Source organism: Spirosoma aerophilum, from assembly GCF_054782495.1.
This window is the reverse complement of record NZ_BAAGSJ010000004.1, coordinates 230,685-288,355: the sequence shown is the minus strand read 5'-3', so window position 1 is coordinate 288,355 and position 57,671 is coordinate 230,685. Positions and strand designations below refer to the sequence as shown.

General features: G+C 53.2%; 46 protein-coding genes and 1 pseudogene (2 of these 47 cut by a window edge). 18 read left to right on the top strand and 29 right to left on the bottom strand.

The features are described from left to right. On the bottom strand, window positions 1–1,229 hold the 5' portion of the coding sequence (locus tag ACYVK4_RS03025; RefSeq protein WP_461126008.1) for an MATE family efflux transporter. The gene continues 157 nt to the left of window position 1, outside the view; the window shows 1,229 of its 1,386 coding nt (coding positions 1–1,229); it begins with the start codon at window positions 1,227–1,229; its stop codon lies beyond the left edge, outside the window. Between the two features lie 389 nt (window positions 1,230–1,618). Between ACYVK4_RS03025 and ACYVK4_RS03020 the strand changes: the two genes are divergently transcribed. Continuing rightward, window positions 1,619–2,380 (top strand): Nif3-like dinuclear metal center hexameric protein, encoded by a 762-nt coding sequence (locus ACYVK4_RS03020; protein ID WP_461126007.1) that lies wholly within the window; start codon window positions 1,619–1,621, stop codon window positions 2,378–2,380. A 2-nt stretch (window positions 2,381–2,382) separates the two neighbouring features. On the opposite strand, the gene ACYVK4_RS03015 is transcribed toward ACYVK4_RS03020, so the two are convergent. Continuing rightward, complete coding sequence (locus ACYVK4_RS03015) at window positions 2,383–3,201, bottom strand: aldo/keto reductase (RefSeq protein WP_461126006.1); 819 nt, start codon at window positions 3,199–3,201, stop codon at window positions 2,383–2,385. Window positions 3,202–3,364: 163 nt separating this feature from the next. Here ACYVK4_RS03015 and ACYVK4_RS03010 point away from each other — a divergent pair, with 163 nt between their 5' ends. Both ACYVK4_RS03010 and ACYVK4_RS03005 read left to right on the top strand, forming a co-directional pair. Continuing rightward, window positions 3,365–4,864, top strand: coding sequence for a capsule assembly Wzi family protein (locus tag ACYVK4_RS03010; RefSeq protein WP_461126005.1), 1,500 nt, complete (start codon window positions 3,365–3,367; stop codon window positions 4,862–4,864). Window positions 4,865–5,011: 147 nt separating this feature from the next. Beyond that, window positions 5,012–6,556, top strand: a complete 1,545-nt coding sequence (locus ACYVK4_RS03005) for a DUF4394 domain-containing protein (RefSeq protein WP_461126004.1) — start codon at window positions 5,012–5,014, stop codon at window positions 6,554–6,556. A gap of 401 nt (window positions 6,557–6,957) precedes the next feature. Here ACYVK4_RS03005 and ACYVK4_RS03000 read toward each other — a convergent pair. Together ACYVK4_RS03000 and carB are read right to left on the bottom strand one after the other, a co-directional pair. Beyond that, window positions 6,958–7,138 (bottom strand): annotated as a pseudogene (locus ACYVK4_RS03000) (hypothetical protein); the annotation flags it as partial. A 14-nt stretch (window positions 7,139–7,152) separates the two neighbouring features. Beyond that, window positions 7,153–10,029 carry a carbamoyl-phosphate synthase large subunit gene (gene carB, locus ACYVK4_RS02995; RefSeq protein WP_461126003.1) on the bottom strand — a complete coding sequence of 959 codons (2,877 nt, stop codon included), beginning with the start codon at window positions 10,027–10,029 and terminating at the stop codon, window positions 7,153–7,155. A 306-nt stretch (window positions 10,030–10,335) separates the two neighbouring features. Between carB and ACYVK4_RS02990 the strand changes: the two genes are divergently transcribed. The 3 genes from ACYVK4_RS02990 to ACYVK4_RS02980 all read left to right on the top strand — a co-directional run bounded on the left by ACYVK4_RS02990 (window position 10,336) and on the right by ACYVK4_RS02980 (window position 13,240). After that, on the top strand, window positions 10,336–11,766 hold the full coding sequence (locus tag ACYVK4_RS02990; RefSeq protein WP_461126002.1) for a hypothetical protein: 1,431 nt from the start codon (window positions 10,336–10,338) through the stop codon (window positions 11,764–11,766). Window positions 11,767–11,802: 36 nt separating this feature from the next. Continuing rightward, window positions 11,803–12,693: a helix-turn-helix domain-containing protein gene (locus ACYVK4_RS02985; RefSeq protein WP_461126001.1), complete on the top strand. Its 891-nt coding sequence runs from the start codon at window positions 11,803–11,805 to the stop codon at window positions 12,691–12,693. Window positions 12,694–12,784: 91 nt separating this feature from the next. Further along, window positions 12,785–13,240 (top strand): ferritin-like domain-containing protein, encoded by a 456-nt coding sequence (locus ACYVK4_RS02980; protein ID WP_461126000.1) that lies wholly within the window; start codon window positions 12,785–12,787, stop codon window positions 13,238–13,240. A gap of 109 nt (window positions 13,241–13,349) precedes the next feature. Here ACYVK4_RS02980 and ACYVK4_RS02975 read toward each other — a convergent pair whose 3' ends face one another. From ACYVK4_RS02975 to ACYVK4_RS02960, 4 genes are all read right to left on the bottom strand, one after another. Then, entirely contained in the window at window positions 13,350–14,693 is a 1,344-nt protein-coding gene (locus ACYVK4_RS02975; protein ID WP_461125999.1) for a peptidoglycan DD-metalloendopeptidase family protein, read from the bottom strand. 15 nt (window positions 14,694–14,708) lie between these two features. Then, a complete protein-coding gene (locus ACYVK4_RS02970; RefSeq protein WP_461125998.1) occupies window positions 14,709–15,335 on the bottom strand; it encodes a TMEM175 family protein in 627 nt (208 codons plus the stop codon). A gap of 329 nt (window positions 15,336–15,664) precedes the next feature. Then, entirely contained in the window at window positions 15,665–17,152 is a 1,488-nt protein-coding gene (locus ACYVK4_RS02965; RefSeq protein ID WP_461125997.1) for an APC family permease, read from the bottom strand. A 490-nt stretch (window positions 17,153–17,642) separates the two neighbouring features. Next, the gene (locus ACYVK4_RS02960) at window positions 17,643–18,578 is read right to left on the bottom strand and encodes a homoserine kinase (protein WP_461125996.1); all 936 of its coding nucleotides are present in this window, start codon (window positions 18,576–18,578) and stop codon (window positions 17,643–17,645) included. A 293-nt stretch (window positions 18,579–18,871) separates the two neighbouring features. Between ACYVK4_RS02960 and ACYVK4_RS02955 the strand changes: the two genes are divergently transcribed. After that, window positions 18,872–19,228 (top strand): hypothetical protein, encoded by a 357-nt coding sequence (locus ACYVK4_RS02955; RefSeq protein ID WP_461125995.1) that lies wholly within the window; start codon window positions 18,872–18,874, stop codon window positions 19,226–19,228. Between the two features lie 65 nt (window positions 19,229–19,293). On the opposite strand, the gene ACYVK4_RS02950 is transcribed toward ACYVK4_RS02955, so the two are convergent. Both ACYVK4_RS02950 and ACYVK4_RS02945 read right to left on the bottom strand, forming a co-directional pair. Continuing rightward, window positions 19,294–19,773 (bottom strand): hypothetical protein, encoded by a 480-nt coding sequence (locus tag ACYVK4_RS02950; protein WP_461125994.1) that lies wholly within the window; start codon window positions 19,771–19,773, stop codon window positions 19,294–19,296. 165 nt (window positions 19,774–19,938) lie between these two features. Beyond that, window positions 19,939–20,505 (bottom strand): hypothetical protein, encoded by a 567-nt coding sequence (locus ACYVK4_RS02945; protein ID WP_461125993.1) that lies wholly within the window; start codon window positions 20,503–20,505, stop codon window positions 19,939–19,941. 439 nt (window positions 20,506–20,944) lie between these two features. Here ACYVK4_RS02945 and ACYVK4_RS02940 point away from each other — a divergent pair, with 439 nt between their 5' ends. The 3 genes from ACYVK4_RS02940 (at window position 20,945) to ACYVK4_RS02930 (ending at window position 24,087) form a co-directional block, all read left to right on the top strand. Continuing rightward, window positions 20,945–21,799 carry an SDR family oxidoreductase gene (locus ACYVK4_RS02940; protein WP_461125992.1) on the top strand — a complete coding sequence of 285 codons (855 nt, stop codon included), beginning with the start codon at window positions 20,945–20,947 and terminating at the stop codon, window positions 21,797–21,799. A 105-nt stretch (window positions 21,800–21,904) separates the two neighbouring features. Further along, a complete protein-coding gene (locus ACYVK4_RS02935; RefSeq protein ID WP_461125991.1) occupies window positions 21,905–22,750 on the top strand; it encodes an MBL fold metallo-hydrolase in 846 nt (281 codons plus the stop codon). Window positions 22,751–22,794: 44 nt separating this feature from the next. After that, a complete protein-coding gene (locus ACYVK4_RS02930) occupies window positions 22,795–24,087 on the top strand; it encodes an FG-GAP repeat domain-containing protein (RefSeq protein ID WP_461126652.1) in 1,293 nt (430 codons plus the stop codon). A 56-nt stretch (window positions 24,088–24,143) separates the two neighbouring features. Here the strand turns inward: ACYVK4_RS02930 and ACYVK4_RS02925 are convergent, their stop codons facing one another. The 11 genes from ACYVK4_RS02925 to ACYVK4_RS02875 form a co-directional block, all read right to left on the bottom strand. Further along, window positions 24,144–24,485, bottom strand: coding sequence for an EamA family transporter (locus ACYVK4_RS02925; RefSeq protein WP_461125990.1), 342 nt, complete (start codon window positions 24,483–24,485; stop codon window positions 24,144–24,146). Then, window positions 24,442–25,056 carry an SET domain-containing protein gene (locus tag ACYVK4_RS02920; RefSeq protein WP_461125989.1) on the bottom strand — a complete coding sequence of 205 codons (615 nt, stop codon included), beginning with the start codon at window positions 25,054–25,056 and terminating at the stop codon, window positions 24,442–24,444. The genes ACYVK4_RS02925 and ACYVK4_RS02920 overlap by 44 nt, the downstream gene beginning before the upstream one ends. Window positions 25,057–25,147: 91 nt before the next feature. Then, window positions 25,148–28,363 (bottom strand): ATP-binding protein, encoded by a 3,216-nt coding sequence (locus ACYVK4_RS02915; protein WP_461125988.1) that lies wholly within the window; start codon window positions 28,361–28,363, stop codon window positions 25,148–25,150. Between the two features lie 14 nt (window positions 28,364–28,377). Then, window positions 28,378–29,541, bottom strand: coding sequence for an SIR2 family protein (locus tag ACYVK4_RS02910; RefSeq protein WP_461125987.1), 1,164 nt, complete (start codon window positions 29,539–29,541; stop codon window positions 28,378–28,380). A gap of 4 nt (window positions 29,542–29,545) precedes the next feature. Then, window positions 29,546–30,568 carry a trypsin-like serine peptidase gene (locus ACYVK4_RS02905; protein WP_461125986.1) on the bottom strand — a complete coding sequence of 341 codons (1,023 nt, stop codon included), beginning with the start codon at window positions 30,566–30,568 and terminating at the stop codon, window positions 29,546–29,548. A 271-nt stretch (window positions 30,569–30,839) separates the two neighbouring features. Continuing rightward, window positions 30,840–31,190 carry a hypothetical protein gene (locus ACYVK4_RS02900; protein ID WP_461125985.1) on the bottom strand — a complete coding sequence of 117 codons (351 nt, stop codon included), beginning with the start codon at window positions 31,188–31,190 and terminating at the stop codon, window positions 30,840–30,842. 1 nt (window position 31,191) lies between these two features. Further along, window positions 31,192–31,542, bottom strand: a complete 351-nt coding sequence (locus ACYVK4_RS02895) for a hypothetical protein (protein WP_461125984.1) — start codon at window positions 31,540–31,542, stop codon at window positions 31,192–31,194. Window positions 31,543–31,595: 53 nt separating this feature from the next. Continuing rightward, window positions 31,596–31,943, bottom strand: a complete 348-nt coding sequence (locus tag ACYVK4_RS02890; RefSeq protein WP_461125983.1) for a hypothetical protein — start codon at window positions 31,941–31,943, stop codon at window positions 31,596–31,598. A gap of 87 nt (window positions 31,944–32,030) precedes the next feature. Continuing rightward, window positions 32,031–32,372 carry a hypothetical protein gene (locus ACYVK4_RS02885; protein WP_461125982.1) on the bottom strand — a complete coding sequence of 114 codons (342 nt, stop codon included), beginning with the start codon at window positions 32,370–32,372 and terminating at the stop codon, window positions 32,031–32,033. A 157-nt stretch (window positions 32,373–32,529) separates the two neighbouring features. Further along, complete coding sequence (locus ACYVK4_RS02880) at window positions 32,530–33,246, bottom strand: hypothetical protein (RefSeq protein WP_461125981.1); 717 nt, start codon at window positions 33,244–33,246, stop codon at window positions 32,530–32,532. 12 nt (window positions 33,247–33,258) lie between these two features. Continuing rightward, window positions 33,259–33,639, bottom strand: coding sequence for a hypothetical protein (locus tag ACYVK4_RS02875; protein WP_461125980.1), 381 nt, complete (start codon window positions 33,637–33,639; stop codon window positions 33,259–33,261). Between the two features lie 196 nt (window positions 33,640–33,835). On the opposite strand from ACYVK4_RS02875, the gene arfB reads away from it, so the two are divergent. The 6 genes from arfB to ACYVK4_RS02845 all read left to right on the top strand — a co-directional run bounded on the left by arfB (window position 33,836) and on the right by ACYVK4_RS02845 (window position 43,796). After that, window positions 33,836–34,237 (top strand): alternative ribosome rescue aminoacyl-tRNA hydrolase ArfB, encoded by a 402-nt coding sequence (arfB, locus tag ACYVK4_RS02870; RefSeq protein WP_461125979.1) that lies wholly within the window; start codon window positions 33,836–33,838, stop codon window positions 34,235–34,237. Window positions 34,238–34,727: 490 nt separating this feature from the next. Further along, window positions 34,728–37,859, top strand: coding sequence for a SusC/RagA family TonB-linked outer membrane protein (locus tag ACYVK4_RS02865; protein ID WP_461125978.1), 3,132 nt, complete (start codon window positions 34,728–34,730; stop codon window positions 37,857–37,859). Window positions 37,860–37,889: 30 nt separating this feature from the next. Then, window positions 37,890–39,485 carry a RagB/SusD family nutrient uptake outer membrane protein gene (locus ACYVK4_RS02860; RefSeq protein ID WP_461125977.1) on the top strand — a complete coding sequence of 532 codons (1,596 nt, stop codon included), beginning with the start codon at window positions 37,890–37,892 and terminating at the stop codon, window positions 39,483–39,485. 105 nt (window positions 39,486–39,590) lie between these two features. After that, a complete protein-coding gene (locus tag ACYVK4_RS02855; protein ID WP_461125976.1) occupies window positions 39,591–41,120 on the top strand; it encodes an arylsulfatase in 1,530 nt (509 codons plus the stop codon). Window positions 41,121–41,194: 74 nt separating this feature from the next. Continuing rightward, window positions 41,195–42,655, top strand: coding sequence for a sulfatase family protein (locus ACYVK4_RS02850; protein ID WP_461125975.1), 1,461 nt, complete (start codon window positions 41,195–41,197; stop codon window positions 42,653–42,655). Window positions 42,656–42,734: 79 nt separating this feature from the next. Continuing rightward, window positions 42,735–43,796, top strand: a complete 1,062-nt coding sequence (locus ACYVK4_RS02845; RefSeq protein WP_461125974.1) for an ArsO family NAD(P)H-dependent flavin-containing monooxygenase — start codon at window positions 42,735–42,737, stop codon at window positions 43,794–43,796. A 59-nt stretch (window positions 43,797–43,855) separates the two neighbouring features. Here ACYVK4_RS02845 and ACYVK4_RS02840 read toward each other — a convergent pair whose 3' ends face one another. From ACYVK4_RS02840 to ACYVK4_RS02825, 4 genes are all read right to left on the bottom strand, one after another. Next, the gene (locus tag ACYVK4_RS02840) at window positions 43,856–45,394 is read right to left on the bottom strand and encodes a SulP family inorganic anion transporter (RefSeq protein WP_461125973.1); all 1,539 of its coding nucleotides are present in this window, start codon (window positions 45,392–45,394) and stop codon (window positions 43,856–43,858) included. Between the two features lie 298 nt (window positions 45,395–45,692). Further along, a complete protein-coding gene (locus ACYVK4_RS02835; protein ID WP_461125972.1) occupies window positions 45,693–46,373 on the bottom strand; it encodes a 3-keto-disaccharide hydrolase in 681 nt (226 codons plus the stop codon). Between the two features lie 131 nt (window positions 46,374–46,504). Beyond that, entirely contained in the window at window positions 46,505–47,512 is a 1,008-nt protein-coding gene (locus ACYVK4_RS02830; protein WP_461125971.1) for a hypothetical protein, read from the bottom strand. A gap of 50 nt (window positions 47,513–47,562) precedes the next feature. Then, entirely contained in the window at window positions 47,563–50,661 is a 3,099-nt protein-coding gene (locus tag ACYVK4_RS02825) for an FAD-binding and (Fe-S)-binding domain-containing protein (protein ID WP_461125970.1), read from the bottom strand. Window positions 50,662–50,759: 98 nt separating this feature from the next. On the opposite strand from ACYVK4_RS02825, the gene ACYVK4_RS02820 reads away from it, so the two are divergent. Next, a complete protein-coding gene (locus tag ACYVK4_RS02820; protein WP_461125969.1) occupies window positions 50,760–51,317 on the top strand; it encodes a biopolymer transporter ExbD in 558 nt (185 codons plus the stop codon). 333 nt (window positions 51,318–51,650) lie between these two features. Here ACYVK4_RS02820 and ACYVK4_RS02815 read toward each other — a convergent pair whose 3' ends face one another. Further along, the gene (locus ACYVK4_RS02815) at window positions 51,651–52,709 is read right to left on the bottom strand and encodes a DUF4097 family beta strand repeat-containing protein (RefSeq protein ID WP_461125968.1); all 1,059 of its coding nucleotides are present in this window, start codon (window positions 52,707–52,709) and stop codon (window positions 51,651–51,653) included. 173 nt (window positions 52,710–52,882) lie between these two features. Further along, window positions 52,883–53,242: a LytTR family transcriptional regulator DNA-binding domain-containing protein gene (locus ACYVK4_RS02810; protein ID WP_461125967.1), complete on the bottom strand. Its 360-nt coding sequence runs from the start codon at window positions 53,240–53,242 to the stop codon at window positions 52,883–52,885. Between the two features lie 380 nt (window positions 53,243–53,622). Between ACYVK4_RS02810 and ACYVK4_RS02805 the strand changes: the two genes are divergently transcribed. Next, complete coding sequence (locus ACYVK4_RS02805; protein WP_461125966.1) at window positions 53,623–54,579, top strand: sterol desaturase family protein; 957 nt, start codon at window positions 53,623–53,625, stop codon at window positions 54,577–54,579. Here the strand turns inward: ACYVK4_RS02805 and ACYVK4_RS02800 are convergent. Together ACYVK4_RS02800 and ACYVK4_RS02795 are read right to left on the bottom strand one after the other, a co-directional pair. After that, window positions 54,568–55,674, bottom strand: coding sequence for a PA14 domain-containing protein (locus ACYVK4_RS02800; RefSeq protein WP_461125965.1), 1,107 nt, complete (start codon window positions 55,672–55,674; stop codon window positions 54,568–54,570). The two genes, ACYVK4_RS02805 and ACYVK4_RS02800, sit on opposite strands and share 12 nt — an antisense overlap. An 80-nt stretch (window positions 55,675–55,754) precedes the next feature. After that, window positions 55,755–57,671: the 3' portion of an ABC transporter permease gene (locus ACYVK4_RS02795; RefSeq protein ID WP_461125964.1), read on the bottom strand. It continues 489 nt past the right edge of the window; 1,917 of the gene's 2,406 nt are visible here — the last part of the coding sequence; its start codon lies off the right edge, out of view; its stop codon occupies window positions 55,755–55,757.

Sequence of the window (57,671 nt, the reverse complement as noted above, 5' to 3'; positions counted from 1 at the left end):
AAACAGACAATGTTAATGATTGTTGGTGTACGGGTGTCGCCCGCGCCGTTGAGCGATTGACTCAGCACCATGCCATAGGCCATGAACAGATAGCCCAGGCAAAAGACCCGAAGGCACTGAACGGCGATGGCTACCACGCGGGCGTTATTGTCGAACAGGCCAACGATAGGAGTGGCCGCCAGAAAAAAGCCGATGCCAACGGCCGCCAGAAAGAGCATGTTGCAGAAAGCCGCCCGCCAGGCGGAGGTTTCGGCACGTTCGGGCTGACCCGCCCCCAAATTCTGCCCCACCAGGGTAGCGGCCGCATTGGCCAGCCCCCACGAGGGCAGAATCGTAAAGACAATGATGCGGATGGCGATGGTATAACCCGCCACGACATCACTGCCAAACGTCGACAGGATTCGTGTCAGGAATATCCAGCTGGCCGAACCCACCAGAAACTGGCTGGTACCCCCAACGGCTATACTCAGCAGATTGCGAATGATGCCTGTGTCGGGGGCAATATCTGACCGCAGGACCTGGATAACCCCTTTCACACGCGTCAGGGCGTAGAGCTGATACAAGACGCCGATCGTTCGGCCGATGGTGGTTGCCACGGCCGAGCCCATAACCCCCAGTTCCGGAACCGGCCCCAGTCCGAAGATAAAGACCGGACAGAGCACAATATTCACCCCGTTGGCGAGCCAGAGTGACCGCATGGCTACCGATGCATCGCCCGAACCGCGTAGACAACCGCTCAGCGTGTAGAGTAAGACGATGGCGGGTGCGCTGGCAAAGATCATCCGGGTAAAGCCAACGCCATTGGCAATGAGTTTGGCATCGCCACCCATCAATCGCAGGATGTCTTCGGCAAACACAAAGCCGGCACCACCCATCAGGAGGCCCATCACCACCGACACTAGGATCACCTGACCGACGGCATTGCCTGCCCCGCGCTGGTTGTTTTCGCCCACCCGTCGGGATACGAGTGCGGTAGCGGCTGTGCTCAGACCAATGGCAATCGAGTACACAATGGTCAGAACAGACTCCGTCAGCCCGACAGTGGCAATGGCCTGTGTACCGATTTTAGCGACAAAAAAGACATCGACAACGGCAAACAGGGATTCCATCACCATCTCCAGAATCATGGGAACGGAGAGCAGGAAGATAGCCCGATTGATGCTGCCGGTTGTAAAATTGGTTTCTGTACCGCGCAATGCGGCCAGGAATAACCGAAAGAATTTGGTCATTGAAACAAAGGAAAGCGCAGCCGCCAGGCCCAGCGGCTAGTGACAGCGTACGAATGATGTAGACATGAGATGAGCGGCCAGGTGCACCAATGGCGTCATAGGACGTATACGTTGGTGGCATCAACCAGAGAAGAAGAAAAACCGCGTAGGTTTTTAAGCGAGGAAAATCATCGGCTTTGTCGAACCGCCAGCGCGGCTGCTATTAAGACTACAAACCTACGATTTTAATAGGCAAAAAACCAAACCCGTTTGAGTTAACGGTCGGTTGGAGGTGGTCAATCCAATGCCCACAAACCCGCCAAATGAACCCTTGAAGTGAAAAATGACCGTTCGCGGGACAAACCAAACCCCTTGTATATCGTTTTACAACAATGAACTCCTACACGCTTATGATAGAGGATATAGCCAGATTTTTAGCCGAAGAACTGGCTATCCACCGCTACCCAGCCGATGAACAGGGGGGCGTTTATCATCCGTCCGACCAGCCTGTCCGGCGGCTTGGGCTGGCCCTTGAGCCGTTTCCGGGTCTGGCAAAATGGGTAACGGAGATGGACCTCGACGCCCTGTGGCTGCACCGCCCGTGGCAACTCGACCTGACCCATTTGCCAACGGATGTAGGGGTGCTGTCGCACCATTTGCCGTTCGATGAAACGTTGACTGTTGGGTATAATCAGCGGCTTAGTCATCAGCTGAAAGCCCTTTCGGAGCCGGAGCCATTGGGGTATAAGCAGGAAATGGGGAAGGATAAGCAACCCATCACACAGCGGCCGCTTGGGATGCTGATCGATGTGGCCGAGCAAGAGTTTGATCACTGGCTGGCTCAGGTTAAAGAGCTGTTTGGGGGGTACGATCGGGCAGAGGCCGGACACGGGTCGTCGGGCTGGCTCCCGGCTAATTCCCGTATAGCTGTTGTGGGAGCCATGACGGATGCGCTCATTCGGGAAGCCGTTGAGCGGGGGGCACACTTGTATCTGACAGGAGCCTATCGGAAGCCAGCTCAACAGGCTGTGGACGAAACCGGTATTGCTGTCATCTCAATTGGACATCGCCGGTGCGAAGAATGGGGGCTGCTGGCACTGGCCGATTTACTGAATGAGCGTTTGGGTATTGACTGTGTCGTTCACCATCAGCCACAGGTCGTCAGAAGTTAAGGCTAGTCTATATCGCGGGGGTCATCGGCAATGCGGGTGTTATCGTAGAAGGTGTTCATCATCGCCATGTCTTCGTCGGAAATGGTGAAGTCGAACACGTTGAAATTTTCCCGAATGCGCTCCCGCTTCACTGACTTGGGTATCGTGATGACACCATGCTGCAACGACCACCGGATAAGTAGCTGATAGGTTGATTTGCCGTATTTTTCGGCTATGCCCACGAGCCTGGGGTCATTTTGTTTTTCACCCCGTACCAGTGGGGCATACCCTTCTGCCTGAATATTTTTCAGGCGGCAGTAGTCTACCACTTCAGGAAGGTAGCAGTAAGGACTTAGCTCGATCTGATTTACCGCCGGAATAACCTGCGCCTGGGTCAGCAACTCATCGAGGTGATTTGGGTAGTGGTTCGAGACGCCGATGGCCCGGGCGCGCCCTTCGGAATATATTTTTTCCAGCGCTCGCCAGGTCTCGTGCCGGTGGGCTTTTATGGGCCAGTGAACCAGGTATAAATCGACCACGTCCATACCAAGCCGTTCCAGGCTGCGGTTAAAAGCGCGTAGTGTGCGGGTATAGCCCTGATCTTCGTTCCAGACTTTAGTGGTAATGAAAATATCACTCCGGGGTATACCACTCGACCGGATGGCATCGGCAACTTCCCGTTCATTGCCATAGGCCGCTGCCGTGTCGATTAAACGGCAACCGGCTTCAAGGGCCCACTCAATGGCCGACCGTACCTCATCGTTCTGTTTGGGAGCGTATACGCCAAGCCCAAGAAGAGGCATTTCGACACCATTATTTAGTGTGGTAGATGGTATATTCATTATAGAGGATTGTTTCATATATAATAATGAAATTTTAACGCAAGATGTTTTGAGAAACATACAATTCGGTAAGTGGACACAAGTAGAGATTGTGCTGTATGTTTGCCTATCGAGCCGATGTTTTCACAAATTAGTAGACGCCACCTGGCCAAATTAGTAACGTATGCGCGTAATATATCTGATTACGAGTCTTTTGTGGGGCATTATGTATACTTCGTTTGCTCAGGAGGTCACAAATTTGAGCGCCTTACGATACAGCGTTGAGGTAGGAGGACTGGGAACGACGTCGCCACAAAACCCGTTCTGGCTACGGGCTAATCAGTACAATGTAACGCCGGTGCAAGGGTCGTTCGGAACCGTTCGGGTGGGCGTAAGTAGGGACTACAAACCAGTCCCCGATTCCGCCAAAAAGTCTACGTCCCGTTTCGACTGGGGGTTTGGCATCTATGTGGCAGCGAATCCAGGAGCGCCCGTAACTGCCGATCATCCAGCGGTGCTGCTGCCGGATGCGTATGTAAAAGTACGATTCCGCTATCTGGAACTGTACGGCGGTAATCGGCGGGAGGTTGTTGGGCTGGGTGATACCCTGCTGACGTCGGGCTTTGTTGCCTGGTCCGGTAACGCTATGCCGTTTCCCAAGATCCAGCTGCATACGCCCGACTTTGTTCCGCTGGGCTTCACCCGAAAGCTGATTTCCCTGCGAGCGGGCTATGCTCATGGCTGGTTGATCAACACGTATATTCAGGGAAGTTACCTCCACCAGAAATACCTCTATGCCCGCCTTGGCAAACCATCCTGGCGGTTTCGTATGTACGGCGGATTGAATCATCAGGTACAATGGGGTGGTCATGCCGATTATTTAATCGGGACACCGCTGGCCGTAAACGGCAACCTGTCGACTTCCTTTCAGGACTATTTGTCGCTGGTGACGGGTCGGTATCCGGATGCGCTGGAAAATGATCGATTCACGGGTTTCGACGGGACCAACCGGCTGGGAAACCATGTTGGCAGCTACGATCTGGCGTTGGAATGGGTGGGTACTAAAGCCAACTGGCTGTTGTATCACCAGCATATGTACGACGACGCGTCGGGGCTGGCCCTGCAAAATGTGCCGGATGGACTGACGGGCCTGCGTTTTCTGAACCGGTTGAAAACCAGTCCGGTCTTTCGTTTTCAGCGGGTGGTCGTTGAATGGCTGACGACCACCAATCAAAGCGGGCCCAGCTTCGATCCGGCCGCCCGCTACCAGGGGGCCGACAACTATTTTAACCACAGCCAGTATACCCAGGGCTGGTCGTATCGGGGGCGAACGCTCGGTACGCCTTTCATTATGCCGCGTCCGGATTTAACGCCCGCTCTGGCTAATAATTTTGCGGGAAATGGCTATTATCCGAATAACCGGGTCGTTGCCTGGTATGCGGGGGCAACCGGTACTTTTCGACACGGGCCGCTGCTCATGATGCGAACGTCGTACAGCCGAAATTTCGGGTCATACAAGCAGCCTTATCCGCAGGTATATCACCAGTTGTCCACCTATCTGAGTGCACAATGGTCACTGCATCGATGGCCCGGTACCTCGTTCACAACATCCCTGGCACTTGACCGGGGAGAGGTAATGCCAAACAGTTTCGGGAGCTATGTCAGCTTGAAAAAACTCTGGTGAACAGCCGATAGGTTGCTGTCTATCAGTGTTGTATATGTTTATTTTAATCTTTTTTTAATTTCGGTAAATCCAGTTACAGGGCGTGGTCGTATAGACAAGTGAATTTCCCATAGGGAGTCACTGACTATTTTTTCAACGCGAGAAACTATGACTATGCTTTACCGAAAACCCCTTCGGCTTATCATTGGCCTGCTGACGCTTGGTTCATTACTAACCCTGAATGCCTGCCAGGATCACCGCCTGCCACCCGACTCGGCCACGCTGCCGGATGCTACGGTGTATGCCCTCAATAATGCCAATCAGTTGCTGAGGATAAGTGTACGAAACCCCGGTGCGCCCCAGGCAACGATGAGCATCACCGGTTCGGGCCTCGAATCCGGCGAACGGATGCTTTCCATCGATTTCAGACCTGCCACAGGTCAACTGTACGGCGTGAGCGACCGAAGCCGCCTGTTTGTCATTAACACCACAACGGGAGAAGCGCGCCCCCTGACCACGACACCGTTTACGCCCGCTATTAACGGCAGCATCGTCGGTATCGATTTTAACCCCACCGTCGACCGGCTTCGGCTGGTAACGAGCAACGGGCAGGATTTACGCCTGAATCCCGAAACGGGAACCGTAGCGGCCATTGACGGAGCTATTAACGGTGTGTCGGGAGCCATGATTGCCGAAGTGGCCTATACCAATAACCGGGCCGGCGCTACAACGACAACACTGTATGATATTGATCCGGCTACCGACCGGCTGTATATTCAGAATCCGCCAAACAACGGAACGTTGACGGATGTTGGTCCGCTGGGGCTGGATATTACCGGTGCCGTGGGTTTCGACATTGCGTTTGGCGACAACACGCAGGGGCTGGTTGCGGTAACGTTCAATGGCAGCTCTGAACTACAGCAGATTAACCTGTCGACCGGCCGTTTGCAGAAGCTGGGTAATCTGCCCGGTACCATCATTGGCCTGGCAATTCCAACCGAGCCCGTTGCATATGCCGTTGACGGATCGGGTAACCTGCTCATCTTCAATCCCATGAGCCCATCGCCCATTACCAAGCCTATCACGGGCCTTCAGTCGGGAGAGTCGTTGTTCGGTATTGATTTCCGGCCATTAAACGGGCAGTTGTACGCCATAGGCAGCACCAGCCGACTTTATACGATCAACACCTCCAACGGAGCCGCAACCCTGGTGGGTACGGGTCCGCTTAGTACGCTGCTGGTTGGCAATGATGTTGGTTTCGACTTCAATCCCACCGTCGACCGCATTCGGGTGGTTACGAACAGTGGTCAGAATCTGCGTCTGAATCCCAATGACGGAGCGGTTGCGGCTGTGGATGGCAGCCTGAATCCCGGCACGCCAAACGTAACGGCAGCGGCTTATACGAATAACTTTGCCGGGGCTACCACGACTGAGTTGTACGTTCTCGACACCCAGGGAGCTTCGACAAATTTGTTCCTTCAAATGCCCCCCAACAATGGTACGCTCGTGTCGAAAGGATCGTTAGGCCTCCTGGCAGAAGGGGCTAACGGGTTCGACATTGGCGGAACATCGGGCGCGGCCTACGCCTTATTGCGGGTGAATGGAGCAACGCAGGTTTATGGCATCAATTTGACCACTGGTGCGCCGACCCCCGTTTCATCACTGCCGGGTAACCCGATCGTTCGCGGTTTTGCCCTTGGACTGGGTTTTTAATGACATTGATTTTCAGAACAAAGGGTGCCGCTTCGACAGTCGAAGCGGCACCCTTTGGATTAGGACCGTATGGCTGGTTGCTGCTGGATTACTGACGGTGCCTGTACCGGGAGCGATTGAGCAAAACGGTGTATTTGTATAAGGTCATTGCAACCCTTCGGCTGCAGCGGGCGTCTATGTCATCAGAACACCCTGGTTGATTACTAATGCAACGGATCAGGTGATTTTGGCTTGTGACGCGATTCAATCGTCGTTTAGGTGCCCATCGGCTTCTGTTAGCGATCGGTAGCTGTGACGACAATGCTTTTGACGGGTTTGCCAGTGGTTTTGTGAGGAATTAGTACGAGATGATTGTAACATGAAAAGAGCCACCCGATTGAGTGGCTCTTTCATTTTCTGTCCTAACGGCTCAGATATAAGTTTCGCTCCGAATACACCTTCAGGAAGTAATCGTCGGTCAGGTCATCGATGAACCGGGCTGGCGCACCAGTAAATACCTTCGCCGGTCGATTTCATTTCGGGCGGTGCGCCGTTGCGACCGAGTTCCTTGCTCACGTTCGGGAATTTGCTGAACGAGAGCATTAGAAATAACCCTCCTAGCGGCTCAGGTACAGATTCCGCTCCGAATACACCTTCAGGAAATAATCGTCGGTCAGGTCATCGATGAAGTAAATACCTTCGCCGGTCGATTTCATTTCAGGGCCGAGCTCCTTGTTCACGTTCGGAAACTTGCTGAACGAGAATACCGGAATCTTGATCGCGTAACCCTTCTTCACGGGGTTGAAATTGAAATCCTTCACCTTCTTGTCGCCCAGCATCACCTTGGTGGCGTAGTTGACATAAGGCTCCTGGTACGCTTTGCAGATGAACGGTACCGTTCGGCTGGCGCGTGGGTTGGCTTCGATAATATAGACCACCTCATCTTTGATGGCAAACTGAATGTTGATCAGGCCAACGGTCTTGAGCGCAACCGCAATTTTACGGGTATGCTCTTCAATTTGCCGAATCACATTGTCGCTCAGATCGAAAGTGGGCAGCACCGCGTAGGAGTCGCCGGAGTGAATACCCGCCGGTTCAATATGCTCCATGATTCCGATGATGTACACATCTTCACCATCGCAGATGGCGTCGGCTTCGGCTTCGATGGCGTTTTCGAGGAAGTGGTCGAGCAGGATGTTGTTGTCGGGAATATCCTGCAAAATCTTCATCACATGCTGCTCCAGCTCATTTTCGTTGATCACGATCTTCATGTTCTGACCGCCCAGCACGTAACTTGGGCGAACCAGCAGCGGGAACCCTAATTCACGCGACAGCTCCAGCGCCCCTTCCGACTCCCGTACCGTTCCGAATTTTGGATACGGAATGTCGAGGTCGCGCAGCAGGCTTGAGAACTGCCCCCGGTCTTCGGCCAGGTCGAGCGCTTCCCAACTGGTGCCGATGATCTTGATGCCGTAGCGCGTTAGTTTCTCGGCCATCTTCAGGGCCGTCTGGCCACCCAGCTGAACGATCACGCCAACCGGCTGCTCGTGCATGATGATGGCATGAACGTGTTCCCAGAAAACGGGTTCAAAATAAAGCTTGTCGGCAATATCGGGGTCGGTCGAAACGGTTTCAGGATTACAGTTGATCATGATCGTTTCGTAGCCCGCTTCTTTGGCCGCCAGCACCCCGTGCACGCAGGAGTAGTCGAACTCGATACCCTGTCCGATCCGGTTTGGCCCCGAACCCAGAATGACGACTTTAGGCCGGTCGCTCCGGATCGACTCGTTGCCGGGCAGATCGGAAACCGGTTCTGCATGGTCGGTGGTGATGGGCACCTGGTTGTTGAACGTCGAATAATAATACGGCGTTTTCGCTTCAAACTCGGCCGCGCAGGTGTCCACGCACTTGTATACCCGACGGATGTTGTGCGCCTGGCGGTAGGCGTAGATCTTGCTTTCCTTTACCTGAAGCAGGTGCGCCAGTTGCCGGTCGGCATAGCCTTTCTGTTTGGCAATCCGCAGCAGTTCGGGGGGTATATCGTCCAGGTCGTACTGCTGAATTTCGCGCTCCAGTTCGATCAGTTCTTCGATCTGGTGCAGGAACCAGGGGTCAATTTTGGTCAGCTGCTGAATAGTGCGGAACGACATCCCGGCCTTAAAGGCATCGTAGATGTGGAACAACCGGTTCCAGCTTGGGTGTTGCAGGCTTTCGGTGAGGGCGTTGCGGTCGGTAAGTTCGTGACCGTCGGCACCCAGCCCATTGCGCCGGATTTCGAGCGACTGACAGGCTTTTTGCAGGGCTTCCTGGAAATTCCGGCCAATACCCATCGTTTCGCCCACCGATTTCATTTGCAGGCCCAGCGACCGGTCGGCACCCGGAAACTTGTCGAAGTTCCAGCGGGGTACTTTTACGATCACATAGTCAATGGCGGGTTCGAAGAAAGCCGACGTGGTGCCCGTAATGGGGTTCATCAGCTCATCGAGATTATAGCCCACCGCCATCTTCGCGGCAATCTTCGCAATGGGATACCCCGTTGCTTTCGACGCCAGCGCCGACGACCGGCTCACCCGTGGGTTCACTTCAATAACAATGATATCGTCGGTTTGCGGATTGACCGAGAACTGGATGTTACACCCCCCGGCAAACTGCCCGATACCGGCCATCACGGTGATCGCCAGGTCGCGCATTTTTTGGTACAGTGTATCGGGCAGGGTCATGGCCGGGGCAACCGTAATGCTGTCGCCGGTATGGATACCCATCGGGTCGAAGTTCTCGATGGAGCAGATGATGATGAAGTTGCCGTTGTTATCGCGCAGCAGCTCCAGCTCATACTCTTTCCAGCCCATCACGCTTTGTTCCACGAGCACCTCATGAACGGGCGATGCGTGCAAACCGGCGGTCAGTGCCTTGTCGAAATCTTCGGGGCGGTTCACGAAGCCACCACCGGTACCCCCTAGCGTAAAGGAGGGGCGGATAACGAGCGGGAAACCAATTTCCTGCGCAATTTCCTTACCTTCCAGAAACGAGCGGGCCGTCCGTCCTTTGCAAACCCCCGCGCCAAGTTCCAGCATCAGCAACCGGAATTTCTCCCGGTCCTCAGTTGTTTCGATGGCTTTAATGTCCACGCCAATGATCTGGACATTGTATTTCTTCCAGACACCGGCCTTGTCGCAGTCGATAGCCAGGTTCAGGGCCGTTTGACCACCCATCGTTGGCAATACCGCGTCGATAGGTTTACCCATTTCCTGGTGTTTCTTCAGGATGTCGACGATGGACTTTTTCTCCAGCGGCAGCAGATAGACATAATCAGCGTTGATCGGGTCGGTCATGATGGTGGCCGGGTTCGAATTGATCAGCGCCACTTCGATGCCTTCATCACGGATGGAACGGGCGGCCTGTGAGCCAGCGTAGTCGAACTCACAAGCCTGGCCAATAACGATGGGGCCTGAGCCAATAATAAGAACGGAGCGAATGTTGGTATTTTTAGGCATTTTTCAGTGGGAAAATGAACCGTCCGGCCTTCTGGTGGATCGGTGCATGGGTGACCCCGATTGAATAAAAGCTACTGACAAGTAAATGAACAGGATGACAATGATCAACAGGCCCTAACGGATACCCAAAAATCTTGCAAAAGTAGCGGATACTGAGGAAAGGAACAGGGTATTCGTTGAAAATTTACAGTTTCTCTTAAAATGAAGCGTGAATGGGCTACTTAGCCGACCAATAAATAGTCATTCTTGGATAAGGAGTTTCTGTACTTTATTTTTGATTACTTAGTTTCTTCTTACGCTATGTTTATGCCCCGGCCTTATTTCCTCTTTGTCTTTGTTCTGATCAGTTGTCTGGCCGTTACCTGCGTTCGGGATTATCCGTCGAACTCCCCCTATGCGCCAGCGGTGGTCAATCCACCAACGGCAGGCGGGTTGCCGGGACAGCCGCAGCCATCGGCCCAGCGACGGCTCTTTTTGGGCAACGACAAACTTCGGGTCGGTATTGATCTTAACATGGGGGGGGCCATTACCTATCTGGCCGAAGCCGGAAGCAGTGAGAACATGGTGAATAACCCGGACCTGGGACGCCAGATTCAGACGTCTATGTACGCTGGCCCGATCACCTATAACCAGAACGGCAAAAAGCCGGTTGAAAAATGGCAATACCTGGGCTGGAATCCGGTTCAGGCGGGTGACTACTTTCTCCACCCCGCCCGCATTATCAGCTACCAGCAAACGGACAATCAGCTATACGTAAAGTCGATTCCGCTGATCTGGCCACTTTTCGACGAACCGGCCGAGTGCATATTTGAACACTGGGTCACCATCAAGGACAACACGGTTCGGGTTCGCTGTCGTATGGCAGTTAATCGGGCCGACACCACCCAGTATGAAGCCCGAACGCAGGAAGCGCCCTGTGTTTATCTGAACGGGCCTTACGATCGAATGATCAGCTATGTGGGGTTGAAACCGTTCACGAATGATGCAACGACCGAGTTTACCAACCGGGAGATGACCAATCGGTATGCTACCGAAAACTGGGCCGCGCTGCTGAATAAAAAAGGGCGTGGCGTGGGTTTGTACAAACCAGGGCAGGTGCGATTCCGGACGGCCGGATTTGGGCAGCCGGGCGTAGGGGGCGAGTTCGACCAATCGTCGGGCTATATAAACAGCGAAGAGTTTTTACTCATCGACCACAATGGGCAGTATGAGTTTGAATACACGCTTGTGCTGGGAACACTGGCCGACATTCGACAGTATGTGTATAGCCAGCCCCGGCCATCAACCGGCCCTAACTACACATTTTCGACAGAACGGCAGGGATGGTACTACACAAATACAACCGACCGGGGATGGCCCATTCAGAGCGAACTTAATGTGCAATGGGCCCGCGACAGTGTACGAAATGCACACTTCCGCATTAACAGCCCGCTAAACTTCTGGTATGCATCCAACGTACCTAAATTAAAAATTGAGGCTGCTTTTCAGACGAAAGGTACGGTGGCCCGACTCGCCTGGCGCAAACCTGATGAGATAGACTTCTTCGATATGCCGGGCCGGTACGTAGATTTTCCCATCGTGGGCGACGGGCAGTTCAGGACGTATGAAATAAATACGAGCCAGCTATCGGGTTGGGAGGGCGTGATCTCGCAGATATCCCTGACCAGCCCGGCCAGCCAGTATGGGTTTGAAAAAGGCTCGCGGGTACGGCTGCGCAGCATTACGACCGGAAACTAGTTGACGATCCTGCGAACAAGCCGGTTACCGGCAGATATGAAAAATCGACATACCGAGCCGAATGCAGCTGTACCCGTTTATCAGCTTCAGTCATTCCCGCGCCATGAGCCCGACAAGCCCTTTTACATGATCCGGCTGGAGCGGCTGGTTGAGGAGTTTAAGGGTATCGACCAGTCACATACGCATACCTTTTATCTGGTTATGTGGATCAGCCAGGGCAGCGGCACGCACACCATCGACTTCAGAACCTATGCCATCGAACCCAATCAGTTGTATTTTCTGACACCCGGACAAGTGCACAGCTGGTCGCTTTCGGCCGATACGCAGGGGTTTAATTTATTTTTCGACGCTAATTTCTTCAAGGGACGGTTCGGCAACCGCATCTACCAGTACCCCTTTTTTCACTCGCATCAGCATCAGCCGCTGCTTTCGGCTATACCCCAGCCGGCTCTTTTCCGCGATTTGCTGTCGTATGCCTATCAGGAGTATGAAACCCAGCAGCCCAACCGGGCCGATGTGTTTCTTTCCTTTGTGCATATTCTGCTCGAAACGGCCAGCCGGTTGTATCATGAGCAGCGGAGTGGGCCGGATGCCTATATCTACGACCGGCTCCGGCAGTATGAAGAGTTGCTGGAACAGCAGTTTCTGACGGTTCGGGAAGTGCGCGATTATGCCGATCAGATGAGTCTGACGCCCAATTACCTCAATCACATCTGTCGCCTAGTGGTCGGGAAAACGGCCAGTCAGTTATGGCAGGAGCGATTGTTGATCGAAGCCCAGCGGCTCTTGACCCACACATCGCAATCCGTCAAAGAGATTGCCTTCCAGCTGGGCTTCAATGACCCTTCGTACTTTGTCCGTTTTTTCAGGAAGCATACGCAGCAGACGCCCGCCGAATTTCGCCAGCTACTCCAGCCAGCCTTATAGCGATTTGTTCGTGAAACTCGCGCTGTTCAGAAACAAACTGCCGTACACGTAGTTGTAATAGCAAGTTCACAAACTATAGAAAATAACCGTTATGATTACGAATAAAGAAATTGTCGACGATCTAAATGATCTGGTCAAAATTAACAATGACCGCATTCAGGGATACGAAAAAGCAGTTGAAGACACTCAGGATGCTGAACTGGATGACCTGTTCCGGCACTATATCGTTCAAAGCCAGAATTTCCGTAGCCAACTAGCTGACCACATTGTCCGTATTGATGGAATGGCTGTTACAGATGCCACGTCGACGGATATATCGAGCAAAATTCACCGCGCCTGGATCGACATCAAGTCAGCCCTGACCGGAAAGGACAAAGAAACGGTTCTGAGTTCTGTTGAGTTTGGCGAAAGTGCCGCTGTTGAAGCGTATCAGGATGCCATCGAAAAAGATCATATTCCTGCTTACATCAAAGAAGATCTGCAAAAGCAACTCTCCGAATTGCAGGCTGCTCTTGATAAAGTAAAAGGCTTACATAAAGTTGCCTAAGTATTTAGGCATCAGGTACTCGTTGAATGGTTGATTTGTTATTCCGAAGCGGATGACAAATCAACCATTTTTAGTTTAATCAATTACCACAGGACCTATGGTGGCCTACTTAATATCCATTGACCATCACCCAGCCGGTTTGCCCTTCAGGGCTTCGGATGAGTTGAAAGGAATGGTTGGTGGCCAGCACTTCGACGGATGTTCCCGTGGGTAAGGTCGTGATCGTAGCCGCCCGGCTGTCGGCCGCGTCCAGCAGCGGTCGGGGAGCCGGTAAGACCAGCCGCCGGAGTGGGCGGTTAACTACCTCGGTTGTGTTGCCTGGAACATAACCCGTCAGGCCATCGGGCAACTCGACCCGCAACCAGGCTTCTGTGCCGCCCACAACTGTCAGGGCTGATGCTTTGGGCAATTCCCGAATAGCGGGTGAATCGCTGCCGGGCGAAAGCCGAACAACCAATCGGGTTGCCGATACACGCACTGAATCCCCCAATTTTGACGCTGACAGTAACGCTTGCCGGGCCGGACCGCGTCCCAGCCGGATAAAGGGAAGGGGATCTGTGGCGCCATCAGAAAATCCATAAATACCGAAATGCAGGTGTGGGCCTGTGGTGCGGGCGTTGCCGGTATTACCCACAAAACCAATCGTATCACCCACCGATACACGTTGCCCGTTGGTGACGTTCCATCGGTCGAGGTGGGCATAGTAGAGCCGGATATTGCGCTCGTTATCGGTCAGAAAAGCAACATTGCCGCCCAGGCTGCTCGTGCCGACACCCGTAACAATGCCATCGACCGATGCCAGGGCAGGAGTCCCTCTGGGCGCAAAAATATCGACCCCTTCGTGCCGCCGACGTCCGCCGTCGCGGGCTGCCCCGAAGAAACTGCTGATCTGGCGGCTATCCCGTCCTTTCACCGGAAAACTCAGGGCTGGTTCACGCGTAACCGTAATAGTATAGTGGCCCGTGCGCAGCAACTCGGGCTGAACGCGAATCAGGTAGGTCTGCGTTTTTCGGGGTTCCCAGGCCAGCACATTGGTGTCGGCTTTCGACGCGGCCATCAGGGTGGTTCGGTTGCGGGATTCCAGCGCAAACACGTCAATAAATACCTGTGTATCTTTCTGCCCCTGCGTTTCTACCCGAATCAGGAAACGATCGCCCCGCTGGGCATCGAGCCGGTAGCCCACCGCAAAGGCTTTGTTGGCCGAAAAGTAGCCGCTTTCGCGGTACGGGACTGTGATTTTAAGTGAGTCGCGCAGGGCACGGTCGCCAACCGACAGCCAATCGGTTCCCAGTGCTGTGCGGTCGAGTTTCGCTTGTTTAAGGGATTGCCCGTACTGCTCGTGGGGCGATGCAGGCCGGAAGATACTGGCTGTTGGGCCAACGCCTGTGCAAGCGGCAACCGCCCCAACCAGCAACCCGATTACCAGAGAACGAAGTGAATTTTTAAATACCATAGTTATCCTAGTGTATTAAACGACTTTTTCGCGGTGATATTTCAGTCGAGACAGGTAAACGACCATAACCAAACTGATCAGAATACTCAGTAGCGGGATCAGAAAAGACAGTCCTGCCACAGTCGTATACACAACGGTGCTGATGATCAGGCTGGTGCGTACCGACTGGGTTCGGACGTCGGCGGCCGGGCGTTTGAGAAGTCGGAAATTGTCGGTAGCGTAGTTCCACATGACCAACAGTGTACCGGATATACCCGCAAACAGCAGCATGTATATCGCCGACGATAGCGGGTGGGCAGGTGTGTTCAGGTAATCGGCCAGCAGGGAGGTCGTGAACGGAACAATCGTCACCAGCATCAACAGTGTACCATTGTAGAACATGAACCGGGCGTCGCTGCGCCGAATGACGTTGTACATCCGGTGGTGATTGAGCCAGATGATGAAGATGGTCGTGAAGCTGATCAGGTAGGCCACGTAATTGGGCCATTGCTGGAGCAGGGCCACTGCCAGATTGTAGCTGGAGGTGGCGGACTTCAGGCTGGGTGCTTTCAGTTGAAAGGTGAGCAGAGTGATGTCAATCGCAAAAACGCCATCGCTGAATGTTTCCATGCGAAGGGTTTCATTTTCCTGAAAAGCAGTCATTTATCAAGTGTTGAGTACCTGTCAGAGAAACCGTTCGTACGCTGAATAGTTGTGAACAGGGCTTTCTTATAAAAAAGAATGGGCACGCGGATGACACAGATCGAGCGGATTTTTACGGATAAACCCGATGTCCAGCCTGTATGGCAGTCTAAATCCATTCAATCTGTGTTATACGCGCGCTAATTTCAGTTACCCCTGTGTAAAAACTACATTCTGTAAGAAAGCCCTGATAGGTATATACAAAGGCTCCATAATCAATAAAGGCCGTAACTATCTGAGTTACGGCCTTTATTGGTTGATAAATGACTATTGGTAAACCAACAGATGTTTTAAGCCTCCGCCCGCTGGCTGCGTTTGGTAAAGAAATAGACCGGAATGCCCAGGCCGGCAATGAGGAGCCCCATGCCGGTATTGAACGTTTTGGTGTACAGCAAAATGGCACAGATGGTAACGCCCGCAATGATGTACAGGGCCGGAACCACCGGATAGCCAAAAGCCCGATACGGCCGCTCGGCCGTTGGTTCGGTGCGCCGAAGCCGGAATAGACCGGCAATGGTAACGATGTAAAAAAGGAGAGAAGCAAATGTGCAGTAGTCGAGCAGGTCGCCGTATTTTCCCGACAGGCACAGTAACGACGCCCAGATGCATTGCAGCCACAGTGCCCGGCCCGGCACCGAGTTTTTGTTGAGGTGCGACGCTTGTTTGATGAACAGCCCGTCTTTCGCCATCGCATAGTACAAACGCGCCCCGGCCAGAATCAGTCCGTTATTACAGCCGAAGGTCGAAACCATGATCAGTACAGCCATAATGGCAACGGCTACATTCCCAAAAACGGTCGACACGGCGGCCGTAGCTACCCGGTCGGCGTCGGCGAACTGGATACCCCGGCCCACAATATCCGTAGCCGTGGGCAGGCCTTTCAGCGGGAGGAGTGACAGATAGGACACGTTGGCCAGGAAGTAGATCGTTGTTACGATGAGGGTGCCGAAGAACAGGGCCAGCGGGATATTCCGGCGGGGATTCTTGATTTCGCCCGCAATGAACGTAACGTTGTTCCACGCATCGGCTGAGAACAGCGACCCGATCATCGACGTGCCAAAGGCCAGAATCAGGGCCATGCCTGCCAGCGGCATCACCTCGCCGGTCATGGTTGTGGTGCTGGCATCCCAGGCATTCGCCAGGTTGGTCGATAGCAAGCCACTACTTAACCCGATGGTAATGCCCACCACAATCAGTCCAAGCAGGGCGATGAGTTTGGCGGAGGTGAACACGTTCTGGATCAGCTTGCCGCTCTGCACCCCCCGGCTATTGAGCCAGGTCAGCAGAACCAGACTCGCAATGGCGAAAATTGACCCTCCCGACACATTGATGGGACCAATGGAAAACAGCACATTGGCGGGGCTCAGGGCCGGAATAAACACGGCGGAGTATTTGGTGAAGGCGACGGCCACAGCTGCGATAGTCCCGGTTTGGATCACCATAAAGACCGTCCAGCCATAGACAAAGCCCGTTAGGGGGCCAAACGCCCGTTGGATGTAAATGTATTGTCCCCCGGCCTTGGGCATCATGCCGGCCAGTTCTCCGTAACTCAGCGCTGCGGCCACAGTGAGTACACCCGTCAGCACCCACAACATCAGGAGCCAGCCCGACGAGCCCAGATTGCGGGCCATGTCGGCTGTAACGATGAAAACGCCGGAGCCGATCATGGAACCGGAAACGATAAGGGTTGAGTCGAGTAGACTCAGGGAACGTTTAAATTCTGTCGGTTCCGTTGCGGTGTCGGCCGAGGAAAGTGAATTCGGTAGGTTTGCTGACATGTAAAAGAAGATATACACACAAGAAGCATGCGTTTTGTCGAAAATGCAATCTTTTCGGCTGCGAACAACTTATTAACCTTCTTTTTCTTGCCTAAACGGCAATTTTGTAGTCCGTATACGCTCAAAAACAGAATCCCCTGCGTAGTTACTTTAAAGAGTGTGGCGAACGTATGAACTCTAAAAAAGTATTCCTAAAAAAGGATTAACCACAGAGGCACAAAGGTCACAGAGAACTCAATCCTCCGTGACCTTTGTGCCTCTGTGGTTAATCCTTTTTTTACACTATTTTGGTGAAGGCAGATTCTCAAAAACTACTAAATACGGATCGGGTAGGTTTTGAGAAACCTTTCTAGATCAGGTTTGAGAACCTGACTCCACGGCGATACGTCTCATCCAAGACCCCTTTTCAACCATCCGTATTGGAGAGCAGACGGGTATTTACCTGCCCCTTTACAGGATTGTGGTAAGCGCGGGAATTCAATACGGGACACTAGTTAGGCACTACTTTAGGCCCCTGCCGATTGATCTCCGAAACGTAGGCTTCGCTGGCGATGCCTACGGCCAGAAAGGCCTGCTGCATGGCGGCTCCAACCTTTTCGGCGGTTTGGGCGTCACGGCTCAGCGCAAACATAGAAGGGCCCGAGCCGGAAATGCTGCAACCAAGCGCCCCATTGTCGAGAGCGGCTTGTTTAGCTTCGTTAAATTCCGGAATCAGGATGGAGCGAACGGGCTCAATAATCACATCCACGAGCGAACGGCTGATCAGGTTATAATCGGGAGTCATCAGACCCGCAATCAGACCCGCCACATTACCCATCTGGATGATGGTGTTCTTGAGCGAGACTTCATTCTTCAGGATGAAGCGGGCATCTTTCGTGTTGACCTCAATATCGGGGTGAACCAGCGTGCAGAACAGGGTAGCTGGTGTTTCAATTTTAATAACGTCCAGTGGGTTGTAGCTTCGCACAACGACGAAGCCGCCCAGCAGCGAAGGGCCTACGTTATCGGCGTGCGCCGATCCACAGGCAATTCGCTCGCCCTCCATAGCAAAGGGTAACAACTTTAAAATGGGCAGTGGCCGACCCAAAAGTTCGTTGATGGCAAATACGCCCGCTACCGAACTGGCTGCGCTGGAGCCTAAGCCACTACCAAGGGGCATTTGCTTATGCAGCACAATATCGAGGCCAATGTCGGTCCGGTCGATGTGCTTCAGGTAGGTTTGAATGGCAATACCGGCCGTATTGCGGGAAGCTTCACGGGGCAAACGGCCATTGTCGCCCAGGATGTCCGTAATCCGAACGCCCGGCTCATCGCTGGTTGTCAGCACAATCTGGTCGCCGGGGTTATCGACAGCAAACCCAAAAATATCAAATCCACAAGCTACGTTCGCAACGGTGGCGGGGGCAAATACTCGAATAGAATCCACGATATTAAGAAGAGGCAACGAAAGGCAAAGGTAATGATTTGGGCTGGAAATCTGGTTTATCTGATGCAGGCTAATTGACACAAATACCTTTGCGCGCGGTTTGCGTATTTCCTGAAGTACAATTCAAGGAAATTGCTTATTACTCCTGTTGGTAATGGCTTAATTGTCAACGAACTGGATTTATTTTATGGCCGAAATTATTCTAACTGAATCTGCCACGCTCTCCGGCTTTCCAGCGTATCGCTGATTGAAACCTAAAATGATCTTTCATTTAGTACCTAAACACTAGACCAATGAAGAAATTAATCGCGGCTGGTTGTGTGATTGCTGCTCTGCTCGGCGGCTATGCCTGTACAAAAAGTTCGGACCTGTCTCCCGACAATACGGACGCTTCGGCGCGTACGGCCTCCACACAGTCAGGTTCAGCTACGGGACCGCATAGTAGCACCGCCAGTAAACCACATAGCGGTACAAACACGCCACCACACAGTGGAACGGGTGGCCCCGGAACACCCCCTCCGCGCCCGCCCCATAGTGGCACAGCCACAGGGCCCCATAGCGGAACGGATACCCCGCCCTACAGCGGCACAGCAACTCCTCCTCAGAGCGGCACCGCCGGCCCACGCCCTCGTGGTCCTAAACACGGCTAATTACACTGATATAAAAAAGCCGCCTGTTAGAGAACAGGCGGCTTTTTTATATCAGTAGGCAAGGTTTATTCACCAAACAGGCTGCTCCAAACGCCTTTCGCCTTCTCTTTCGCGGCTTCAATTTGCAGCGCTGCTTCGGCTTTCAGCTCATCTAATTTAACCTGGGCGGCTTCCAGTTGAACAGCGGCTTCCGCTTTCATTTCGTCAAATTTGTCTTCGGCCACATCCGAGAGTTCATCGGCCTTTGCCGAGGCTGAAGCAAACACCGTTTCGGCCTGTGCCTGAAGGGCTGCCAGATTCTCGGCAGTGGACGCTTTAGCCGCTTCGAAATGCTCGGTAGCTTTTGCCTTTATGCCGTCAATATCAATGTCTTTTCCTAGTTCCTGCGCCTGAGCAACCAGCTTGTCTTTTAATTCATCAAGTTGGATTGCGGCCGCATCCAGGTGTTGGCCTGCTTCTGTTTTGAAAGCTTCCAGTTTCTCCGCCGTTGTTGCCTGGGCTGCTTTTACAGCGTCAGTTGCTTTGCTTTTGTCGTTGGTTTCCATGTACTTAATTGTGGGATCTTGATAATAATCGAAAATTGAGCAGAAACCGGCTGAAAAACAATAGCTAAGGGATGAAAGGAGATTTAATGAAGCATGTAGAAGGAATGGTAAAGAATAGACAGGAAAATTATTCTTCACGATTCATTCTACATGCTTCATTAACTATTACCCAAGCCGTCGAATGATCAGGCTATTGACTAACTCAAAAAGGCCGGCGGGTTTGAGGGTTCGCCAGTTGGCAATGTCGAGTGTACCACCGAAGTTGATGTAGTAGTCGAGATGATACTTTTTCCATTCGCGCTCAATAAACTCCGGCGAATGAATGGCGGCTATCCAGCCATCTTCCACATCCTCAAACCATTCCTCATAATAGCTGTCGTCGGACCCGTGGAAGTTGAGGACGTTTTCGCTGATGAGGATAAAGTACTTGATATCTTCCTGAACAAGCGGGTCGACAACCTGACGTTTGAGGTACATGATGTCGTTGTGGAGCGTGTCGTTCCATTCGCCGAAGAGCTCGATAACCACAAACTGCCGGTCGTAGTTGGCGAAGAGAATTTTACAATAAAGAGTCTCTGAGCCTATTTCATCCCACAATGGGTGAATGTAATAACCATAAATATCATTCTCGTACTGCTGCATGTTATACTCCCGCTCGTGGAACGGCGACCGCTCGTCTTCGGACGCGGTGTAGTATTTTTCCCAGCCGTAGAAAGGTTCGATGTCCTGCATAATCAATTGATGTGTGGGTAATCTGCCGAATGGTTGACCTTGACGAGGAATACCCTTCCCGGAGTCACACATTTTACTTCCATAACGTGAATTTTCCCGCCTTTGTTGAATCAGGAAAGGGTAAGTTTTCTCGCTGTTAACCTTACCTCAATATACCTCTTTTATTCGAATCGACGAGCAAACATAGCCGGTTGGTTTTGCGAAAAAAGGAATAAATGAGGTCTGAGAAGCGTCATTGAATGAGCCGGAACGTATAAAATACGTCTCATTAAAAAATGACCACATGAAAAACTATTAGTCCAAACCAACAGCCCCGACTGTCTGCTTGAAATCGACCCCCTGTTTGCCCGCCAGGAGGGAGTTCGGTTATCCAGCGTACGGCACGAACAGAAGAAACCCGACATCGTTATAGCTACACCAGTACACGTAGCTTAAAAAAATGAAATCAATTAGTAAAAATATCCTTATTACGGGGGTCTCTACCGGCATCGGTTATGGGGCCGCCAAACAGTTCATCCGGCGTGGCTACAGTGTTTTTGGTAGCGTCAGGACGCAAACTGACGCCGACCGGTTGCAAGCGGAACTGGGCGATGCGTTTGTGCCGCTTGTGTTCGACGTCACCGACGCCGGGGCTGTAAACGCTGCGGCCCGTTACCTCACAGATCGGCTGGCGGGCAGTGGCCTGGGCGGACTTATTAATAATGCGGGTATTGCCATCGGCGGTCCCCTGCAAAATCAATCCATTGCCATCGTTCGCCAACATTTTGAGGTAAATATATTGGGGTTGCTGCAGGTGACGCAGGCCTTTCTGCCCTTACTTGGTGCGCAAACGGGCCACCCTGTCGAGCCGGGTCGTATTCAGAATATCAGTTCAGTGAATGGGCAGGTTGCTATTCCGTTTATGGGAGCCTATGTGGGCTCCAAGCATGCCCTTGAAGGCATTTCGCATAGTTTGCGCCGGGAGCTGGTTCTGTTTGGGATTAAGGTGATCATTGTTGGGCCGGGCGCCGTAAAAACGCCTATCTGGGAGAAAGGCACCGACATAAGCCCCTATGCCGATACGCGCTATTATCCGGCCATGAAGCGGTTCCTGAAACAGGTGGAAGTTGCCGAGAACAAAGGCTTTTCCATTGATTACATTGGCGAGCGGCTCGTGGATATTCACGAAGCCCCCCGCCCTCATATTCGCTATGCCCTGGTGCCAGGGAAGCTTATGGGCTGGATTATTCCCCGTATGTTACCCGCCCGAACCCTCGATTGGGTGCTGGGCACTCTGAGCGGGTTGAAACGATAGCGCCAGAGCGCCGACCCGTCAACCCGTTAAACATTGGTTGGAGAACCCGGATCATTTGGGTTATATTGCCTGCAAACCGAACGGATCGTACCGGCTCCAATACTTATGTTAAAACCAGCCTTTCAACAGGACGACGCCTTACTGACGGATATCGAAGCAGCCCGAAGCCAGCCCGACAGGCTCCATATCTGGTGGCTCGGCCAAAGTGGTTTTCTGCTTCAGCACAAAGGAACTCAGCTATTGTTCGATCCCTATCTGTCGGATTCGCTGAGCCGTAAATATGCCGATACGGATAAGCCGCATGTCCGTCTGTCAGAGCGCGTTGTGGACCCCGGTCGGCTCACGGGCATCGACCTGGTCACCTCCAGCCATAATCATACCGATCACCTCGACGCCGAAACGTTATTGCCGCTGATGGCGGCTAACCCGGCCGTGCAGTTCGTTATCCCCGAAGCGAACCGGAACTTCATTGCCGACCGACTTAAAACAGATCCGAACTGGCCAATCGGCTTAACCGACGGGCAATCCATTACCGTTGACGGGGTGGTGATTCACGGCGTCCCGGCGGCCCATAATGAGATCGAACGCGACGCTGAGGGCCGGTGTACGTTCATGGGCTTCGTGGCCGAGATGGGAGGCTTTCGGATTTATCATTCCGGCGATACACTCTGGTACGATGGTATGGTGGATGTACTGCGCCCGTTCGCGGTCGATGTGGCGTTTCTGCCCATTAACGGAAACAAACCCGAACGGCGTGTGGCGGGGAACCTGAACCCTGATGAAGCCGCCCGGCTGGGCCGCGACATAGGAGCGAAATTAGTAATCCCGCATCATTACGATCTGTTCGAATTCAACACCGCCGACCCCGCTGATTTTGTACAAGCCTGCGAGCAATACGGAACGCCGTACCGGGTGATGCAGCTTGGGGAGAAGGTGAGTATAGGTCGGTAGAACCGGCATCCCGCTCGCTTATGTCAGATATACCCTTCACTGCCATGAAAAACGCGCTGTTTCTGTGCTTTCTGACTGTTTCGCCCCTGCTGGCGCAAACGGATACGACCAAAGCTGGCCGACCCAACTTCAAGATTGAGGTGGTGGATAACCAGATCAGTATTGGCTATGGCATGGCGATTGGCGACGTTGACGGCGACCGGCAACCCGATATTCTGCTGGCCGACCAGAAAGAAATTGTCTGGTACAAAAATCCGGGGCGCCCGGCACAGGGGCGCCCCTCAGCCGGGCGCCCGGTACAGGATACTAAAACGGACGGCTGGAAACGGTACGTAATGGCGGCCAACCTGACCCCGCAGGACAATGTATGCATTGCCGCCCGCGATCTGGACGGCGACGGCCGGGTAGAAGTAGCCGTTGGGGCAGGCTGGAACCCCGCCGAAACCGTCGACAGCACCAAATCGGGAGCCGTTTTTTACCTCCTTCGTCCGCAGGACCCCACCCAGCGTTGGGAACCCATTCGGCTGCCGCACGAAGTGACCACCCACCGCATGCGCTGGGCACAGGTAGGCAAGACCAACTACCAGTTGATCGTCGTTCCGCTGCACGGCTTGGGGAATAAGAACGGCGAAGGTCGTGGCGTCCGGATTTGGGGGTACGAATTTCCCAAAGACCTGCGCAGCGTCTGGAAACGGCATCTGGTGGATTCAACCATGCACCTGACCCACAACCTTGAGATTTGGGAAGATGGCGACAATGGATCGGCAACGGGGCTGATCATTGCCAGTAAAGAGGGCGGCAACATTTTTCAGTGGCGGAAAAAGAAATGGCGTTCGGTCGATACCGAGTCGGCTAACAACGCCTTGCCCATGCTGACCAACGATGTAGCCGGTATTGGCGAAATCAGGCGGCTCGATAAGGGGAAGAGCATAGCTACCATACAGCCCATGCACGGCAATCTGCTTCAGGTTGAAACCGGAAATTATTCGATAAAAAAAATAACCAACAGGAACGACGAGAAACAGATCAGCGTGCTCTCCGATATGTTCAGCCAGGGGCATGCGCTCGTGTGTGGCGACTTTCTGGGTACGGGCCGTGACCAGATCATTGCGGGCTGGCGTAATCCAAATGCCGAGAAGAAAGTCGGTATTCGCCTGTTCAACCCTGAGGACCGGATTAATCCCATCGGGTATATACTGGACGACAGTGTTCGAATGGCCTGCGAAGACCTGCAAGCCGCCGACCTCGATGGCGATGGCGATCTGGACATCATTGCCTCGGGAAGGGCTACGCTGAACGTGTTGATCTACTGGAACCAGCGGATAAATCCGCACTGATTTTTACGTAAGATATAAAAATCAGAACCATCCGTCCAGCCACCGTGCATTTCCATTCATCCCTGATACCGGATCAGCAGAATGATCGAGGCCAGGCCAAGTACGATACCGACGATGTCGCGGGGGGTGATCTTTTCGTCGAAGAACAACTGGCTTAGCACCATGCTCAGCGCAATGGCCAGCAGCGAATGGATCAGGCCGATGGTGAACAGCTTGAACGTGCGCATGACGTAGAACCAACCGATGGCCGTGGCTCCGTAAATCAGGCCACCCAGCAGCAGCTGCTTCCAGCCCATCCAGCCATTTTGTAGAGAAGCTTTCTTAATGAAGTAATCGCCCAGCACGGAAATCAGCTCAAGGCCCAGTACGATGAGAAGCCACTTTAGTCGTTCGTTCATGGTTATGCAGTAAGCTGTAGGTTCGGAGGGTAGCCAGAAACGTGTCATTTTCTGTCGACTGGACGTCCAGAAGCGGTTGCGGGTAAGCATTCAGGGCGGGGGCAATTTCGGCTAGGGTCAGGCGCAAATCCGCCCGGAATGAGTTCTGCTGCGTCACTACGCCCCGGCAGTTGGGTGCGCCACATCGGCAGGTAAACGACTCGAAATGACCGTAATAACTGTAATAATCCTCGACGATCTCCTCACCAGCCTCAATCGTGCGCAGGGCAATGCTGATGTTGTCGAACTCCAGCAGACCCGTTGAATTGGGCGCACAGGCGTGATTTACATACTTGCCTTCGTCCCAGGGAATGATGACCCGGTTTTTGTTATCGAGGTAGCTGTAAATATTCAGTTTCTGGCGTTGTAAGGCGTCGAGGTCGAGGTACCGGTGAAGCGCCAGTTTCGCGTCGACATCGTCGATGATCCAGAGGATTTCTCCTCTCTCAAACCGTCGTCCGGCAAAAACGCCGAGTCCTTTGTGGGTACTTTTTACGTAAGTGTCGGGGTGAATCATAAGTCGAGAAAGCACCGGGATATAGGTACAGTGTTGACCGGCTTTACCTCATCAAACTATTGACAGGTGGTAGTCGGTATTATCAGGGCGGATGTGTTCAGTTGGTTTATAAGCCAGCCGCTTCCTGATCGCCCTTGCTTAACGGTGGGTAGATGTGGTTGACAATATAATCGCGACGGTTATTCGTATTAGTAACGAAAAAACTAAGCAAAATATCATCCTGATTTTTTATGCTGATCACTGGTCCTGAGATGGTTAAGGTGCGGGGTTTAAGCCTCGTATTGTCGGCGAGAACGGGCGATTCCGACTTGGCAGTGCCGCCCCTTTCGAGAGCGTCGATCGCAAAAAAAGTTAGTTTATCAGGACTTGCCTGAATCAGTTTTTTGTCCTCGATTCGTGTCTTGCTCGTTGGTCCTTCAGGCGCGTAAAAAACGAATTTGGCCCCCTTTTCAACTAAAAACCGGGTAACATCGGTGCGTTTTCCACTGGTTACATTGTACAGATACAGCTTACCTTGTTCAGAACCGGTTGGTGCGTTCATTGTATAGAGCACATGGTTCGCGCCGGTTTGCAGAATGGTTACCGCCGACAGGCGGACCGGTGATGCCTGTTTTGCAGGCTTGTTGAGGTTATAATGGACGATAGATGAGTCGATTGTTTGATACAACACCTGATCGGCCAGCGGGAAGGGAATGTACCTGACTACGTCAGTGGCAATCGGGTTTACCGACGGCTCTGGCTTTTCTAGATCAATGCTATAAAGGGTATATTTTTTACCCGCAGCTGACCGAGTCGACGAGGTGCTGATCAACAGTGTCGATTCGGCCTGATTAACGATTAGCGCATCAATCCGAACTCTGGGAAGCAACTGGGAAGGGGAGAAAGATTTCTCCGCCTGTAGATCATGGATCGTCAACCGCCCATTGATACTGATCGTTAGCAGGTAGCGGCCTCTGGGTGAGAATCGGGCCTCTACCGTGTTGGTGTATGTGGACACCAGCCGACTCCCTTGCAAATCGAGCAACTCGAACCGGTTTTGATCCGGTATTCTGATTAAAACTGAGTCGCCGGTAGACGAGAATTGCAGATCATGCAGGCTGAAATCCAGGATAGACGACGTAAGTTTCTCGAAAAGCGAATCCTGACGGCTATCTGCCTTCAGGTCGAACAGGTGAGCATGACCACTCGAGTCAATAACCGCCAGCCGGTTTCCGTTGGGAGCCAGTAGAACCGGCTTAAAGGGATACACATAGTTTTCTGCTTTTACAGGACCGGTCATCATTGAGCGGCCATATGCCGTACACAATGGGTAATAGTTCGGGCCTTTGGGAAACACTTTAGCGTTGGCGTTCAGATCGAAAACCTGTAGCAGGCTATCGTGTTTGAAGAGGATCAGGTGATTATGCTGCAAGTGGAGTTTCGTTGCCGACATGGCATTGATCTGGGGCATGTCCATGTCTTTATAGAAGGAGTCGAATTTAACGAACGTCGAGTCGGCCGGTGAAAATCGCCATACCTCAAAGGTGTTATTCTGAAACAGGCTGGCTACGTACTGAATGCTGTCGTGCTGTGTGGTAAACTGCGTGGTCGCGCCGGAAAAAGGAGCAAACCAATGGGCGGCTCGCCTGTCGACACGATCATTGCGGTAGAAGGGTATCCACCAGACCAGGTCGCGGCTACTTTCCCAGAGCCTGTAGGCCATTCGCTGATTCCCTGCATTATATTCATCCACAGCCCAGTCCCGGTTTGCCTGGGCCAGATTCATATGGCCATTCGCCAGAAACCAGAGGGCCGAAAAGATGGCCAGAATGGCGACCGAAATGGCAATGGCGAGTTTCAGCGATAGGCGCTGAAACCGCTTTCGTTGCTTTTCTTCGCGGGCAAATTTCAGCTCCTGCTCCCGTTGTTTCTCCGCCTGTGCAATTTTCTCGGCCCAAACCGCTTTTCGGTTTAGCCAGACGGTTATCAGCTTTTTTACTTTTTCAACGGGCTCAATCAGGGTATCGTGGCTCAACTCATAGGTACGGCCCAGGTGGGTATCGTCGGCCCGGATAAGGCGTACTTCAATGAGTTTATTGATCAGTCGGTCGGCTGTTGCATCATCGCCCAGCGTCTTACGCATTTTCATAGCCGCCAGTCCTACGCGGTGGCCATCGACAAGGAGGTCATTTTCCAGGACAAGGCGTACTTTTTCAATTTCCTGCTGCGTGCCAATTTGCCGCAATTGATTCCGGTAGAACTTATCCAGGATTCGATTTATACTTTTCTTGTCTTTAATAATATCGGGTCCGACAACAGGCTCTCCTCCGCGGGCCAACTTCTCTTTTATTTTATTTTCAATGTAGTTGCAAACGATCTGAAGCTGCGAACTCTCAATTTCACAGATTTCCTCCCGATAGGTCGATTGGTTCGTCGACGCTGTACGATCAGCTTCTTTGTCGCGGCTTAACTGCCCGATGATCAATTCGCGGGTGCCTTCGTTGTAGGTGAATTTGGGCGTCGAGAACTGGCCGTCGGCCTGGGCAGGGCGTTCGATCGCTTCGCGGGCACAGTCATCCGACAGCGGAAGCAGCTCATACCGATTGCGTAAAATCATGGGAATCATCGGCTTCAGCTTATGCATCTCAAAAAGCCGGTCGGCCCGGATGGAAAACAGGCACTTTACCAGGGGCTGTTTGCTCCAGTCCATCATGTCCATCGTCCGGTCGTCGACATCGGTTTTCAAAAGCCATTGGATGATGCGGGCGGGCGACTGGTCGTTCATGAGCTCGGCGAGCTGCCCCATGAACGCATGCTGCTGAGTTTGGTCGAAAATAAACAGCTCTTCGAACTGATCGAATATAAATACCGGTATCGCCCCGTTGGGAAACGGGTGTGTTTTAATCTCTTCCCAAAGTTTTCGGGGGTGTGCGCCCGGCTGGTAGAACTGCTGAAAAGTGGCGGGTGGGGTTTGTCCATGCCAGGCCGCACGGAATTCGCCATGCAACTGGTTCAGGACAATGTTGAGCAGTTTGTTCTCAGAGAGAGCCGGGGGGCCTTCGGTTGGGTCGGCATCGTCCGGCCTGGCTATCTGCTGCTGAAACCGAACGGGAATTATCCGGTAATGGAGGGCTTCGAGTCGGGGGGTAAGCCCGGCGTTGAGCAGTGAACTTTTGCCTAAACCTGATTTGGCAAACAACACGGTAATCTGGTCCGCTCTGACCAGGTCGATCAGATCATCGATCTCTTTTTGCCGACCAAAAAAGAGGTGCTGCTCATCAGGGCTGAATGAGCGCAGACCGGGGTACCGATCCTGCAACGCATTGACATTAGGCGAATTCATGCGGGTGGCGGGTTTTATAACTCTTGATACTTTTGAACAAGCTGGCTTACGAATTTGCCTAAGTCGTTGGTTATGAAGTAGAATTTGAACTCTTCTTCGAAGAAATCCTGGTTGGCCGGCGTGACGACCATATTTTCCGGAAAGACCGAGAAGCCTCGCCCTTCCTGCCGACTGATGCCCAGCACGGTGCTGAACAGAATTTTGACGTACCACTGCTCGATGTCGAAACCCAGAAACAGGTAGTACTTCTGATCATCGAACTCAGCCTTGATCTTTTTATCGATGGCTGGCCGTTCGCGCAGGACTTTATCCATGAACTTGAGCAGCCTGCTTTCGGAAAGCATCATCGAGCCGGGTGCGTCAAACGAGCCAAGCAGGTTATAAAACAGTGTTTTGGGATCGTTGCCGCCGTTCAGCGGCCCATCCGGACTGTTCTGAATGGGTTGGGCGTCATTAACGAGGGTCTGGTTGTTTTCAAAGGAGTAATAGCGGTAGATGCAGCTATTGGGTTTTCGCTTTTCAATGGCCTGGTATAAATTCTTGTCGGGGTTGGTGTTGATAATAATGGGGAAATACAACTCTGCCAGCCGTTCGTAGATCCTGGGGTTATCATCCTGGTTATCGTAGTAAAATTTGCTGGCCCGCTGGCCCAGATCTTCGGGGGTGAAGGTGGGAATTTCGTTGTACCGCTGGGCAATGTAGCTGAGTTGCTCTTTCTTGGTCTCTTCAAAAAAGATGGGCTCCGGGCGTTGCTTGAGCTTGGCGGCCAACTCCTGCGAAAAGGCCCTGTCGAACGGAACGAGGTTGCCATCCTGGCTGCAAAGCAACAAACCCGGCCCTAGGAACAGCACGCATTGTTTGCTCTTGATCGCCCGGGCGAGCGTCTCGATCTGACGGCGGTGAGCATCCTGCAGCGTATCGAGCAGGTTGAGCAAAAACTGGTCTTTGTTCCCTCTTTCGTTGAGGCTGGTTACGAATTGAAGGAGTTTGATTAACAGATTTCCGTCTTTCACCACATCGGTGAGCACGTTTCCCCAGGCATCGAAGGCTTTGCCCGTCGATGGAATGTCACCCGCGCCCAGGTCAAGGGCGGCCACCATCACGCGTTTCCATTCTTCGGTCGTGGCATACAGGTTGCCTAACTTCACTTTCAGCTGAAAAAGGTATTTGGGCGACATGGCTTCAGGCGGATAGGGTTTCGAGGGCTTCTTTGATCCGGCGGCTGTCGATGCCTTCGTTGCGGTAGACCGCCTGACTAACGCCCGGTTCTTTGATCCATCCTCCGCTATGGTGAAGGGCGACAACCGCCCAACTGGAGTTGAACACCGGCGAGCCCGACGAACCCGGCAGGGTGTCGGTCAAATACTGCACCCGGGTCTCATCGGCGTAGGTAACGACATTGTGGTACAGGGCGATCTGCTTGGGGCCACCCGCCGGATGCTGGATAATGTTGACGAAATCATCCTTTTGCGGGGGCACATCGCTGAAGGTCAGCGCACCGTATTTGCGGTTGAGGTCGTCGGCTAATTTGACCAGCGTATAATCGAGGGTTTTATCCGTTTTGAAGTTCTTTGGACTGGCTTCCGGCAGCAGCGATACCTCTTCGGATACCAAGTCTACACCATCCCAGTTTTTCTGGAAATTGAACTGAACTTTGGCAGTACGGGCCGTTGCCAGATCGGGGATCACGTGATGGTTGGTAACGATGTAGTTGTCCTGTATCAGAAAACCCGTACCAGCCCCCTTGCCAATATCAATCCGGACAACCGCCTGTGCACATTGTAAACCCCGATCCAGAAAGCTGATGGGAAGCAGCGTGTTGACGCTGGACATGAGCTTTTCGAGGTGGTCGGGGCTTTCGGGTTCCTGCCAGCGCGCATCAGCCGACTCCGGCGATTCGATAATCGCCTTGCCGTCGATGTAGTTACTCAGAATGGTTTTTAGAAAATCATCTTTCTTGCCGCGCTCGTCGGAGGACGTCACCGTTTTCAGCAGGGCAATCAGCAGGTCATGGTTTCGAGCGCCCTTATCGATGGTGTTGGCGTAGTCCAGGATGTTGAACCAAACGGTTTTGATACCCCCTGAAAAGTCAATATCACCCGTATCGAACTCGGCTATTCTGGCTACCCGACGGGCGTCTTCTTCCGTGTAGTATAAGTCGGCAAGGCGGTAATTTAACGCAGTGAGTGTTTCATTCCAGGCCATGGTTGTAGGATGTGGTTAAGGCTGAGGGAAGACGTGGATCAGTCTATATCGGATAAGTCGTAGTTTACCACTTATCAGGAAACTCACGTATAAGTTAGCCTATAAATCAGCTGGATAGAGACAGGTAATTAGTAATCGGTAGGATTATTTATTAACGAAATAAGCGTACTGGTAAACGGTAAAGTTTATACTGAAGCCGAAAATGAAAAAGGCGGTCAGCCGGAGTGCAATGACCCCGGCTGACCGCCCTGTTACGGAAGTACTCTATCGCTTACTGATTTCCTAGCTGACCCGCCAGCGATTTCAAGGCCGAAGCCAGGCCTTCGAGTCGGTAGGCCAGGTCACCCTCCGGACCCATCATGGTGCTGAATTCGGTCGTTTGCGTAGCCAGCGTTTCCAGCACGCTGACCAGCTCCGCTGTATTGATCTGGTCACTCTTTAACTGCGTTTTCAGCTGCTCAAGCGTACTCGTAATGTCTTTTGTATTGTCCGCTTTGCTGATTTCAGCCAGCCATTGGTCAAGGATTCCTGTACCACTTTGTGGTGTCGTCGTGGCCAGGTCGCCCTCCAGAACATTCATGGTGGAGTCGAGCAATGTCGACGCTTCTTCGTGTGTAAACATATCAGAACTGATTGCTAAAGTTGCGCAGCGCGTGCGCCAACTGCGTAAGTTGATGGGCCGTTGATCCGTCTACGACCGGCTCATGCGATAACGTAGCCGTATGGCTGGCCATGCTGAGTAACAAATGGCGGATTTTCTCCAGGTCGTAGTCGCCCGTTTTGAGGTGGTCGCGCAGGGTGGTGATCTCACCCATGATCCGCTCGGCACCCACATCGCCGGGTAGGGCGTTTAGCCAGCCTTCCAGTAATAAGATGCCCTGTTCGGGCGAAATAGTTGCCAGATTGCCTTCACCGAAAGCGCCGAGGGTGTCGGTAAGCATTCTGTGTTCGAGTGTTGTTCCTGTTCCTTCCATCGTGAGTAGTAGTGAAGATTTCTTCGGTTTGGGTCGTTATCCCTAATGCCAGGTTATTGGGCGCGGCTAAGATTGCGAAGGATGACCGACAGACTCTCCAGACCGCCCGTCCAGGTGCCTTCGGAAGTTGGGCCTTCGGCTATTTCCTGTGCCTGATCGGCCAGGCTGCCCATCAGTTGCCGGACATATGATTCATCGGGTTGAGACGCCTGGAGCGCCGTCCGCAGCTCATTCAGGGAGCCTTTTAACTGATCGATGTTCGAGTCGCCATCCAGTGCCTGCAGCCAGCCGTCGAGGAGCATAACCCCCTGTGTGGCCGATATCGGGGCCTGGTTGTTGTCCCGAAACGCCGTGAGGGTATCGTTGAGCATCCCCTCTTCCAAAATATTTGATCCCAGCATGTTGTTGTTTGTGATTCGTTAGTAGTTAGCGCGTTACCGGATAGGGTAGTGAGTGGGAAAATCAAGAGCTCACGAACAAACAACCGGTCAAAGACCTGCCAGCGTGCGTAGCGTAAAAGCGACGTTATCCAGCTTGCCTTCGGTCTGTTCCTGCACGTTCCGGCTTTGGGCCACCAGAGCCGTATTGTCGGCCAGATTCAGCAGGAATCCCTTTACCCGGTCGGCATCGGGGGCTTCGCTAGTTAACTCAGCCCGAAGTTCTCTCAGGTCGTCTTCGATGAGTTGCGTAGCGGTGTTTCCGTCAATAACCCGCAGCCAGTTATCGATAAGCTCCACACCATCCTGTGGGGAGGCTAAAACCGTGTTATTATCGTCGGTGAGGTTGCTTGTTCGCTCAAACAACCGCTGATCCAATGCATGAGAAGGCATAGTTCGTTCAGGTTAGCAACAGCTTGTCAAAAACTTGCCCGAGGGCGCGTGATGGGCTGTTGGTGGTTTGTTGGTATATAAATAACCCGGTGAGAGCCGGTTTGTTCAGGTAGTTCAGCCATCAGGGCGCTTAGCCTGCCCACCCCGGCTCCTCTGTTTAGTACTGCGATCGGCCGCCCGACTGACTGTAATCCGTATCTCCGGCACCGCCCGAGATACCCATGCCCGACATCCGGTCGCCTGTGTCGCTGCGGGACCCTTGCGACGCGGCCGAGTTATCGCCGGGGCCAACTCGCGAGCTGCCCTCGTCGTTGCTTTCGTCGGGCGTGCGGGTGGGTTCCGAAGCTGCGTCGCTGCCGGTTATATCATCCCCATCGGCGGTTGGGCCGCTGCTGATGGTGCCGCCGTTTCGGTTTGTCAGGTCATCGGTCGATGCGTTGAACGCCGAAGCGCCCACACCGCTATGGGTCGACTCGCCCCCAACAGTACTGGTCATGGGGGCCTGCTCGCCGGATGTATCCCGCCTTGGCTTGCCGCTCAGCTGCTGGCTGAACCCCTGTAGGGCTTCGGACAGGGTGGTTAAACGGGGCTTGTTATCTGCATCGGCGGAGCTGGTGGTTTGCTTCGTCTGGTCGGATAAGGCTTTCAGGATTCGCTCCACATGTTCCCCGTTGGGGTTGCCGCTTTGTAACTCGACTTTCAGATTCCCCAGCGCGTCAACAATGGGGGAGTCTTTTGGCCCTTCGGCCTGTAGGAAGCTAAGCCAGCTATCGATCAGCGAAATGCCGTCGGTTGGCGATATAGCCGCCGTTTCGCCGTTGAAGGCATTCACTGTCAGGTTGATTAAGTTGGACGCGTGTTGATTCATGGCCATGTAAGGTCGTGTTTAAGATTGGCTGATTTGACTGGCTGCCTGCCGGTGCAGATTTTCCAGAACGGCAATCAACTGCGAAAGTTCTTCCTGTTCGGCACTGGCTTCGGCAGTGGTCGCTACGTTGCGGGTTTGCTCGATCAACTCCTGCAGTAACGACGCGATACGCTGGTTGTCGACTCGGTTGTAGCGCTGGGCGGTGTCGATTTCGGGGCGCAGCCGTTCGAGCGTTTCGGCAATGTCGTCGGTGGTTTCATCGCTGATGTCGTCGAGACGGGTCAGCCATTTGTCAATGATCGACAGGCCGCCGGTTGCGGTGGTTTCGTCAATGTTGCCATCAAACGTATTCACCGTTTCCTCAATGAGTGAGATCTGGTTCTGGTCTTTTGCAATCATGATTCAGTTTGTGGTTTTGTTGTACGTTTTTCAAGGGTCCTCAGGCCATTAACGGCAGTCAATCCGGTTGGTATTTGCTGATCGTGATGAGCTATACCGTTGAATCCATTAGTTTTGGAACTAACCCATGCATCCGGCGATTGTTCGGCAGATTGGGACAATGTTAGTTTCAGTCTACAGATTAACCCGAATGCATATGGATGCCACTCGTTTACAGCCCGAATTACACTACCAGTTTGCCCGTAGTGGGGGAGCGGGCGGGCAAAACGTCAATAAAGTAGCGACGAAAGCCGAGCTGCGTTTCGATGTCCGCAACTCACTTTTGCTCTCCGATGAAGAACGGGCGGTGCTGGAAGAAAAATTAGGGAATAAGCTGACGACCGAGGGCGAACTGATCCTGACCCATCAGACCGAGCGCACGCAGCTAGCCAACAAAGAAAAGGTAACGAAGAAGTTTTACCGGCTTATTGAAAAGGCTTTCGAGAAACCCAAACCCCGCAAAGCGACCAAGCCATCCAAAGCGGCCGTAGAGGAGCGCATTACGAAAAAGAAACTGAAGGGCGACGTGAAGGAGAAGCGCCGGAAGGTGGATTACTGACCCTATGCCGACCAGGCGTTGCAACGTATAGACATACAGGGCAAGAGCTTAATGGCCTCATGTTCAAGGCAAATACTTTTCTAATCCTGCTATCGGGCTTGACGACAGTAAGCTTGTGGGCAATGCCCAATTATTTTCCGAAAGTATTTAAATCTACCGATTAGGTTGGTAATAACAGTATTTCTCGATAGACTAGTCGGTAATTCATTGAGCATCAAAATTTTACAATTATCTTGGAAATCTAAAATTGCGTACAAACCTTTGCGCTTCCATTAGCAGTCAGATAAATAAAAACCAGTAAAGAAGACCAGCCCGGTGATTTATTGATCTGCTGTACAGGGTAATTTATACTCTTAATCTATAGAGTATATGGTAATATTTTCAAGGGGAGTAACCTGTCGAGTAGATAAGTGCATTTATATGTCTTCCGTCATTCATGTAGCTACTTCCACAGGTGTGGAGGGCCGGTAAGTTAAACATCGTCACACGTATGAGAATTCATTTACGAAAAACCGTTGGGCTTTTAGCTGTATCATTCCTTGTCGGATTCAGGCCCGTTTGGTCGCAGCCGGTTAGTCTGGCTACTACTGTCCAGCAAACAAAAAAAGGTGCCGTCGATCAACCCGTTACCGGCACGGTGAAGAGTGAAACCGGCGAAACGCTGCCCGGCGTCAACGTCGTCATCAAGAACACCCAAAAAGGCACCAACACCGATGCCAACGGTAAATTCACGCTGGATGCCCCGGCCAATGCGGTGCTCGTTTTTTCGGGTATTGGCTTCACGACGCAGGAGGTGCCGGTAAACGGACGCTCGCGCCTTGAGGTGTCCCTGACGACAGATAACAAACAACTCGACGAGGTGGTCGTTGTGGGCTACGGTACCCAAAAGCGCAACAGCCTGACCAATGCCGTATCCCAAATTGGGGCGGAGGAAATTGCCCGCCGACCGGTTTCCAACATTCAGCAGTCGCTGCAGGGGCAACTGCCGGGGGTTACGGTACTGGACCAGGGCGGCTCGCCGGGACGCTCCAATACCGCCATTCGGGTACGGGGTATTACGACCTTCAATATCAACGGCATCGGCAATACGGCGGGTACGAATAACGGCACCGGTGGCTACGACATGAGCAAGAACGATGCGCTGGTGATTGTCGATGGCATCGAACAACGGTTATCGGACATTAATCCCGACGATATTGAGACGATTTCGATTCTTAAAGATGCGGCATCAACGGCTATTTATGGCTCAAGAGCAACGAATGGTGTGGTGCTGGTGACGACCAAACGGGCCAAAGGCAGTAAGGTGCAGGTGGAATACAATGGCTATTATGCCATCCAGAACTCCATCAACAAGCCGACAATGATGGGTATTGACGAGTACATGCGGTTGCAGGTAGCGGCTTACACCAATGCCGGGGCTGCCCTGCCCGCCCGGTTCACGGAGCAGTCCATTCAGGCGTATGTGACGGCTACCGACCGGGAGAAATACCCGATGCCGAACACCTGGTTTCAAACGGTGCTTCAGGCGGCTCCCCAGCAAAACCATACCATTGCCGTGGCGGGCGGCAACGAAGCGCTGCGTACGCGCCTGAGCCTGCGGTATCAGGATCAGGCCGGTATTATCACGCACTACGGCAGCAAAATCGGGGAGATTCGCCTGAATACCGATTACACGATTTCCTCTAAACTGCGTGTGAGCGGGGATATCAACTACCGGTACAACTACTCGCAGGCTCCCACCATCGACCCCATCAACTTCCTTTTTCACGGATCGCTCTGGGCCGTACCCAAATATGCCGATGGTACCTATGGCCTCAGTACGCAGGGAAACAACCCGCTGATGTATGCCGAAATCGGGGGCGATTCAAAACGCTCGACCGATTACCTGGCGGGCTATGTGAAAGCGGATTGGGAGATTCTGGACGGGCTTACTTTCTCGACACAACTGGCCGGACGCGGTACCTTTACGCAGGAAAAGAACTTTGGTAACTCGTACGTCAACGTCGATAAGAACACCAACATCACCAAGACGGTCGCCAACAACACCCTGAACGAAGTTCGCAATACCTTACGGGAATACACCCTGACCAGTTTGCTGACTTACGAGCGCAAACTGAACACGCACAACCTGAGGGGCTTGCTGGGGTATTCGCAGATTGGCAACACGCAAACGTTTCTGACGGCCTACCGCGAGCGGTTTTTTAACAACGATATCCAGTCAATTGGGCAGGGAGCCAACGATGGCACCAAGAGCAACAGCGGTAACGATGCCGACTTTGGCCTGCGGTCTTATTTCGGTCGGGTAAATTACGATTACGACGGCAAGTACCTGGTGGAAGTAAACGGGCGTTACGATGGCTCCTCGAAGTTCACGGGCCAAAAGCAGTACAGTTTCTTTCCGTCGTTTTCGGCGGGCTGGCGGCTCTCGAAGGAGAACTTCTGGCAGGGAATCCAAAACACGGTCAATGATCTCAAACTGCGTGGCTCATGGGGTATAACGGGTAATCAGTCAGTGAGTTTATACAGTTATTATGCCGCGCTGGCGGCCAGTGGCTACAACTTCAACGGAGCCGCCGTACAGGGCTATCGCCAGACGACACTGGCCAATACCGATCTGGGCTGGGAGTCGACAACGCAGCTGGATGTAGGGCTGGATGCGTCTTTTTTTCGGGGACGCCTGAACCTGACGGTCGATTATTACAGGAAGCTTACGAATGATATTCTGCTGAACCTCGATATTCCGGCAACCATTGGGTTGGTCGCTCCACCGCAAAATGCGGGCTCAGTCGAAAACAAAGGCTGGGAATTTAGCCTGAACTACCGGGGTGCCAAAAATCCATCGGGGTTTCAGTATAATCTGGGTGCCAACTTCAGCGTAAACGATAACAAAGTCGTCGACCTGAAAGGCACCGGCCCATACATCTTAGGGTCGGATATCGACCCCCGCTACATTATTGCCGTGGGTTTGCCCATCAATGCCTTATGGGGATATAAAACAGACGGCCTGTTCCAGACCCAACAACAGATTACGGAATACAAGGCCACCTATGCGGCCAATACTAAACCGGGCGATGTGAAATACATCGACGCCAACGGCGACGGGAAAATTGACGCCAACGACATGACGAACATCGGGAATACATTTCCCAAGTTCACCTTTGGTTTGAACTCGAACTTCTCGTACCGCAACTTCGAGCTGAACCTGCTCTTTCAGGGAGCGGCCAAAGTAAGCACGCGCCTGGCCGGAGCCTTGTCCGAGATGGGTAACCAGGAGGGCTTTACGCACTCGATTTATACCAACAACTACTGGACGCCGGAAAACCCCGGCGCCCGCTTCCCCCTCCCGAGGAAGTTTGACCTGCGCAACGTAGCCACCTCCGACCGGCTGGTGATCGACGGGTCGTATGTGCGGCTGAAAAACATCCAGTTAGCCTATTCACTACCGGCGGCCATTGCGTCGAAAGTGCGGTTGAGCCGGATTCGGACCTATGTGTCGGCTACGAACGTGCTCACCTTCTCGAAACTTAATGAGTGGAATCTGGACCCCGAAGCGGGCTCCGGCCGGGGCGTTTATTATCCGCAAACATCGCTGTATACGCTCGGCCTTAACCTGCAATTCTAATCGTATTCACCCGTCTTATTGTCAAAGCTCATGAAACGAATAACGTATATACTAATGCCTTTTCTGCTGGCTGTGTCGGGGGTGTTGTTCACTGCCTGCGACCGGGAGTTGCTGGATACCGTTCCCAATGACCGTCTGGCAGAAAATCTTTTCTGGAAAACGGAGAGCGATGCCCGGCTGGCCGTCAATTCGCTGTACACAGACCTCGATGAAGCCAATATTTTCAGCTGGGATGCCCTGACGGACATTGCCCACGTTAATCAGCCATTCGATGTTCAGTCGTATGTCGAGCAGGGCCAGTACGACGCGACCAGTGCCAAGGTGTTTAATGAGTGGTCCAACGCCTACAAGGGTATTCGGGCGTGCAATTACTTTCTGGAAAACGTCAGCAAAGTTCCGTCGACGAATACGGCCCTGATCAACCAGTTCAGGGGAGAAGCCAGAGCCCTCCGGGCGTATCAGTACCTGAAGCTGGCGAATCTGTTCGGCGAGGTACCGCTGGTAACTACGGCTATTTCGCTGGATGAAAGCCGGACGCTGGCCCGCGCCCCCATTGCGCAGGTCTGGGATTTTGTCGATAAAGAACTCACGGATGCCGCCGGCCTACTGCCCACAACCTATGCCGCTGCTGATAAAGGGCGGTTCACAAAGGGAGCCGCGCTTGGCTTACGGGCGCGTGCCAACCTGATGGCGGGACGCTATCAGCAGGCTGCCGATGCCGCTGATCAGGTCATTAAACTGGGCGTGTATGGCCTGAACGACAGTTACGAAAAACTCTTCAGCTATGCCGCCGAGAATAACAAAGAAGTGTTGCTCGACCGCCAGTTCATTAAAGACACCTATCCGGTCAATGTCTTTGCGCTGATGGCACCTTACAGCCAGAAAAGCGCGAACAGCAACTATGTGCCCACCAAAGCGCTGGTCGATCTGTATGAAACAACATCCGGGAAGCTGATTACTGACGCCACCAGCGGTTACGACCCCGCCAACCCCTACGTCAATCGGGACCCCCGGCTCAGGTTCTCTGTTTTCCTGACGGGCGATGTGCTGCCCAGTGGCATTACCTTCCGCCCTGAGCCAAACAGCGGTACGCCTGACGCCGTGGGGAACACCTATATTGCCTCGACAACAGGCTTCAATATCAAAAAATACATCAATACGGAAGACTACGCCAACCCCGCCAACAATGGTATCAACATCATTCTGTTGCGGTATGCCGAGATTTTGCTGACGTATGCGGAAGCGAAAATAGAACTGAACCAACTGGATGCCAGTGTGTTTTCGGCCATCAATGCTGTTCGCAATGGCCGCTCCGACGTAAAACAACCCTCCATCAGCAATACCGCTACACAGGCAGAGCTGCGGGCCATTATTCGCCGGGAGCGGACCGTTGAACTAGCGTTCGAAGGGCAGCACCTGTTTGATATTCGCCGGTGGAAAACGGCCGAAACGGTACTGCCCGGCCCTATTTATGGGATTACCTATAAAGCGGCCAACGGTGCCTTAACGACCATTCAGGTAGTTGCCGTAAACCGGACGTTCGATAAAACACGGCATTACCTGTGGCCTATTCCCCAGCGGGAGCGTAACCTGACCCCAACGCTTACGCAAAATCCGGGCTGGTAAACATTTGTAACACAGAGATGCACAGAGTAAATAGAGATTCACTGAGACCTTTGTGTATCTCGGTTAATCTCTATTTACTCTGTATAATAATTTAATGACGAAGGAATGAAGTTAGGCGTCATCGTAGTCAGTGTAGTAGGTCTGATCGTAACCGGCTGGCCAATCGTTTCCTTCACGCCCCACCGGAATGCCGTACCCCGAAATGCCGTATCACCCAATATCATCTACATTTATGCCGATGATCTGGGGTATGCGGAACTGGGTTGTTACGGGCAGCAGAAAATCAGGACGCCGAATCTAGACCGGATCGCTCGCGAAGGGATGCGGTTTACGCAGCATTACACCAGCATGCCCGTGTGTGCCCCCGCCCGCTGTATGCTCCTGACGGGCAAGCACAGCGGCCATTCCTATATTCGGGGAAATTACGAAATGGGCGGCTTTCCCGATTCATTGGAAGGGGGGCAGATGCCGCTTTATCCGGGTGCGTTTACCCTGGGCCGAATGCTCCAGCAGTCGGGCTACAAAACGGCCTGTATCGGCAAATGGGGCATGGGTATGGCCAACACCACCGGCAATCCGAATGAGCAGGGGTTCGACTATTTCTATGGTTATCTGGATCAGAAACAGGCGCATAACTATTACCCGACGCACCTCTGGGAGAACGGTAAACCCGATAAATTAAACAACCCCGTCATTGATGTCCACCGCAAGCTGACACCCGAAACGGCTACCCCGGAAGCCTTCGCTTACTATCGGGGCAAGGACTACGCGATTGACAAAATGGCGCAGAAAGCGCAGGCTTTTATCCGTCAGCATAAAAACGGACCGTTCTTTCTGTATCTCCCGTTTACCGTGCCGCACGTATCCCTGCAAGCTCCCGAAGCCGCCGTGAAGGAGTACATCGGGAAGTTTGACGACCAACCGTATCTGGGTCAGCAGGGCTATGCATCCACGCCCTATCCACGAGCTACCTATGCCGCTATGATAACACACATGGATGCGCAGATTGGGCAGTTGATGCAGTTGCTGAAAGCGCTGAACATTGACGATAATACCCTTGTCATGTTCTCCAGCGACAACGGAGCTACCTTCAACGGTGGGGTAGAGGCTGCCTACTTTAACAGTGTCGGTAACTTGCGCGGCCTGAAAATGGATGTCTATGAAGGCGGCATCCGGGAACCGATGCTGGCCCGATGGCCCGGAAAAATCAAGCCGGGGCAAGTGACCAACCATGTCTCTGTTCAATATGATCTACTGGCTACGCTGGCTGAATTGGTGGGGTACAAACAACCCTTCGTTACCGACGGGATCTCGTTTCTGCCGACGTTAACAGGTAAATCCAATACGCAGAAACAGCACCCGTTCCTCTACTGGGAATACCCCGAAAAGGGCGGGCAACTGGCCATTCGGATGGGTAACTGGAAAGTCGTCAAAACCAACGTACGCAAAGATCGAACGGCTCCGTGGGAGTTGTACGACCTGAATAAAGATGTAAGCGAAACAACTAACCTGGCCACTCAGCACCCGGATCTGCTCCGGCAAGCCAACGCCATCGTTGCCCGCGAGCACATTCCCACCCACATCAACGAGTGGGAGATCGTAACGCCAAAAACCACAATGAAAACAACAAACTAAGAACCCCGAAGGGGTTGACTATGGATAACCCCGGATGGCATCCGGGGAGGAGAGTACACCCAATACCATCATCTATGACACACATACCCATCCGATTGTCCCGCCTTGTGCTGAGTGCTTTTATCCTTATTGGCCTAGCCTTATCCATCAGCGCCTGGGTTGAAAAACCCGCTCCGGCAGGCCCACCCAACGTCGTGCTCTTTTTTATGGACGATCTGGGCTATGGAGACTTGTCGGTGACCGGTGCGCTGGATTACACCACACCGAATCTGGATAAACTAGCCGCCGAAGGCACCCGATTTACCAACTTTCTAGCCGCTCAGGCCGTGTGCAGCGCATCGCGGGCGGCTCTGCTGACGGGATGCTACCCGAATCGTCTGGGAATTTCGGGCGCATTAGGCCCCAACTCACTGATTGGCCTGAACCCGAACGAAGAGACGCTGGCCGAGTTGCTGAAAGAGCGCGGCTATGCGACGGGGATGTTCGGAAAATGGCATCTGGGCGACAACAAACAGTTTTTACCGATGCAGCAGGGCTTCGATGAATATTACGGCGTGCCGTATTCGCATGATATGTGGCCGCTGCATCCAGCGCAGGCGCAGGCGCACTATCCGCCCCTGCGCTGGATTGATGGCAATGCGCCCGGGCCCGAGATCAGGGATTTGGCCGATGCCGGAAAAATCACCAGTACCATAACCCAGAAAGCGGTTTCATTCATCCGGAATCATAAAAAGAAACCCTTTTTCCTGTATGTGCCGCACCCCCTGCCGCACGTGCCGCTGGCAACGTCAGCTCAGTTCACCGGCAAAAGCGCACGAGGTATTTTTGGCGATGTGCTGACCGAACTGGACTGGTCCGTCGGGCAGATCATGACCGAACTGAAGCAGCAGGGGCTGGACAAAAATACGCTTGTTCTGTTCATCAGCGACAACGGTCCCTGGCTCAACTACGGCGACCATGCCGGTTCGTCGGGCGGGTTCCGGGAAGGCAAGGGAACGTCGTTTGAAGGGGGGCACCGAGTCCCTTTTCTGGTTCGCTGGCCGGGTGTCGTACCAGCCGGTCGGGTGAGTAATAAATTGTTGACGGCGCTTGATATTCTGCCAACCGTCGCAAACGTCTGCGGTGCGCGGCTGCCCAAAAATCGCATTGACGGCGTCGACTGGGTGGCCTTGCTGAAAGGCGATAACTCGGTGACGCCCCGCGACAAATTTTACTATTACTACCGAAAAAACAGCCTGGAAGCGGTGCGGCAGGGCGACTGGAAACTTGTCTTCGCACACCCCGGCCGGACGTATGAGGGCTTTTTGCCGGGACAGAATGGCAAACCCGGTCCCAGTACGGAAACCCACGAATTTACAACGGCTTTGTATGACCTGCGTCGCGATCCCGGTGAGCGCTATGACGTTCGGGAGCAACACCCGGATGTAGTCGCCAAACTGGAGAAAATCGCCGAAGAAGCCCGCGCCGATCTGGGCGATGATATTCAAAAGCGAACGGGTGCCAATGTGCGCGAACCGGGAAGGATTAGCCAGTGAGTATCCGCGCTTGCCGTGGGGTAGACGACAACAAAAGTCTCCTCATTCGTTCGCATCAATCGAGACTGCTACGTTAAAAATGGAAACCGATATAGTCGTTATTGGCGGAGGGCAAAGCGGTCTGGCCCTGGGGTATTTTTTGCGCCGGATCAATCGGCCGTTCGTTATGCTGGACGCGGGTAATCAGCCGGGCGGAGCCTGGGTACACGGCTGGGAGTCGCTGCGGCTGTTTTCACCGGCCGAAGCCAGCTCATTACCGGGTTGGCCCATGCCTCGTCCGGCCAACGTCCGGTCGGCAACCGATTTCCCGACGCGCGACCATGTCATCGACTACCTGAGAGCGTACGAAGCCCGTTACCAGTTTCCTCTTTATCGACCCGTAACCGTTGAGCAGGTGGACCGTACCGAAACGGGTTTTCTGGTTCGTACGACGGCGGGGGAGTGGCATACGAAAGTGGTGGTTAGTGCAACCGGTTCCTGGAGCCACCCCTGCGTCGCCGACTACCCCGGTCTGGTTGATTACGACGGGATTCAACTCCATTCGGCACAGTATCAGTCGCCCGATTCGCTGGCGGGAAAAAAAGTGCTTATTGTGGGGGGCGGCAACTCGGGTGCGCAAATCCTGGCCGAGGTCTCCCGGGTAGCGCAAACGACCTGGGTAACGCTTACCGAACCAACGTTTCTGCCCGACGACGTCGACGGCCGCGTGTTATTCCAGCGGGCCAGCCAGCAGTATCAGGCAGCTCAGTCGGGCGAAACCGCGTTTGCGGGCCGACTGGGTGATATTGTTATGGTGCCTTCAGTTCAGGAGGCCCGGAGTCGGAACGTTCTGCACAGCGTTCGCCCCTTTACGCGCCTGACCCCAACGGGCGTTGTCTGGCCCGATGGCCGAACCGAAGCTGTCGACGCCATTATCTGGTGTACCGGTTTCAAACCCGCTACGGACTATCTGCGCTCGCTCGGCATCGTCGACCCCGACGGCCGCGTAGCTACCAACGGCACCAAAGCCATCCGCGAGCCCGGCCTGTGGCTGGTTGGCTACGGCTCCTGGACGGGCTTTGCTTCTGCCACGCTGATCGGCGTTGGCCGCTCCGCCCGCAGCACGGCGGAGGAGATCAGTGCCTATTTGAAGGCACTTTAACCCATTGCCATGCAGCGAGAAATTGGCTCTTTACCGGCTCAAGCAGTGTTTTGGCAACGCTAGTCATCCACCAGCACTTTATAGTCAGGGTCGTCCATGATGTTGACCTCGATTAGGCTGTCGGCGTTTGTCAGCAGGCGTCGGCAGTCGGCGCTTAAGTGTTTGAGGTGAATCGTTTTGCCTGCCTGCTGGTAGCTGCTGGTCAATTTGCTGAGGGCTTCGATCCCCGACATATCGGCCACCCGGCTGTCTCTGAAGTCGATAATGACTTCGTTCGGATCATTTGCCACGTCGAATTTCTCCCGGAACGCCATCACGGAGCCAAAGAACAGGGGGCCGTACAGCTCATAATGTTTTACGCCTGTTTGATCGACGTATTTCCGGGCCCGAATCCGCCGGGCGTTTTCCCACGCAAATACCAGCGCCGAAATAATAACGCCAACCAGCACGGCCAGTGCCAGATTGTGGAACAGTACGGTGATGCCTGCCACCAGCACCATCACCAATACATCGTGCCAGGGCATTTTGCCAAAAGTCTTCAAACTGGCCCACTCAAAAGTGCCGATAGCGACCATGATCATCACGCCCGTAAGAGCCGCCATCGGTAGCTTTTCAATGATCGGTGCTCCAACGATGATGAAGAACAGGAGCATGACCGAGGCCACGATACCCGATAGCCGGGCTCGTGCGCCGGACGATACGTTGATCAGGCTCTGCCCAATCATGGCGCAGCCACCCATACCCGACAAAAGGCCGCTTGTGACATTGGCCAGCCCCTGCGCTACGCATTCTTTATTGCCCCGGCCCCGGGTCTGGGTAATTTCATCGATCAGATTCAGGGTTAGCAAACTTTCAATCAGGCCCACTCCCGCTACAATGAGTGCATAGGGGAAAATGATCGACAGGGTTTCGAGCGAGATGGGTACGGCCGGGATGTGAAACGGAGGAAAGCCGCCCTGTATGGAGGCAATGTCGCCAACGGTGCGCGTGTTGATGTGAAGCCCAATGGTGAGCAGTGAAACCGTAATAATAGCGACCAGCGAGGCCGGAACGGCTTTGGTTAATCGAGGCAAGCCCCAGATGATGAACATGGTCAGCGCAACAAGTCCGAGCAAAATCAAAAGTGGTGTTCCGGTCATCCAGTGGAGCGCCCCCGTCGAATCGGCCACTTTAAACTGGTCCATCTGCGATAGGAAGATGACAATGGCCAGCCCGTTGACGAAGCCGAACATAACGGGATGCGGCACCAGTCGGATGAATTTCCCCAGCCGTAAAACACCCGCCAGTATCTGTATAAGCCCGGCCAGCACCACCGTGGCGAATATATACTCGACACCGTGGCTTTTAACGAGTGCCACGATCACGACAGCGACGGCACCCGTTGCTCCGGAAATCATACCTGGCCGGCCACCCAGTATGGACGTGACCAGCCCCATCGTAAACGCGGCATAAAGACCCGTCAGGGGCGACAGTCCGGCAATCAATGCAAAGGCAACTGCTTCGGGAATAAGGGCAAGGGCTACGGTTAAGCCGGAAAGAACTTCGTTTTTATAGTCGACGCGTTGCTTGAAATCGAATAAATTCAAATACTGATTCATGGAGATATATCCTGATAGACAAAAAAAGACCCACTGGCTGATGAGTATCGGCCAGCATTATAGATGCACTACGAAAAGCAGGGGCTTTAGATCAGGGGGGAGTAACCGGATAGAACGAAGAAGAGGCTATCATACCACAAAGGTAGAGTTTTCTGGCCAAAGGCTTCTTTGATCGCCAAACGGAAACATGACGTATAGACACAATCCTTGAATGGGTACTATTTAATAGGCTAATCGTTAAAGCAAAAGGCCCTATTCCGCTCAACGGAATAGGGCCTTTTGCTTCAGGTAGGCTCAACTATAACTCCCGGATCTTTACGTTCCGGTACCAGACGCGCTCTTTAGGGCTGTGGTTTTGCAGGGCTATTTTGCCTTTGGCGTGGGGCGTTGCATACGGCCAGCTGGCGAATTTGCTCTTGGCAACCAGCGCTTTCCAGTCGGCGGAACCGTACTGGTAATCGACCAGTTTCTTGCCGTTCAGGTAGTGCTCCACGTGGTTTTTGTTGACCACAATGCGGCCTTTGTTCCACTCGCCGGGGGCTTTGGCCACGCTGAAGTCGGAGGGAGGGATCATGTCGTAATTAGCCCCGGTCATTTGGGTATCTTTCAGCTTGTAGGGCTTACCATCGCCATCCAGATAACCTTTGTCGTCGATCACCTGATATTCCGGACCCGACATGTAGGTTGACTTGATATCCGGGCTGTCGATGATTTTATAGACGACGCCACTGTTGCTGCCTGCGGGAATTTTAAATTCGAATTCCAGGTCAAAGTTCTCGTATTCTTTATCTGTCACGAGGTCGCCACCGGTACCATCGGGTGTGAGGGCGCCGTCTTCAATCGACCAGCCCACTACGCCATCTTTGTGGTAGCTATGCCAGCCTTTTATGGTTTTACCATCAAACAGAGTCGTCCATTTTGGGGGTGCCGTAAACGCAAAGGCGCTGAGCAAAAGGCAGGGGATAAGTAGCTTTTTCATGTAGTTTGGAATTTTAGGCTAATGTAGGTTTTAAACGCAAAGAGCGCAAAAGAAGAACCAAAGGTCGCTACGAGTTTTTCTCCGCGATCCTTGTTTCTTCTTTTGCGCTTTTTGCGAATAGTATTGAAAAATTAACTCGCCATGTCGCGGGCGGCTTGTGGGTCGTTGTATTTCCGATCCAGTCCATCGGTCGATTTCTGGTCGGAGCGGTCCGGGCCGGAAATCATATCCTGGGCCGTCACACTGCTTTCATCGGCCAGCTCGCGGGGGAGGTTCTGCGCTTCTTTGGCTTCTTCCGGACGCTCGCCCGGCTGATTCTGATGCGTGTCTTTCGCATTGACGTCATACGGGCGGGCCGCATTGCCGGTATCAGGTTTGTCTTCCATCCCCTCATCGTCGGGTCCGGCGGCATCGCCCTGGTAGGCGGTTCCGGCAACAGGTTCGCTCGTTTCCAGATCGTCAGGCGGCATCACACTTGGTAAGCCCGAGGTGAATGTGCTCCGGACGCCGGCATTGATTTCGTGCGAACGGTCCGGTTGATCGGGTTCCTGAATTTCGGGTACCGCTGGTTTTGGCGTACCCGGCAGGTCCGGAATTTCGGGACCAGGATTGGGCGACGTTGGTGGAATTTCAGGAATACCCGGAACCGGTTGTGTTGGGTCGGGCGATCCCGGCGTTGGCGGAATCATGTCGGCCGACGGGTAATTACCGCCGATGACATTCCAACCGTCAAATGAATTCGTTTTCGTTTCCTTCGGGCTGGCTTCATCTTCTGAAGGCAGGCCCGTATTGACGGCCGAACCTGCATCGGGATTGCCGGTAATATCACCCACCGCGATGGGATCGTTCGGCATAACCGATGGGTCGAACATAGTCCCCGCGCGGAGGGCTGCATCCGAATTTTCGTATTTCTTTTTATCGTCGCCGGTTAGAGCCCGCTCTTCATCGCTACCCAACCGAATACGGGGCATATCGTCAGAAACATCGTCTTCGGTATCACCCATAGAGACTAGTTTGCCGTCGACCAACTTCACCATATTCGTTTCGGCCTGATCGGCACTGAACATTGTTTCGGCATGTTCACTGGAGACGGTGTCGGCCTGTCTGGCTCCATCGGAGAGATTTGCGTTGTTTTCCATGACTTGTGAATGTTTTAGGTCTATGGAGAACCACGGGAAAGGCAAAAGGTTTAACGTAGGGCGTCGAGCAAAATCTCGGCGGGGTGCTGCGCTTTACGGCCGGTGCCGTCTTTGATCTGGTGGCGGCAACTGGTGCCGGCGGCCGAAATAATAGCGTTTTCAGCCTTCCGAACAGCCGGAAACAGGACCAGCTCCCCAATTTGCATGGACAGGTCGTAATGCTCAGCCTCGTACCCAAATGAACCCGCCATGCCGCAGCAGCCCGACGGGATGAGTTGCACCGTATAGTTCTTGGGCAGCGACAGCACTTTCTTGACCGGAATCATGGACGACAGCGCTTTCTGGTGGCAATGTCCATGGACTTTTACCAGTTGAGCATCCGTCGTGAAAAGGTTTCGGTCTATACGTCCGGCGTCGGCTTCGCGGGCGAGCCACTCTTCAAAGAGGAAAACGTTTTTGGCAATGCGTTCGGCGTCTTCCCGGAGTTCGGCCGGAACGAGGAGCGGGTATTCGTCGCGGAAGGTCAGAATCGCCGATGGTTCAAGACCAATTAGTGGCTTCTGGTCCGTAACGAGGTTTTTGAGCAAGGTCACGTTGCGGATAGCAATGGCCTTTGCTTCGTCGACCAGGCCCTTCGAGAGGTACGTTCGGCCGCTTTCCACATGTTCGGGAACGGTAATCTCATACCCCAGCCGCTGCATCAATAGAATGGCTTTCCGGCCAACTTCGACGTCGTTGTAGTTGGTAAACTCATCGACGAAAAGAAGGAGCGAGGAGTTCGCCGGGAGGAGTGGGGAAGGTTTGGCATGGAGCGACGGCCAGTAATTTTTCCTGGTTTCGCGACCAATTCGTTCATTTTCCTCTTTTTTCTGTTCCCACCACCACTTTTTTAAGGTCGTTGTGGCCAGTTCCGGCATGGTGCGGTCGGGGTGGAAACCAACGGCGCGGTTGGCTGCCTTCCGGAGCGTCGGGTTATTATAGATGGCGTTATAACTCCAGGGGGCTTTACTGGCTAATGACATAAGCTTAGTGAAATTGCCCACAAGTCTCGCCCGGAGTGGAACGCCATGTTCGCGGTAATGCTGTTGCGTAAACTCCGCCTTCATACGCGTCATGTCCACACTGGATGGGCATTCGGCTTTGCAGGCTTTGCAGGAAAGGCACAGATCGAGTACGTCTTTGACCGCTTCGTAATCGCTCTCAACGAGCTTTTCGGTACTGCTGTAGAAGTGCCGCAGGATGTTGGCCCTTGCCCGTGTGGTGTCGTGTTCGCGCCGGGTGGCCATGTAACTGGGGCACATGGTGCCCCCGGAGATTTCGGTTTTGCGACAGTCGCCGGAGCCGGAGCATTTCTCGGCCAACTCCAGTAGGCCCCCGTCTTTGGAAAAATCGAACACCGTTTTGGGTTGCGGAATAACTACGTCGGCTTCCGAGCGGAGCGACTCGTTCATGGGGGGCGTGTTAACCACCTTGCCGGGATTGAAGGTGTTGTGCGGGTCCCAGAGTTCTTTGACGTCCTTGCACAACTGGAAATTTTCGGGGCCGAGCATGAACGCGATGCACTCGCCCCGCAGCCGTCCGTCGCCATGCTCGCCGGAGAGCGAACCGCCGTATTTTTTGACCAGCTGGGCCGTATCCATCAGCAACGCCCTAAACTTGGTGCGTCCTTCGGATGATTTGAGGTTGATGAGCGGCAGTACGTGAATTTCACCCGCCCCGGCATGGGCCGAATATTCGAGTTTAAGGCCGTGGTTCTCCCACGCCATCCGGTCCAGCTCTTCGATATAGTCGGGTAAGTCGTGGACATCCACGGCCGTGTCCTCAATAACATTTGCCGGTTTATCGTCGCCGGGAATGTTGTACATGATGCTCAACCCGGCTTTGCGTAATGCCCAGGGCTTTTGCGTTTCGGTATCGAACAGAATCGGGTAGGCATACCCCAGCCCTTTTTGCCGGAGCGAAGCCACAAACGCTTCGGCTTTGGCACCTACGCCCGCCACGGTGTCATCAAAAAATTCAACCATCAGGATTGCCTTTGGATCGCCCTCCACGAATGTCCGGTTTTTGGCCTGTTCGATGTTGGTTTTGGTGAGCTGGAGGATGTAATCGTCGACCAGCTCCGACGCGAAACAACGATGCGCAAGAGCAACCAGGTTGGCTTCGAGCGATTGACGAATGGTGTCAAAATGGGCACACACCAGCGCTGATTCTTTGGGCGGCAACGGCAGCAGATTCAGTTTGGCCTCCGTAATGAAACAAAGCGTCCCTTCCGAACCGGCAATGAGGTGGGCGAAGTTGAAATTTTGGGAGGAAGGAGGAGAGGAGGAAGGGGAGAAGGAAGCTTCTCTTTGAACATCTCTTTCGGCCCTCTCCTCCTCTTCTCCCTGTCGTCCCTCCCAAAATTTCACCATCGCGTCCAGCGCATAGCCCGTATTCCGGCGGCTGACGGTGGGCTTGGGGTAACCTTCGCGAATGTGTTTTTGAACGTCTGGTTTGGATAGCCAGTCGCGGAATTGGGTATACAGTCGTTGTTCGAGCGGGCTCACGACGTTTTCTCCGCGACATTTGGCGTCGAACTGATCCTGCGTAAGTGGCCCGAACGTAACTTCGGCACCGTCGCTCAACAGGGCCTTCACTTCGAGCAGATGGTCGCGGGTGGTGCCCCACACGATGGAGTGCAGCCCGCAGGAGTTATTGCCAATCATACCGCCAATCATGGCGCGGCTGGCGGTGGACGTTTCGGGACCGAACAACAGACCGTGCGGTTTCAGAAAGGCGTTTAGGTCATCGCGGATGACGCCCGGTTGCACCCGAACCCACTGTTCAGCCGTGTTCGTATCCAGGATTTTGCCAAAGTATTTCGAGATGTCGACGACAATGCCGCTGCCCACCACCTGACCAGCCAGCGATGTTCCGGCTGCCCGGGGAATCAACCCCAGTTTGTGTTGCTGGGCAAAACGAAGCAACTGCTTTATATCGCCCACCGATTTTGGAAGTGCCACCGCAATGGGCATTTCCTGATAAACGGAGGCATCGGTCGCGTAGAGAATCCGCTGGGCAGTATGCTCGGGCGACTCATCGAAATAAAGTTCACCTTCGAAGGAAGGCAACAGGCTGGCGAAGGAAGGATTCTGGGAAAGGCGAAACATAAACGGAAGCGTCAAACGTCTTGTAAAGATACAAAAACGACGGGCGTTTGTGGAATTTACTGGCTTCGGTCATCCATCGACTAAAGCTCCCGTTCCCCATGAAAACGCGACGAACCTCCATTCCGATCCGAGTTGACATGACACCGTTTGTGTTGATTGCGTTGTTGTTGATTATCTTTTTTGTGTGGCAAAAAGAAATAAAGAGGCCTGCTATGCTGGGCGTTACCATTCCTGCGGGCTGTCATAAATATGCGTCGCCCGAATATCCCCGCAAGGTGATTGTTCTCTATCTGCTCCATAAAGATCGGGTGGGCGTTGTGCAGTACTGGCACGGCGATGATATGGCTGAACTTCAAACCACTGCGTACGGCCCGGATGCGCTCCGGCGGTTGTTGGCCACAGCGGCTAAATCGGCCAGGGGTGATGTCGCGGTCGTTATCAAACCTACTCAATATGCCACCTTCAGAAACGTCGCTCAGGCATTGAATGAGTTAAAAACAGCTGGCAATCTTCCCTATCTGTTCATCTCCGAACTGGTACCGAATGAGCGGCTTATGCTACGGCATTACGAGCAAACGTTTTTACAAAATCAGCCATTGAAAGAGGTCGTTTACCTGCGCGTCAATTCGTATTATGCCCGGATAGGAAGCTTGTAAAGAGGGGCGGGCGTAAGGGCCGGTTCGCCCACTTTTTGAACTCTCGTGGCCCAGTGCTCCCGTGCCCCCGTAGTCACATGCTCTCGTGGTGTCAGGTCCTCAGACCTGACAAGTAAGGTTTCTAAAACCTTTAATGGTCAATATGTATCAATAGGTTTTGAGAAACCTAGCCGTGTCGGGTCTGAGGACCCGACACCACGGAAAGGCTCGGTACCAAGGATACTACGGGAAGATCCGACACCACGGATAACATGGAAAGACCCAACACCACGGAAAAACAAAACCCGCCGGGATTAGTCTCGGCGGGTTTTGTTTGACGAAGAAAGATGCTGACTAGTTAACAGAAACACTCCCCGAACTGGCGGCAATTTCAACCGGGATACCGCCACCATTGAGTTTGCCCCGGACGCGGTCTTTTTCAATGTCGCCTTCAAAACGCGACAGGTTGTCGGGCATGTTGACCCGGTTGCCGCGCAGGTTCAGATCCATGCCTTTGTTGAGGGGCATTTTTACGCGGATGCTGCCCGCGCTGGTGTTCAGGCGGACGTATTCGCCCACTTTCGTCAAGCTCACGTCCACACTGCCCGCGCTGGTGCTGGCATCCAGGCTGCCCGCTACATTGGCCAGACGGACACCCCCGCCCGATGTACTTGCCTTGATGTCCCCTTCGATACTTTCGCCCTGAATACTGCCTCCGCTGGTGCGGGCGTCGATGTTGCCTTTCAGGTCAGTGAGCCGGATGCTGCCGCCCGATGTGACCAGATGCATTTTGCCGGTCGATGATTTGCCTTCGATGGAGCCGCCCGACGTTTGCAGGTCAAGATGGCCCGATGTGCCAGCCTGACACCCGTCGAAGTGGATGGAGCCACCGGACGTTTGCCCATTAATATCGCCGTCTACGTCTTCCAGATGAAGGCTACCGCCACTCGTGCGGAACTTCTGCGTACCACTCAGTGACGCCAGGTGAATGGAACCGCCCGACGTCCGCAAGTCGGTTGTGACCTTGCGCGGGGTGTAAAATTTAAAGCTGATGCTCAGGCTGTTTTTCCAGTTTGTCAGATTGTTGTGCCGTTTGGCCGTTGCCACGATGGTGCCGCCTTCCTGAGCGATGAAAATGTCGTAGTCTTTCAGGCGATCTTCGATTTCACCTTTATCGAGCCGGTCGTTCCAGTTATTGGCCCGCACATACATCTCGACTTTGGCGTTCATGTCAGTGCCGCCTTCGATGGTCAGGCTGCCGCCCGAGGTTTCGGCCCGCACCGCATTTATGTTGCCCGAAAAAGTTTTGGTTTGATAGGGTGCATCCCGGTCACTGTTACGATTTTGAGCCAGAGAGGTTAGTGCCAGGGTGCTTACGCTAAGGAGTGTTAGTAGAAACTGGTTGCGTTTCATATCGTTTATCGGTTTATAGACTAAAGATGATATTTTGGTAAGTAGGGTTGCACGGTTTGAAATTATTTTGGTGGATAATGCCAAAAAGCCAGCGGGTCGGGTAGCGAACAAAGTCTGTTCGCTACCCGACCCGCTGAAAATCAGTACTCTAAAGGTTAATTCATGCGATCAATTTATGAAACAGGTTGTGACGCTGCGCGGAAATGAACAAGTCCTTTGACATGCACATCGGGTAATTGATAGAGGTGTTTAACCAATGTACTGACCCGGCGTCGACTGACCGGAAGCCACGTGCCGGCTACCAATACATCGGCACAACGGTCTCCCTTCCGGCGGACCTGATCGATATGGTATGGATTGACGGCGGCACTTTTACTCAATCGAATGAAGCCGGGAAGGGTGCCTACGCATTTTTTGAGCGTGGTTGCATTGACTTGTGGTGAGGAGTCGACCAGAAATACGCGGGTGTAATTCCCCCATCCCATTAAATATGTAATTCTGGATGTATTGTCGTTCAATTTACTAAATCTCATATATAGTATAATAATTATAGATTAACAATAAGTTTACGATAAATATATATGATTAATTTATTTCTAAAAAGACGAAGTCGAAAGATTCTGAAATAATTTATCGGTCACTTAAAGCAGATCGTTACCCGATCGTTTTTTTGCTCCGCTCTTTTTCTTCGGAAGGGGATAGCTTGCATCGACAAGCTCGCCCATTGACCTCACCTTTCTCTTTTAGCCAGCAATAGACGGTTGCCGCGCTTACCGTTGATAAACTTAGAGTTACTGTTGGTAAACTAGCCAGTGAGGCTGATGGCCATTCGGCTATTTTACCGCTGTGTTCAGGCAGACCATGTTTGGTGGTTTACCTGTTCGCATGTCTCACCTTACCACCCTAACCCGTTATGCTTGATTATCGTGAATCGTTACTTCTGCTTGTAACAACTCCTCTATATGCCATCGTTATAGTGGCAGAGATCCTGCTAAGCTACCGAACGAACAGACCCGTTTATTCAGCCAGAGGTCTTTTTCAGAATATCTATTTATCTGTACTGAATGCTAGTCTTGATCTACTGACGCGGGCAGGGTACATGATGATACTAACCTGGTTTTTCCACCACCGGGTTGTAACGGTCAGCCATCCTGTTCTTCACTGGGTTCTTCTGCTTTTGATGGAAGATTTCGCCTTTTACTGGCTGCATCGGGTTGATCACTCCTGCCATGTATTCTGGGCAGTGCATGTTACCCATCACTCATCGAAAGAGTTCAATCTGTCTACGGGTTTCAGGTCGTCTGTCTTTCAGCCATTATATCGCTTCGTTTACTTCATGCCAATTGCCTGGCTAGGGTTCCCGGCGGAAGAAATTGTGTTTATGTACTCGGCAACTCAGATCTGGGGTATTTTAATTCATACCCAACACATTGGAAAACTGGGTGTGCTGGAGTGGTTCATGGTAACACCGTCGCATCATCGGGTACATCATGCCTCCAATATCCGATATCTTGACCGCAACATGGGTATGTGTTTTATTATCTGGGACAGACTGTTCGGTACATTTGCCGAAGAACGGCCGGATGATCCGGTCAGGTACGGCCTTACGACCGATATTGTGGATACCTCGCCCGTTAATCTGGTTTTTCATGAATGGAGAAAACTGGTTGAAAACAGTTGCAAACCTGGATCAATGACTCAGAAGATAAAGTACCTGTTTGCTCCGCCAGGCTGGAGTCATGACGGTAGTAGCTTAACCGCCGATCAACTGCGTCAGACAATGGAGTTAGCGCACGACGTCAGCGATCCCTCATTCACTGCAGAGCTCCCCCCGACACCCGGTTCGGGTAATGCCGGATTACCTGATTGAAATCTCTACCCGTCGGTTTTTGCTTCGTTCGCCTTCGGTGTTGTTAAGCGCTACGGGACGTGTGCCGCCATACCCTGTTGTCGTTATTCGTTCCTCGGCAATGCCATGCCGTTTGAGGTAACCGGCCACAACGTTGGCTCGGTTTTCGGAGAGGGCCAGATTCAGGCGTGGATCGCCGATGTTATCGGTATGACCCGCAATGTCGAGTTGCCAGGCCGGGTTCTTTTTCAAGGCGGCCACCAACTGATTCAACTCCGTCGATGATTCGGGCAACAGGATATAACTGCTTTGTTCAAACTGTACATGGTGCAGAATGAACGACGCTCCCGGCTCAAACGAGGGTGTCGATTGGCTGCCGGGTTCGGGTAGTCTGGCGGGAATCGTTGCGGTATTAGGGGTAATTGTTTTTGAGGGTGGAGGGCTGATCGCCACTTTCGGCCTGGCCCTGACCAGCGGTTTTGATGGAATAGTTTTGGCTGGAATAACCTTTGGCGAAGCCGCAGCGACAACGGGCGGCTTCGCGACGGGAGCTGGGGGTGTTTTAGTCAGTGTAGTCCGGGGGGGAGATGCTTTCTGAAAAAGTAGATTGGCAGGTACAAGACCGTTCGTAACTAAACCGTTCCTGACAGGGGCATCGGGAAACACTTTTTGGGCTTCGGGCCGTTGCCAGTACAGGAAAATTTCGCCTTCCAGGAGATCATTAAAAAAATCGACCCGTAAGTCGTAGAACTTACCCGCTTCCAGAATGACGCTCCCCTCGAAACTTCTGGAGTCGTTCAGCTGCCAGGAGTTGATCACGAGTTTATTGCCCACCCAAACCCGAATACCGTCGTCGACCTGCGCGTAAAAGCGGTATTGTCCCGAGGCTGGGGCCAGCAGTTTACCCGTCCATCGGATCGAGTAATAGGATTCGGGCATGCCCGGACCGGGGCTGCGTCCGCGCCAGTTGAAGTTAAGTTGCGGGTCAATTCGGGTGAATACCTTTCGCTCGAAATTTGTCCCTTCATAATAGTCTCCTTTCAGGCCCTGCTGGGCAATGGTCTGCCCCGCCATTAGCCAGAACAGGAATCCGCTGAGTAATTTGATCGCGTTCATGCCAACACCCTCTTTCTGTAAACATGACTATGTTAGTGATCAATTCCGGTCCGGCAACCAGGAAAATGATGTGTGGTCAATCACTCGTTTTGAAGGCTCCTGGCCGGGTTCATTCGGGCGGCTTTCAACGACTCATAGCCAACGGTAAGGATTGTAATGCCACTGGCTGTCAACAGCGTAACGGCAAACACCCACCAGCCGAAATGGATGCGGTAGGCGTAGCCTTGCAGCCACCCATTCATCAAAAACCAGCCCACCGGCGCTGCCAGCACGAAGCCAATCAACACCAGTCGGCTAAATTCGCGGCCAAACAGCCACACCAGCTGTTTTGGCGTGGCCCCCAGCACTTTTCTGACGCCAATCTCTTTGGTTTTCGACTCCGCCATGAACGCCACCAGGCCATACAAACCCAGGCAGCCAATGAGTATGGCGATCAGCGAAAACACCTGGGCCAGACCCAGCAGAATTTGCTCGGTCATGTAAAAGTTATTCAGCAGATCGTCCACGAAATCGGCTTTGAAAACGTGTTCGGGATATAAGTCATTCCAGGTGCTTTCAACCGTTTTCAGTGTGGCTGATAGATTAGTTGGGGTAAGCTTTAGGGAGGCCATTCGGTTCTCGCGGTGATAATTCAGCAGGGTGGTGGGCGGAATCGTTTCGCGTAGTCCGCTGAGGTGAAAATCCCCCATGACGCCAACCACCGTTTTGTCGCCACCCCACAGGTTAAGGCGCTTGCCGAGTATATCATTCGGTGAGCGCAGCCCCAACTCCCGCACCATGGTTTCATTCACGAGTGCTTCGCTGTTCGTTGTATCATTGGTTCGGAAGCTGCGCCCGGCCAATAGCCTGATACCGTAAAGCGACACATAATTTTTATCGCCAACTTTAACCACCGTCGGAAATTTCTCGGGTTTCGTGTGGGTGTCAAACGTGAACGGCACGGGCAGTCGTCTGTAGGCTGCGGGCGGCTCAGCGCCCAGCGATATGGCCTCTACGCCCGCTATCTGCCCCAGCCGGGCCCGGACAACATCCTGTTTCAGTAGACTGCCGGGCGGTATCGGTACCGTCAAAACGGCTTCTTTCTGAAAACCCAGATCGGCCTGCTGCATGTGCCGTACCTGCGCCATCATGACCACCACGCCAATGATGAAGAGTTGGGTGATAAAAAACTGCGTGACAATCAGCCCCCGCCGAACCGACACGCCACCAACTTGCCGCGTCGTTAGCCGACCGCGCAGGGCCGCTACCGGGTTAAAGCGGGCCAGCACCAGCGACGGATATAAGCCCGCGAGCAGAATAACGCCCACAATCAGGCCCACAAACCAACCCAGCGAATCGGGCCGGAATAAACCCCCGATGGCGATGTCGGTGCTCATAACCGACAGGGCGCTGTTGAGCAGCGGCAGACAGAGGTAAGCCAGTAACATGGCCAGAACAAAGGCCATCAGCGTAACCAGCGTTGTCTCAACCATAAACTGCCCGATGAGTTGCCAGCGCGAGCTACCCATGACTTTCCGAACACCCACTTCTTTGGAGCGTTTCAGGGCGTGGGCGGTGGCTACGTTAATGAAGTTGATGCAGGACGCCAGCGTCAAAAACAGACCGACGATGATCAGGGCGTACAGGATTGGCTTTGGCGACCGGCCACCGTATTGGGGCAAGTGATCCAGGTCGGGGAGGGGAATGGTATGAAAAGTTAGTCTTTTCGCTTCAGGTGTGGTCAGGTACTTTTTGCTGATAACCGGAAACGCATCGAGTAGACGTTCTACGGGCGTGCCTTCGCGGAGGGTGACGAAGCAGACGGTAAATACGCTATTCCAGTCCTGCATGGCCTGTTTGCCGGCTTCGCCTAATAGCGTCGGCACGGTCGCGTAGGAAATAAACGCGTCGTACCGGAGCTTGGTGTTGGACGGAAGGTTCCTGATCAGGCCCGTCACGGTCAGGTTCGTCTGGTTATCGAAGCGCAGCACCTTGCCCATCGGATTGGCCGAGCCAAA

Excerpts from the sequence above, each read along its gene's own strand:
- ACYVK4_RS03020 (WP_461126007.1), top strand. The coding sequence starts at position 1,619 with ATGATAGAGGATATAGCCAGATTTTTAGCCGAAGAACTGGCTATCCAC.
- ACYVK4_RS03015 (WP_461126006.1), bottom strand. The coding sequence starts at position 3,201 with ATGAATATACCATCTACCACACTAAATAATGGTGTCGAAATGCCTCTT.
- ACYVK4_RS03010 (WP_461126005.1), top strand. The coding sequence starts at position 3,365 with ATGCGCGTAATATATCTGATTACGAGTCTTTTGTGGGGCATTATGTAT.
- ACYVK4_RS03005 (WP_461126004.1), top strand. The coding sequence starts at position 5,012 with ATGACTATGCTTTACCGAAAACCCCTTCGGCTTATCATTGGCCTGCTG.
- carB (WP_461126003.1), bottom strand. The coding sequence starts at position 10,029 with ATGCCTAAAAATACCAACATTCGCTCCGTTCTTATTATTGGCTCAGGC.
- ACYVK4_RS02990 (WP_461126002.1), top strand. The coding sequence starts at position 10,336 with ATGCCCCGGCCTTATTTCCTCTTTGTCTTTGTTCTGATCAGTTGTCTG.
- ACYVK4_RS02985 (WP_461126001.1), top strand. The coding sequence starts at position 11,803 with ATGAAAAATCGACATACCGAGCCGAATGCAGCTGTACCCGTTTATCAG.
- ACYVK4_RS02980 (WP_461126000.1), top strand. The coding sequence starts at position 12,785 with ATGATTACGAATAAAGAAATTGTCGACGATCTAAATGATCTGGTCAAA.
- ACYVK4_RS02975 (WP_461125999.1), bottom strand. The coding sequence starts at position 14,693 with ATGGTATTTAAAAATTCACTTCGTTCTCTGGTAATCGGGTTGCTGGTT.
- ACYVK4_RS02970 (WP_461125998.1), bottom strand. The coding sequence starts at position 15,335 with ATGACTGCTTTTCAGGAAAATGAAACCCTTCGCATGGAAACATTCAGC.
- ACYVK4_RS02965 (WP_461125997.1), bottom strand. The coding sequence starts at position 17,152 with ATGTCAGCAAACCTACCGAATTCACTTTCCTCGGCCGACACCGCAACG.
- ACYVK4_RS02955 (WP_461125995.1), top strand. The coding sequence starts at position 18,872 with ATGAAGAAATTAATCGCGGCTGGTTGTGTGATTGCTGCTCTGCTCGGC.
- ACYVK4_RS02950 (WP_461125994.1), bottom strand. The coding sequence starts at position 19,773 with ATGGAAACCAACGACAAAAGCAAAGCAACTGACGCTGTAAAAGCAGCC.
- ACYVK4_RS02945 (WP_461125993.1), bottom strand. The coding sequence starts at position 20,505 with ATGCAGGACATCGAACCTTTCTACGGCTGGGAAAAATACTACACCGCG.
- ACYVK4_RS02940 (WP_461125992.1), top strand. The coding sequence starts at position 20,945 with ATGAAATCAATTAGTAAAAATATCCTTATTACGGGGGTCTCTACCGGC.
- ACYVK4_RS02935 (WP_461125991.1), top strand. The coding sequence starts at position 21,905 with ATGTTAAAACCAGCCTTTCAACAGGACGACGCCTTACTGACGGATATC.
- ACYVK4_RS02930 (WP_461126652.1), top strand. The coding sequence starts at position 22,795 with ATGAAAAACGCGCTGTTTCTGTGCTTTCTGACTGTTTCGCCCCTGCTG.
- ACYVK4_RS02925 (WP_461125990.1), bottom strand. The coding sequence starts at position 24,485 with ATGAACGAACGACTAAAGTGGCTTCTCATCGTACTGGGCCTTGAGCTG.
- ACYVK4_RS02915 (WP_461125988.1), bottom strand. The coding sequence starts at position 28,363 with ATGAATTCGCCTAATGTCAATGCGTTGCAGGATCGGTACCCCGGTCTG.
- ACYVK4_RS02910 (WP_461125987.1), bottom strand. The coding sequence starts at position 29,541 with ATGTCGCCCAAATACCTTTTTCAGCTGAAAGTGAAGTTAGGCAACCTG.
- ACYVK4_RS02905 (WP_461125986.1), bottom strand. The coding sequence starts at position 30,568 with ATGGCCTGGAATGAAACACTCACTGCGTTAAATTACCGCCTTGCCGAC.
- ACYVK4_RS02900 (WP_461125985.1), bottom strand. The coding sequence starts at position 31,190 with ATGTTTACACACGAAGAAGCGTCGACATTGCTCGACTCCACCATGAAT.
- ACYVK4_RS02895 (WP_461125984.1), bottom strand. The coding sequence starts at position 31,542 with ATGGAAGGAACAGGAACAACACTCGAACACAGAATGCTTACCGACACC.
- ACYVK4_RS02890 (WP_461125983.1), bottom strand. The coding sequence starts at position 31,943 with ATGCTGGGATCAAATATTTTGGAAGAGGGGATGCTCAACGATACCCTC.
- ACYVK4_RS02885 (WP_461125982.1), bottom strand. The coding sequence starts at position 32,372 with ATGCCTTCTCATGCATTGGATCAGCGGTTGTTTGAGCGAACAAGCAAC.
- ACYVK4_RS02880 (WP_461125981.1), bottom strand. The coding sequence starts at position 33,246 with ATGGCCATGAATCAACACGCGTCCAACTTAATCAACCTGACAGTGAAT.
- ACYVK4_RS02875 (WP_461125980.1), bottom strand. The coding sequence starts at position 33,639 with ATGATTGCAAAAGACCAGAACCAGATCTCACTCATTGAGGAAACGGTG.
- arfB (WP_461125979.1), top strand. The coding sequence starts at position 33,836 with ATGGATGCCACTCGTTTACAGCCCGAATTACACTACCAGTTTGCCCGT.
- ACYVK4_RS02865 (WP_461125978.1), top strand. The coding sequence starts at position 34,728 with ATGAGAATTCATTTACGAAAAACCGTTGGGCTTTTAGCTGTATCATTC.
- ACYVK4_RS02860 (WP_461125977.1), top strand. The coding sequence starts at position 37,890 with ATGAAACGAATAACGTATATACTAATGCCTTTTCTGCTGGCTGTGTCG.
- ACYVK4_RS02855 (WP_461125976.1), top strand. The coding sequence starts at position 39,591 with ATGAAGTTAGGCGTCATCGTAGTCAGTGTAGTAGGTCTGATCGTAACC.
- ACYVK4_RS02850 (WP_461125975.1), top strand. The coding sequence starts at position 41,195 with ATGACACACATACCCATCCGATTGTCCCGCCTTGTGCTGAGTGCTTTT.
- ACYVK4_RS02845 (WP_461125974.1), top strand. The coding sequence starts at position 42,735 with ATGGAAACCGATATAGTCGTTATTGGCGGAGGGCAAAGCGGTCTGGCC.
- ACYVK4_RS02840 (WP_461125973.1), bottom strand. The coding sequence starts at position 45,394 with ATGAATCAGTATTTGAATTTATTCGATTTCAAGCAACGCGTCGACTAT.
- ACYVK4_RS02835 (WP_461125972.1), bottom strand. The coding sequence starts at position 46,373 with ATGAAAAAGCTACTTATCCCCTGCCTTTTGCTCAGCGCCTTTGCGTTT.
- ACYVK4_RS02830 (WP_461125971.1), bottom strand. The coding sequence starts at position 47,512 with ATGGAAAACAACGCAAATCTCTCCGATGGAGCCAGACAGGCCGACACC.
- ACYVK4_RS02825 (WP_461125970.1), bottom strand. The coding sequence starts at position 50,661 with ATGTTTCGCCTTTCCCAGAATCCTTCCTTCGCCAGCCTGTTGCCTTCC.
- ACYVK4_RS02820 (WP_461125969.1), top strand. The coding sequence starts at position 50,760 with ATGAAAACGCGACGAACCTCCATTCCGATCCGAGTTGACATGACACCG.
- ACYVK4_RS02815 (WP_461125968.1), bottom strand. The coding sequence starts at position 52,709 with ATGAAACGCAACCAGTTTCTACTAACACTCCTTAGCGTAAGCACCCTG.
- ACYVK4_RS02810 (WP_461125967.1), bottom strand. The coding sequence starts at position 53,242 with ATGAGATTTAGTAAATTGAACGACAATACATCCAGAATTACATATTTA.
- ACYVK4_RS02805 (WP_461125966.1), top strand. The coding sequence starts at position 53,623 with ATGCTTGATTATCGTGAATCGTTACTTCTGCTTGTAACAACTCCTCTA.
- ACYVK4_RS02800 (WP_461125965.1), bottom strand. The coding sequence starts at position 55,674 with ATGAACGCGATCAAATTACTCAGCGGATTCCTGTTCTGGCTAATGGCG.